Source organism: Bacillus cereus group sp. Bc010 (assembly GCF_027716745.1).
Taxonomy (GTDB): domain Bacteria; phylum Bacillota; class Bacilli; order Bacillales; family Bacillaceae_G; genus Bacillus_A; species Bacillus_A pacificus.
Window position 1 is genome coordinate 1 of record NZ_JAQFUY010000025.1, and the last position, 54,961, is coordinate 54,961.

Consider the following 54,961-nt stretch of genomic DNA (forward strand, 5'->3'; position numbering starts at 1 on the left):
TCCCCGATAGAATATCGGGAAAAGGCCGTGGCATAATACTCTTTTTATGACTGTCTACTTGACAGGGAGATGACCATTTGGTTTCCTTTTTTTATACAAATCACATTTATCCGTTAACATCATAAAACAAAATTGGAAATCCTTCTCAAAAAATGCGATAATTGATACTATATAGTGAATCGTTCACACATATAAAGTAAAAAACATAGGGGGACGACACATGCCAAAAATGGGGAACACGTTTTTAACAATTCAAGAACTAGAAAGGAAAAAAGAGTATTTATTGGACCTTTCATCCGTTATACCGACATGGAATGCGAGCTATCAATTTTTATTTAAAGAAATCCAGCAAGAATTATTGAGTAAAGTAAATGAAAAAATCGAACAACATCAATTCATTTTAAATATATGTGCAGATCAACAGGTAGGGGCATAATGTATTACATATAATTGTGGTATATAAAAAAGAGACCTCAATCGGTCTCTTTTTTATATTTTTAAGACAGCCAATCTAATTTTCTAATCCCGAGCTTATCAACTGGTAAACGAAGTGAGCCATAAAAATGTTTCATAAATTGCTCAGAGCGGTTCACATCGTGTAAAATGGCTTCTAAGCGATCTCTATATATGCTTTTTTGTTCTTCGTTTCCAGTTTGGTAATATCGTTCAACTGTTTCAAAATAGTGAAGCGGGAACAGGAGCCTTGCAAATAATAGGCGCCACCCAAATGAGGATAGCGAATAGTTCCGTTCATAATCTGTAACAAATTGAACGATTGTTTGCTCCCAGTCTTTCTTTTTTTCAATCATCATATAGCGAATCCATTCTGCTATATCTCGAGTTGGATGATCATACACCCAGTCAAAAGGGAGTTTGAGACGCTTCGTTTGATGCCATAATAAAGGTGTGAATCGTTCTTGGCAAATGGTTGCTGCATCCGTTAGTTGCGGCGTATCATCCATCTCTGTATCAACAACGTATTGAATGGCATTTTCTGCAACACCTAAGTAATACGGGAAGGATTCAATAAATAATTGATCGAATACGTCTGTAGGGTGGTTCATCACTTGTGACTGCCAAAACTTTTCTAACTGATCGAGCCTTTTTTCCCATAACGCTTTCCATTCACCAATGCGGCTTAATTGCTCAATTTCTTCTGGAAAGAATGCACCTCGTTTATGGAATATAGAAAGCTCACTTCCTAATGACATAGCATGTCGTTCTAACGCGCGCATACCTTTTAATAAGCAGTAATTTTGTTCTTCTATCTCACTTACATAGTAGCCGTGTATAGTCGGAACGAAAGTCGCTACAGTTATATCCCCTTGCTGGTTCATATAATCACTGAGCTTTTTCATCTCTACAAGTACTTCTTCCTCCATTTCTCCAATTGGAACAAGTACATAAATTTTGTTGCGAATCCAAAAGCTTTTATAGGGGCCAAGGGGGATTAATTCTTTAACATGCATATGATAATGCTCATAAATATGATGAATCATCGCAGTCGCCACCTATGGTTTTTCTTTATATATATGAGCTTGTGCTCGCCTTTCATTCCTATGCACATGATAAAGCAACGAAACGTATACAAATACTAAAAAGAAAAAAAGGTGATAAACATGAAAGAATCAAATCAACTACAAGAAAGAGCATTGCAACTATTACAAGAACGCGGTGTAACAATTGATGATATTGCTGAGCTTGTTCATTTTCTTCAAAAAAAATATCATCCAAATTTAGAGATGTCAGAATGCCGTTATAACGTTGAGCGTGTATTATCAAAACGTGAAGTACAGAATGCACTAATTACTGGTATCGAACTCGATGTCCTTGCTGAAAAAGGAATGTTAAGTGAGCCGTTACAAGATATCGTAAAACGTGATGAAGGCTTATACGGAATTGATGAAGTGATCGCACTTTCTATCGTTAACGTGTACGGTTCTATCGGTTTCACAAACTTTGGATATATCGATAAATTAAAACCTGGTATTTTAGAATACTTAAATGATAAATCAACTGGAAAGGTGCATACATTCCTTGATGATATCGTTGGTGGAATCGCTGCCGCTGCTTCAAGCCGTTTAGCACATAGAGCTGAGCATTCGGAGTGAAATATGAAAGCCCGTCAGTGTCATACTGACGGGCTTTCGTATTCCATGAGCATAAATTCTCTTCCACGGCTCAAAAAAATAGGTCCTTGTTGAAAACCTATTTTTTTATATAGCGTAATCGCTCTTGTATTAAATGTCGCTACGCTAAGTCGAAACGTTTTCGGCTTATATTCTTTCGCTGCAAAGGCTATCCCAGCTTGAAAAAATATTTTCCCCAGCCCTTTCCCTGTTAACTCCGGCTTCATGCCAAGTCCGATATCCATTACATCTTCTCCACTATATAAATGAGCATCTCTTCCACCTGGCACTTGTGCATTTTCCCCAAAACAAAAATAGCCGATAAACTCTCCATTATCGTCACAACAGCCATAATACGTCCCATCTAGCAATTCTTCTATTACTTCTTTCTCGCCTGAAAAGCTATATAAATTATAGGGTTCTTCGTACGTCCACGTATTTATCTCATTTGCTTCTTCTACCGTCAGCTCATGTATTTCCACTTTCTCTTCCCCCTATTATATTTCTACTAACAATATTCGATACTCATCTTATAATTCATCTTTCTCAATATGTTTTTTTAATTTCTCGCTTTATTTTTATGGAAGATTTTTCTTATTATGTTACGATTAAACAGAATCATTTGAAATAAGGTGGTGACAATTTGAATTATTTTTCTTATCTCTCCTTAGAAGAACGTCAAAATTTTTTCTATAAAGAACCTCTTAGTTTTTCAAAAAATATAGAGAAAGAGCAATTAGCGTACGCATTAGGTGCTACACTATATACTCCTGGCACGAAAGAAACGATCGCGGAAGATATAATTAGAAAAAAACATGTGGAAGCTACCTCGATTATTTTTTGTCTAGAAGACTCTATCAGCGATAAGGAAGTAAAGTTTGCAGAGCAAAATATCGTCTTTCAAATACAGCAAATCGCCAACTTGGTCAGTGCTAACATACTAAATCAAGCAGACATCCCCCTTCTTTTTATTAGAGTTCGACAGCCAAGTCAAATGAGGACAATTGTTACTGAATTAGGTAGTGCGGTTCATTGCTTATGTGGTTTTGTCTTTCCAAAATTCACACCCGTTAATGGAAAGTCTTATATCGATCAGCTTGCTTATATAAACAAGCTATATTCATTATCCCTTTACGGAATGCCGATTTTAGAATCCCCAGAAATTATGTATAGAGAAACACGTGTAAAATCATTGTTACAAATAAAAGATCTACTAGATTCCTATCGTGATTACATCTTAAATGTACGCATTGGTGCTACTGATTTTTCAAGCATATTTGGTATTCGGCGTAATAAACACACCCTATCTATCATATTACTGTTGTTCGTGATTGTATTTCCGACATTATTAATATTTTCTCCAGAGCAACAAATGGATATGTTATTTCAGGATGTGTATGGGAATATTTTTCTAATGATTACGAAGAAGGGCTCATTCAAGAGGTATCGCTTGACCATGCAAATGGATTAATTGGAAAGACAGTCATTCACCCATCTCATATTAAAGTTGTACAAGCAATGCACATTGTTACAATGGAAGATTATTTAGACGCAAGGTCAATTTTACAACATGCAAATACGTATAACGGAGTGCTAAAAAGCAGTTTTGCTAACAAAATGAATGAAGTAAAGCCCCATTATAACTGGGCTCGCAAAACCATTTTAAAATCTAATATTTACGGGGTGCTACATGAAAACAAACAATTCACCGATCTCCTTATTACAAACGCAAAACAACACGTATAACGTTTTGAATAATATAAAGGTTCATGTAGAAGTACGTGATAATCCATATAACTTAGAATTAGACAATCTTTTTCAAATGGCTGCGAGAATCAATAAGAAGCGGAGTTTTTTATTTGTAAGTACAATTCTTGGAAAGCATCTTCCTATTAAACCTGCAGTCTCTCTAGCAAGTGGATTTGCTCTCGCTGCAAGATATATGGAAATACTACATAATACTTTTCATCCATTTCAAAAAGAAATTTTAAATCTTATTTCATTAGAAGTTGATGAAATTCCAGAAGAAACATTTCATTATCAATATCCCTTGCCAGAAGAAGTTTTATTTATCGGATTCGCTGAAACAGCAACAGCACTTGGCCATTCTATGTTTCAATGCTTTCAAAATGCAAAGTATGTACATACAACTAGGGAATCGATACCCAATCTCGAATCTGTCATTACATTTGAGGAAGAACATTCCCATGCAACATCACACCGTTGTTATGTGGATAAAAGTTTTTTTCAAAACAACAATCCAATCATTCTCGTAGATGATGAGATGACAACTGGGAAAACCGTACTAAATATTATCAGGTCTATTCAACAGCAATTTCCACGAGAAGAGTATACCATCGCTTCTTTATTAGACTGGCGTTCTAATACTAATAGAAGACAATTTAAACAACTAGAAGAAGAACTTCAAATAAAAATTCATGTTATTTTTTTATTAGAAGGCCGCATTCACACAACTGGCCAGCCATTGAATATTACAAAAACAGATACTCATATTGAAGAAACAAAACCTTATTTCAAAAAACATACGATTATTTGTCCAGCATTATCCTATACATCAAATTATATAAAATATACTGGACGCTTTGGCATTTCATCATATGAACAAAAGCACATTCATTCTTTTGCTCAAGAAGCAGGAAAAATGTTACAAAGAAAAAGAATTGGAAAACGAACACTCTGCCTCGGAACGGGTGAGTTTATGTATATTCCAATGAAAATTGCTGCTGAAATGGGTGAAAATATTTTATATCAATCTACAACACGAAGCCCTATCCACCCTGTTTCAAATGATGTGAACTACGCCATTCATAATCATTTCTCTTATCCAAATCCCGAAGATTCTACTATTACAAATTACTTTTATAATATTTCACCCCATGAATACGATGAAGTATTTGTGTTTATGGAACGTGATGTAGGAGAAGAAGCCTTATCACCTCTTCTACAGCAGTTACAAACAGTTATTCCTTGTATTCATATCGTCTCATTTTCAAATAGCATAGAAAAGGAAGGTTGATAATTATGGTAAAGGTAAATTCCCATATTAGTAGTTACGATCCAAATGATGCTATTTTTCTATTAAAAGATATTAGTGATTTAATGAAAGAAAGTTCCACAGAAACGAGAGAACAAGCCATTCAAGCTGGCATACATTATTCTGAAATGTTACCAACGGAATATAAACCATCTAAAGCATATATGGATTTATTCTTTTCTTCCCTGCAACATTACAAACACAAACTAGCCATCGCTGTCGGAGTTGTCGCTGAACAAATTATACAGACTAAAGGAACGAATCTCGTCCTCGTCTCATTAGCGCGTGCTGGTACACCTATTGGTATTCTTATAAAACGCTACATACGCTATCAATATAACCTTGATGTACCTCACTATTGTATTTCTATTATTCGTGGACGCGGCATCGATGAAAATGCACTTCACTATATTTTAGAACATCATCCTACAGAAACAATTCAATTCATTGATGGCTGGACTGGAAAGGGTGCAATAAAAAAGGAATTGGAACAGGCAGTACATACATTTAACGAGAGAAATAATACACACCTTTCTCATTGTATGGCTGTACTTGCTGATCCCGGTTACTGTACTTCAATTTACGGTACACGCGAAGATTTTCTTATCCCTAGTGCTTGCTTAAATGCGACCGTCTCTGGACTAATTAGCCGCACTGTACTAAATGACACCTATATTGGCCCAAATGATTTTCATGGTGTTAAATATTATAAAGAGCTAGAACAAGAAGATTTATCAAATTTCTTTATCGATGAGATAACAGATTTATTCCCTTCTGTTCATTCTCATATAGATAATCAATTACATTATATTGCTTCAACATACACCGATCCATCTTGGCAAGGATTAAAAGATATACAATCTATCCAAACTCACTTTGAAATTGATGATATTAATCTAATTAAACCAGGAGTCGGTGAAACAACTCGCGTATTACTCCGGAGAATACCGTGGAAAATTTTAATACGAAAGCAAGACACTCCTGATTTAAAGCATATTTTACTTCTTACTAAAGAAAAGAATGTCCCTGTTGAAATATATGAGAATATGACTTATTCATGTTGCGGACTCATTAAGCCTCTTAGGGGGAATACGATATGATTTTCGCCAGTGATCTTGATCAGACACTTATTTATTCCCGTAAATCATTTCGTGCTCATATAGAAGATAATTCAATTCAGCTCATTGAAACTTTAGATGGAAAAGAAATTTCTTTCATAACATATAAAACCATTACACTACTAATAAAATTGCAACTGCATTCATATTTTATCCCAGTTACAACAAGAACGATTGAACAATTTCAACGTATTACTTTATTCCAAAATGAAATCATTCCTGAATATGCCATTACAAGTAACGGCGGTAATATCCTTCATAACGGTAAGCAAGATGTTACTTGGAACAAAGAAATAAAAAAAAGAATTTCAGTAGAATGTATAGAGAGGAACGATATACTAAAGGAATTTGAACAAATCGCTCATAAAGATTGGGTTATATCACAAAAAACGGCTGATGATTTATTCCACTATTGCATCATTAAACGAGAGAACATTCCTTATGATGAATTATCATCCTTCACTTCCTGGTTAGACAAACAGGGCTGGAATCATTCACTTCAAGGTAGGAAACTATACTTTGTACCAAAACCAATTAACAAATGGGACGCCGTGCAATATATACAAGAAATACTACAAATGGATACTATTATTACAGCTGGGGATTCTTTACTTGATTTATGCATGCTTGAAAAGGCGAACTATGCCTTTGCACCACTTCATGGTGAATTAGGGGCAACATATAATCATTTACAACCCCATATTGTAAAAACAGATGCAATCGGCATATATGCCGCAGAAGAAATCGTAAGTAAATCACTTCAAATCATTCACAGTTCATCACCTACCTCATAATTGAAATATGCACAATTGCATACGCACGCCCATGGAACAAATGGTACAATTTATTCGAATCGCTGTTGCTACACTTCTTGATCAAAGAAAAGGCGTTAAAACGGATATTAGCGCCTTATCAAACTCAAGCAATTGGCACATTTTGTCATCTTGAAAGACACTCGAAAGAGTGTCTTTTTTTCTATACCTTACAAGGACTTACTCATTTCAAAGCATAAACACATAAAATGATATAACTCTTTACATGCATGAGTCCTTTTTTCAAAGTTTTTAAGTAGACTCAAAATAAAAAAGCACTCTTGTCTAGAGTGCTTTTTACTTTCAAACAAGGAGGTTACATAATATGGATAGTACTCTCGTATTTAACTTCGGCATTGGTATTGTTATCATTTTATTTGTTTTCTTTGTTCTTTGTATGAGCGGAGTGTAGAAAGACGATTTGAGGCGTCTTTTTATACATATGTATTACTTGACTTTCGCAAAAGAAGTAACAATAATGGTTACAGTGAAACCATTCACATATCCACAAATAGGAGGAAGAACAATGAAACATGTAATCGTTTATGCACACCCGAATACAGAAAGCTTCAACCATGCGATTTTAGAAACGGTAAAAAGTGAATTAGAAGAAAAAGGTCATGAAGTACGCGTTCGCGATCTATACGAATTAAACTTCAACCCAGTATTAGACGCTTCCGATTTCATCTCATTTTCTCAAGGAAACACACCAGCAGATATTAAAGAAGAGCAAGAGCATATCTCTTGGGCTGATAGCATTACATTTATTTATCCGGTTTGGTGGGCGGGACTTCCTGCTATTTTAAAAGGATACGTTGATCGTGTATTTAGCCACGGCTTCGCTTATGCTTACGGTGAGAATGGTATTGAAAAGTTATTAAGCGGTAAAAAAGGATTATTATTATCTACAATGGGAAATACGAAAGAGGCATACACAACAGGCGGTATGTTTGACGCAATGAAGAAAACAGCGGATGTTGGTATTTTTGAATTTACAGGCATTGAAACAATTGAGCATACATTCTATACAAGTGTCCCTTCTGTGGATGATAGTGTGCGTAAACAATATCTTGAAGAGGTTAAAGATGTTGTGAATCGTGCGTTTTAAATAACATTATATCAGCGATTTTTTTAATATATCAGCGCAACTCAGATTATATCGGCGATTTTCCAAATATATCAGCGCAACTCAAATTATATCGGCGATTTTCTAAATATATCGACTTATCGACAAAAAACGACACTAATTACAACTGAATATTAGCCCACCCCAATCGGGCTACCCGCAAATATTAGAAAAAAGCTGCTCCAAAGTATGGAACAGCTTTCTTCATTACATCTTCTCAATCCACTCCGTCAAGTTATGCACAACTTGCGTCGGTTGAACTTCGTATTCTGTTAACTTCTCCACAGTTGTTACTCCAGTGTGGACAAGAAGTGTATGCATACCAGCATTTATTCCTGCTAAAATGTCTGTATCGTAGTTATCCCCAACCATTAATGCTTCATTCTTTTCTATGCCAAGCACTTTCAAGGCTTGTTCCATAATGATTGATTCTGGTTTTCCGATAAAGATTGGATCCACACCTGTTGATACTGCTACAACTGATGTTAATGAACCGTTACCTGGTAATAATCCGCGCTCAGTCGGAATGGCAATGTCTCCATTTGTAGAAATAAACGTTGCGCCGTTACGCACAGCAAGACAAGCTTTTGCTAATTTTTCATATGTGATGTCACGATCTAAACCGACAACAACGAAATCAGGATTTTCATCTACAAGTTCAAATCCTTTTTCCACAAGCGCATCGTGTAAACCTTCTTCACCAATCATATATACAGTTGCGTCTTGTTTACGTTCATAAATGAAGTTTGCTGTTGCCATACTCGTTGTGAATACTTGCTCTGCTTTCGCTGGAATATCGAAACGAACAAGTTTTTCTGCCACTTGTTCTGGTTTACGAGTTGAGTTATTCGTAACGAATAAATACGGAATGCCGCGCTCTCCTAACGCTTTGACGAAGTCGCTTGCTTCTTCAATTTGTTCTTCTCCGCGATACATTGTACCGTCTAAGTCAATTAAGTAACCTTTATACATCGATTATGTCTCTCCTTCTATGCTAACGTTCTCACCTTATCATACCACTCTTATATTACCCGCTTTTCCAAAAGAAAAAAACGCTTTACCTTAAAGCGCCCCATAACGTTCATTTTTTCTCTTTTATTTGGTAAGAACAACTACAATCGCCCTCGCACATGTTTGCTAGCGTTTTCACATCTGCGTTCGCAAATAAACGATTATACATCTCTTTTTCATCTTCACACACTTGCGGGAATCTCTCTGCAATTTCCTTTAACGGACAATTTTGTTTTTCAATTACGAAAGAGTTCTCTCCATCTCTCTTGATTTGAACCATATAACCATTTTTCTCTTGCATAGCTGCTATCTCTTGCACTTTATATGCTAAATTCTTTTGATTACTCACTCGCTTTTGCAACTGTTCTTCCATACGCTTCGTTCTCTCTTTTAAAACGTAACGAAGTATTTTTTCATCGCCCATTCGAGCTAAATCTTCTAGCATATCAATCGCAAATTGCTTATACTCTTTCGGAAATGTATCTTCTCCCTTTTCGCTTAATCCATACAAATAAGTTGGTCTTCCGACATGTTGCCTTACCATCTTGGAATAGATGAAACCATCTTTCTCAAGATTACTTAAATGTCTTCGAATTGCCATTTCTGTAATCTCTAACATTTCAGCTAGTTCCGCTACGGTGTGCTCTCCCTTTACTTTCAACAACTGCACAATTTCATCTTTCGTCGTACGTGCTTCCCCCATGCTTCACCCTTCTCCCTCACATACAATATAAGACCCCCAAAAGGCATTCTCTGGGGATCTTATAAGCATAATTATTCTGGTACAAATGCAGATACAGGTCCTAATTCCTTCTCTAAATAACTGCGAATATTTGCTGGGTATTTCTCTACCACTGCAATATGTTTTTGAATCGTCTTATATAATTCATCATGATTCATTTGAATATAATCTTGCGTAAGCATTTTTCGAAGAAGGATAATTTCTTTCATCCCTTGTCCATCTTCTGTACTTATCACTCGCTCGTCCATTAAAATATCGATAATATCTTCATAACTTCCTGGATCGCGCATAATAAATCCATCAATCATCGCATTCCCTACATCTAATACACAATCAATCATTAGATGAGCTATGCGTTCTAATGCGTAAAATTCAAACTCGGTTTCATATATCTTTTTCTCTTGAAATGTACTTGTTGCTCGTTCTAAACATACTAGCATTTGTTCTATTTTCTTTCTGTCTACAAAATACATGAATGTCACCTACCTGGAAATTAAAGCATTTACATTTTAATTGTAACGCTTTCTTCTGAAAAAATCGACAATTTTTCGAATTCACCTTTTCTCCGTTATTTGTTATAGTTATATTTGTATGATTTTTGAAATTGGAGGAATGGAACCTTGGAACGTGAACTCGCACTAGAAATTGTCCGTGTAACAGAAGCAGCAGCATTAGCATCCGCACAGTGGATGGGCCGCGGAAAGAAAAACGAAGCAGATGATGCAGCAACTACAGCAATGCGTGATATGTTCGATTCAGTAAACATGGCAGGTACAGTTGTAATTGGTGAAGGAGAACTTGATGAAGCACCGATGTTATATATTGGTGAAGAACTAGGAACAGGTAACGGTCCAGAAGTAGATATCGCCGTTGACCCATTAGAAGGTACAAACATCGTTGCAAAAGGTCTTGCAAATGCAATGGCAGTTATCGCAATCGCAGATAAAGGAAACCTTCTTCATGCTCCTGATATGTACATGGAAAAAATCGCGGTTGGTCCAAAAGCAGCTGGTAAAATTAGCTTAGATGATCCAATTGAAAAAACAATTGAAATTGTAGCAGAAGCTAACAATAAAAAGATTCGCGATCTAACAGTTATCGTTCAAGAACGTGAACGTCATCAAGATATTATTGATCGTGTTCGTGCAAAAGGTGCACGCGTAAAATTATTTGGTGATGGTGATGTTGGTGCGTCAATCGCAACAGCACTACCTGGGACAGGTATCGACTTATTCGTAGGTATCGGTGGAGCTCCAGAAGGTGTTATTTCTGCAGCAGCATTAAAATGTCTTGAAGGTGAAATGCAAGCTCGCTTAGTTCCAATGAACGAAGAAGAAGAAGCTCGTTGTCGTGAAATGGGATTAGAAGACCCTCGTCAACTTCTAATGCTAGAAGACTTAGTATCTGGTGATGACGCAATCTTCTCAGCAACTGGTGTATCTGCTGGTGAATTATTAGACGGCGTAAAATTCCTAGGCGGAGATTTAGCTGAAACATACTCTATCGTAATGCGTTACAAAACAAGAACAGTACGATTCATTAAAACGCATCACCATTTAGATCATAAGCCACACTTAAACTTAGATATTTAATAAAAGGAGCCATGTGTATGGAAGAACGTTTCTTTCTGTACGACGACACTGTCGCTACAAAAACTCGTTTCGTTAGCTTTATGGGAGAAAATGAGCGTCATGATTTAGCGCTATTATACTCCGATCGTCATTACGGTAAAACAATTGTCCTTGATATGCAGCGTAATAAATTCGCAATCATCGGCGCTGACGATTTAAACGAACCAGGCTACTTAGAGCACGCATTTTCTATGACTGAAGAAATTGCAGAAGAACTACGCTCATTTTTATTTGAACTTATATAATTTATCTTAGGCACCAGCTTTTTAGCTGGTGTTTTTTTCGCTTTAAGTATTTTGAATTTTCTAATCTTTATGTTATAATGAAGAATAAATCTATTTGGATAGAAAGGACGTTATCTACGTATGCCAATAACTACTTTGTAATGGACCAGCAATTGGATAGCATTACTCTCAAAAAAGCACCATGCTTTTTCAAGGGAGTAGTCTGCCCATTCCCATTACAAAGGAACGTATTGCATCTGTAGTATGATGTTTACGGAGGTTCCTCTTTGGGGAACCTCCTTTTATTTTTGTCTTTTCCTCCTGTCTTCATACTACAAGACATCCAAATAGCTGTATTACGTTTCTTTGCCACTACTATAAGAGGTGAAGGAAAATGCAGAAAGTACAACTTTCTTGGAGTTTATATGAAAACGAGCAAAACACAATCGAAAAGTATTGTAAAAATTGCAGACGCACTACCCTATTTACCGATACAAATATTCGTAGGCATAACGCCAACGGAAAAAACATATACCGCTTTGCTATTTATAAATGTCCGAAAGATCATACGTGGAATCAAAAATTGCGTATTTATAAATCATTTACTGATCACGTTGAAACAGTCGATATGTCGCAGCAGGATCAACTAGAAACAACTACTACCATTTCCATTACGCAACATAAAGAAAATGGTATAGCTGAAATTACGATTGTATTAGACCTCGTTTTCGGTTCCCACCGGATGGATAAAACTTTATCCACATATATTTCCGACTGGAGCCGTACACGCATTGTGAATAAAATTAAAAACGGGGATATTCAATTGAACGGACAACAAATGAAACCAAATACAATACTTTCTGAAGGCGATCGTATCTCGATTTGTTTATAATGCAAAAAATCCTCTTACAATCGTAAGAGGATTTTTTTATTTCTTCACTTTTCGTAATACGAAATGTGCACAACCGAAGTTGCAGTACTCGTATAAATACTCCGATAACGTACTAATTTTCGTATCATATGTCGCACGCTGGTTACTATCATCAAAGAAGCCGCGCAATCTAAGTTGCTCATAACCCCAGTCCCCAACGATGTAATCATATTTATTTAAAATTTCTGCATAGCGCTCTTTAAATGCTTCTTCACTAAAACCGTCACGAAAGTTTTTAATTACTTCGTACTGCACATTATTAATGCTCACCGTAGCATGAATCTCTTGCTTTTGCTCCATCATTAACTTCCTCTCTAAGCATTCTTCTTTTTATCGTATCACAAAGCATACCAACCAACAATTTCAAATACAAAAAATTGAAAATTAGTGCATGCTATGGAGAAGGAGGTGATACATCGTGAAAAAACAAATTATCCTTTCTCTTCTCACTCTTTCCTTATTTGCAGGCTGCCAATCAACGAATAAAGCCGAAATGGAACGTGAAGAAGGAAGTCGTGTTCTTGTTTCCAATAAAAACGACATGTATCATACGGAAAATACAAATACACGGCTTACAAGAGTCGGTTATTCATCTAAACAAAAGCATGAAGTGTCTAACAAACAAGTAGGAGCCATTAACCGTGAGAAAGTCGCTGAAATGATTACAAGCATGACAGTCAAACTTCCTGACGTTACAAACGCTGCTACGCTCGTTACCGATGATGAAGTATTTGTTGTATACCGTGCAAACACAACGGATCCAAAACTCGTAGCGGATCAAGTATATAGAACTGCTTTGTCCATCGTCCCTCGCTATTATAAAGCATATGTATCAACAGACCAAAAGTTGATTTCTCAAATTCAAGGCCTTCAATCTGGCGCATTAAATGATACAGAATATACACAGAGCCTCGATATGTTAAAACGTGAAATGAGCAAAAATCCTCATTTGAACAATACAGAGGATCAGACTTTGAATGATATGATAAAAAAATAAAGAAGGTGGAGAAAACCTCCATCTTCTTTATTTTTTACTATTTCTTACGATTTGCGTAAACCTCCATCGCATCACACATAAACTGAGCTAAACCTTCGCCAAACTTATCGATATTTTTCGTAAAGCGCTCATCAGCGACGTACATTTGACCAAGTCCTTTAAAAGCATCTAATGAATATTCACCGAAGTTTTGCAAATAATCGTACCATACTCCAATTGCATCTTGTGCCTCTTTAGAATCTGGTGCACCATGTCTAAGCGCCGCTAAATTTCTGTAAATCGTATTAAACTCTTCTTGATTATCTTTTGACATACCTTTCGCATATTCATTCGCTTTATCTACAGCTGCGTCTCCCCATCTTTCACGCGCTTCTTCTTCGTACGGATTATGGCTGAAATCGAAGCCTTCAAATTTCTCTTTATTCGTCATTTCAATCTCTCCTTTTGTATGCTGAATTGTCTTATCAATCGTCGCAATCACTTTATCTAACCTAGCCCGCTTTTCAAGAAGCATTTTTTTATGAAGCTGCAATGCTTCTTCCCGGTCAAATGATGGACTCATGATAATGTCTTTAATTTTCTTCAAAGGGAAGCCTAATTCTTTAAAAAATAAAATTTGCTGCAACGTCTCTAAATTTTCATTGGAATACAGACGATATCCAGACTCTGTCGTCTCGTCTGGGGTTAACAACCCGATTTCATCGTAATGATGCAGTGTGCGCACACTAATTCCAACTAAATTAGCTACTTCTTTTACCTTCATTGCCATGTGTATCTCCCCCTTAGTACATACGATAAAGTATGACGCAACGTTAGAGTCAATAAGTAAATTCATTTTATCTTAAAAAGTTTCATCTCTCCTATATTTCATGCATAATAGATATGTACATATATTAGAAAGCGGTGAAAGTATGGTTTCAAATACTGTAATTGCCAGCATCATCTTTCAACTCATTGTCTCGATTCTGGTCCCAATTATTGTACTCGTTTATTTCCGTAAAAAATATAATATAAATTGGAAAGTAGTCGGCGTTGGTGTTCTTATCTTTATCGGATTTACCCAAATTCTCGAAACACCATTCCACCTATTTATGCGCGGTAATCCAGCAATCGCTCCAATTTTAGAAAATCCATTTGTTTTCGCACTCTATGGCGGACTCACTGCTGGTATTTTTGAAGAATTAGGACGCTTCGTTGCCTTCTTCTTCCTACTAAAAAAATATCAAGAATATAAAGATGGCTTTGCTTACGGAATAGGTCACGGCGGGATAGAATCCATTTTAGTTGGCGGATTCTCTGCATTCCAAGCACTTATATTTGCGAATTCAATTAACAACGGTAGCTTCGCCCAGATGGTCGAAAAAATGCCGGAACTAAGTCGCCTACAGGACATGTTAATTCAGCAACCTGCCTACTTATACTTCCTTGGTAGCTTAGAAAGAATTATGGCACTCGTGCTTCAAATCGCCTTTACAATGCTTGTTTTATACGCAGTGCAGCAGAAGAAATATATCTTCCTTGTGTACGCTATACTATTCCACGCACTTGTAGACTTCTTCGCGGCACTTTACCAAACGAAAACAATTAACATCTTTGTTGCAGAAGGAATCACCCTTCTCTTCACAATTGGTGCTATCATTCTTATTCGTAAAATGAAAGAGAAATTAATGAGTGTGCCGGAATAAAAAATAACCCGCCAATTGGTGGGTTATTTTTTATAAGGATTATCATAGTGATGATAACTTTTGCCACTTTGCAGCTCCTTCTTTGTTTCTGCATCTATAACGATGTACTTGTGTAACTCTTCTACTTCATTTTGAGAAAAGGAAGCGAAAAAATAAACTTGGCGATCAGGGTGAATAAAAGAATCTTGAAGCACCACTTCACCCCGACAACCCGCGGCTGTTTTTTGTAGAAAAGAAAGTTCTTCATCGAGTACTTCTTTAAATAAAATCTTTTTTCGAACACTATACGCTGCATTATTGTATTCTTTATACATTTTCTTATCTAACTGTTCGTAAAACACATCTTCGCTCACAAATGGCTTATTTCGATTACTTGGATAACCTAACTTTTGATTGGATTGTGCATATGTTGTGGACATTTGCGTCAGAAAACACATCATGAATACGATACATATCATTTTTTTCATACTGGCACCTCAATTTTCATTATCCACATTACTTTTCCATATATATAAATCACTATGCACTTTCCAATAAAAAGGAATTTTTTTCGCATTTGTCGAAGTATATAGCGTCAACTTGAAAGATGGGGATGAATTATGAAGAAAATTATTGTAATACGACATTGTTCAGCAACTGGCCAAGAACGTGATGCCGAATTAACGACCGATGGAAAAAAACAAGCAAACACCCTTGCTACATTCCTCTTAGAAAACCAACTACAAATAGATCATATTATTTCAAGCCCATTTGTGCGAGCTATCGATTCTATTCGGCCCTATGCACTCCAAGCTAATTTGTCTATCCAAGAAGATGAACGATTAGCTGAACGCATATTAAGCGACGTTCCAATGGACGATTGGATGCAAAAACTAGAATCTACTTTTATAAATATAGATATTGCCTTTTCAGGCGGAGAGTCAACAAAACAAGCAACGGACCGTGCTATATCGCTTATCGAAGACGTTTTAAAATTAAACCATTCTACAACATTACTCGTTACACATGGAAACTTACTTACGCTCATTTTAAAGCACCTTGATCATACGATCGGCTTTCATGAATGGAAAGCTTTAACCAATCCTGATATGTACGAAATTACAATTGATGAACAATGTAGCCTAAAACGATTATGGAAAGCACCGTCCAAGTAATATCTCTTTCCAACACATTCAGTTGACGCCACGAGAAGGAACTGTACTAATAATAGAAAGGGGTATCACTCCATATGTACGAAGATGTACTTGCTTTACTACATAAAACAAATGTTTCTTATGAAAAATTTGAACATGAACCGGTACTCGATTATGAGACAGATCGGATCGTACGCGAGAGGCTTGGCTTACAAGGCACTCCAAGTAAAAGCTTATTTTTAAAATCAAAGGCTGGAGATTATTACGTATTTTTCACGTTAGAGGGCACAAGGCTTAACCGCGGAGAGATGAAAGAACTAACGGGAGAACGCTTATCTCTCTGTTCTCCTGATGAACTGCGAGACAAAACTGGTTGTACGCCGGGATGTGTAGCTCCTTTCGGGTATTCACACGATGTAACAATTATTGTGGATAACGCTATTTATACGTACGATAAAATTTTAATTACACCTGGTGTACCTGAATTTACAATTGAATTATCCACAGAAGAATTAAAAAAGATTTTATTAACATGTTCAAATACTGTTTTGGAGTACAAACAAAAAGAGAGCTAATCATTAGCTCCCTTTTTTCATTATTTTGCTTCTGCTGTGTTTTCTTTTGCAGAACGAACTTGCTCGTCCGCATGGTAAGAAGAACGCACAAGTGGGCCAGCTTCACAGTGGCTAAAGCCTTTGCTAAGTGCAATTTCTTTTAGCTCTGCAAATTCTGCTGGTGGGTAATATTTAAGAACTGGTAAATGCTTCTTAGATGGTTGTAGGTATTGTCCAAGAGTTAAAATATCTACATTGTTTGCACGTAAGTCATCCATTGCTTCAATTAAATCTTCTCTCGTTTCACCTAAGCCCACCATAATGCTCGATTTAGTTGGAATATCAGGCTGCATTTCTTTTGCTCGACGTAAAAACTCTAATGAACGATCATATTTTGCTCTAGCGCGAACTCGGTCAGATAATCGACGTACTGTTTCAATGTTATGGTTTAAAATATCTGGTTTTGCATCCATTAACATTTTTAAGTTTTCTTCTACTCCACCCATATCAGATGGTAATACTTCGATTGACGTAAATGGATTTTTACGACGTACAGCGCGTACTGTTTCAGCAAAAACAGCTGCTCCACCATCTTTTAAATCATCACGTGCAACCGCTGTTATAACAACGTGCTTTAAGCCCATCTGTACTACAGAATCTGCTACGCGTTCTGGCTCTTGTAAATCAAGCTCAGTTGGTAAGCCTGTTTTAACCGCACAAAAACGACAAGCACGTGTACAAACCGCACCTAAAATCATAAATGTTGCTGTTTTTCTTACAGCCCAGCATTCATGAATATTCGGACATTTTGCTTCCTCACAAACTGTATGAAGATTTTTAGAACGCATCATTTTCTTTAAGCCTGTATAGTTTTCATTCGTGTTTAACTTAATTTTCAACCATTCGGGCTTGCGCTTATATTCTGTTTGTTTTGTCATGGTTATCAACTCCGCACAATATGAAATAGTTTACCGTGTTCGCTTCTTTCAATGTAACATATCTATTCTAACGTATGAAAGCGATTTGCTCAAATGAAGATTCTAAGATTTTTTCCAATCGTTCCCTATAATGAAATACTCCGTATATCCCACACTAAAAAGAGTGATGATGTGAAAGGAGTCTATTTCATGCTTCGAAAAATTTCTCTTTTGCTTTCGATTTGCTTTCTTCTCCACCAAAACATCGCTTACGGTGAAGATAATCAGCAAAGCATATACGAAAAGCGCATGGCACTATATAAAGAAACCGAGCAAGCTTCAGGCATTCCGTGGTATTACTTAGCTGCAATGGATCAATACGAAAGAAATATACGGAGCGTAAGAAAAGATATTCCGAAAAAACCAGATGCCATCATTTCCCTTTATTTCAAACCAGAAATATGGGCTGGACCTGTTAATGGTAACGACACTCTCCCCCATACAATTGCTCTATTTGGCGGGTTAGGTTTAGATGGTGACAAAGATGGATTTGCAAATGCAAATAACGACCGTGATCTTTTGCATACAGCAGCAACGATTTTAAAGAAACAAGGAACGTCAGAAGAACGTATTAAAATCATGCTCTGGGAATATTATAGACGTGCGAAAACAGTTGAATTAATTACCGAATACGCCCAAATTTATAAACATTATGGACGTATTAATTTAGAAGGAAATGCGTTTCCTCTCCCTATTCGCAGTGACCATAGCTACCGTAGTACTTTCGGCGCTGGAAGAAGCTTTGGAGGAAGAAGAGTTCATGAAGGAACTGATATTTTTGCAGGCTATGGCGTACCAGTAAGATCCACTTGCTATGGCATTATTGAAACAAAAGGCTGGAACCGCCTTGGCGGATGGCGCATCGGCATTCGCGACCTTCATAATAATTACCATTATTACGCTCATTTAGGCGGATTCTCAAAAGAAATACAGCTTGGGCAAATTGTCGAGCCTGGAAAAGTAATCGGATTTGTTGGTAGCACCGGTTACGGACCTCCCGGCACAGCTGGAAAATTCCCGCCCCACCTACATTTCGGTATGTATAAAGACAATGGTTATACAGAATGGGCTTTCGATCCATACATGCATTTAAGTCTTTGGGAGCGAAAAGAACGCGCGAATACAAAACGATAACCGTAGCACATTGCTACGGTTATTTTTTATATTCGACTAACTATCCGTTTTCTTTTTATCAGGTACAACAACACTTCCGCTTCCATAATACGTAGGCACTTCCCCTTGAACGATACGCGTCGCAATCGGAACATCTTGTTTTACTTTTATTTCTTTCGTATGAAATGGAATAATGACTTGCAACGTCACTTCCATCTCCATAATAATTTGAATCGCTATCGTATTGATTCCGTGCGGCTCAATTTTTTGTTTAATATCCGTATTTACATGACCAATCGTTGTGAAATCAATTGGAATGTCGGGTCCGATATTTCCAAGAAGTGCATTATTTGTTACACGGCCAAACGGAACTGCCATCGTTGCCCCATTTTTTTCAGAAATACCTAGCCCCTTCAAATTCCCTTGTTCTACTTGCTGTAAATATTTTTCTATGTATGTGGTCGTTGACGTTACGATTTCATTTACTTGCTTCGTATTTAAATTAATTGTGGATACTTTCCCGTTTTTATCATTTTGTACTTTCATTAATGAATCGACATCGAATCCCTCATCGATCCTATCTTTTACCGCCTTCGTCATAACCGCTGTCGCCATTTTATGTGTCTCTACTTCTCCATATTTCATTAATGTCGGCTGAATGCTGCTATTCACAATCCATAATCCTTGCACGAGTAATATGACAAAAAGAATAAACGACATAAGCAGTATGTGCCGAAAGGAAATAGGTCCCCTTCGAAACCGCGAATTTTTCGAACGAAATATACTCATACAAAACCCTCCTTCTTATATCATTTCTATGCAAGAAGGAGGGACGATATATGCTTATCTCATTTTTAATAATGCTTCTTTTCCGATTGTGCCAGCCGTAATACCTAAAGCTTCAGCTTCAATCGTTACTGATTCTAGCGGCGCTTCAAGAAGTTGTTCAATCGTTCTTACACCAACCGCGCGGCCGGCAATAATACCTCGATCCCCTAACTTCTCATTTAAAAGACCTACATCTAATGCACCGCACATAATATATCCTTTATCGCTCATTACAGCTAGCAAATTTGTCTTTGGAAGTTTGACGCTAACCGCAATAAACGTATAATTATCGATTATAATTGGCTCCACATTAACCATAGTTCACACTCCTCTCTTTCTTATCTGTATGACAAGAGAAAAATGAGTGTTACAAGTTAACTAGCCTATAGTTTGACGGAAGATGTATAAGTTATTAACATGTCTGTTAACACATCTCTAAGTAGTTCTGGCATATAATATTGTTTGTCAGAAAGTGTGGATAGCTCTGGGTATAAGTAGCCGAATGTAAACATATCAATCGTTCCTACTGTATATATACGATCTAATTCCAGCGATTCCCCGTTAATTAATACATCTTCGAGTAAAATTTTATTCCCAGGAATCGTATCTGGAATGACTTCTACACCAGCGTAAATCATTTTTCCCATTACTTTCCCGCGGAATCCGAATCCTTTTACCTCAAGGTTCTCCATATTCGGGCGACGTGCTTTCAATATCACTTCTCGTAACGTTTTCCCCGGCACTTTCAATAAACATGGATTAATGGGATGTGGACAAATTCTGTGAATATCTCCGCGCGTCACAACGCCTTCTTCTAATCCTTCAAGAAGTACACCAGCGTTCACCATGCCAATCTCTGCACCACACCAGTTTTTCAGCGCATTTGCTAACATGTGCGAAAATGCTGTCTCATGAAACCAATTAACCGGTAATGATTCCTTTAAATGAACGACAGGCTCTTCCATAATATGTTCACTTTCTTCCTGCAGCGCTTCAATTGTGGATAACGGTTTGCTATAAGCACCTAAACGTTCAGTCTTAATCGCTCTACCATCCTTTTTCAACAACTTCTTCGTCTCTTTATCCACAGTAAGCTGAACGTGCCCAACGTAACGTCCCCACTTCTCACAACAGCATAGTAACGTATTATTCATAAGAACACCACGCTCAAATAAATGATGCGTATGTGCCCCTAAAATAACATCTATATCATAATGCTCCGCCATATGCTCATCCATGCTTTTTCCAAGGTGAGAAAGGACAACCGTTATATGAGCCTCATCTCTCACTTCTTCTAAAATAGACTCTAAATGCTCGATTGGATCTTCAATATGCCAATCTAACATTTGATAAAACTCTGGATACGCAACCGTTAATCCGATAAAAGCAATCGTAATCCCATCTGTCGTTGTATGTAATTTATAAGGCTTTGCCCACTCCGGACGTACCCCTTCTTTTTCAAATAAATTCGCGACAAGCACCTCAAATCCAGCATCATCATATAGGCGATTCAAATGCTCCTTCGCTAACGTAATTCCTTCATTGTTTCCGATCGTTACATAATCATATAACGCCTCATTTAAAAGCTTCGTATTGCCAAGCCCATTCGTCGCTTCCGAAATACTATGAAAACGATCCACATGATCGCCGATATCTACAGTCAAAACGGTCTCTCCCGCTTCCTGTCTTCGCTTTTTCTCTCCTTGTACAAACCGAGAAATTTGCGGCCAATTTTCAAAATGACTATGTATATCGTTTGTATGATAAAGGTGGATCATTGTTTCTTTATTTATATTCAGAGAAAAAACCTCCTCTCAGTTCCTTACTGCCATTTACGCTATGCGTACGCAATAATCCTGTAAATACTTTTCGTCTTTTCTTGCTATTTTACATTGTACTCGCATTGTGAGAAAAAGCAAAAGATTGCCCTTTTTCATATGAGAAACTTTCTTTTTAGTTGTTGGATTCGTTGAGAGAACGGGGGTGGGATTTGTCAGAAAGTTTGTTGAGTGGTTTTACGAGGTGTTTGTTTGGTTTTCTTGTGGGGGTGTTGTGGGGGTTCCTTGTGGGGGTTTGTCAATATCTTAGCCTCAACTACTTCCATTCGGCCACTTCATGCATATCATCTAAATATTGAGGGGTATACGCCCGCTCTGCTATGTCGTAATTTGTTGATAAGTCGATATTCCTTGTCGAATCGTCGATATATTGAAATAATCGCTGATATATTGAAATAATCGTCGATATATTGAAATGTATACTAGCAGGGGTATACTCATGCATATATACCTTGTAACACGACACATGTCGTGTTACAATCTCATTATAAGGTGGTGAACCATAAAATGGATAAAGAGATATTAAAAGGAAGTATTGATATTTTACTTCTCTCCATCATTAAACAGCACGATACGTACGGATATGAAATTATTCAAAAGCTAAAAGAAAACAGCAATGATTTATACACAATGAGCCAAGGTACACTCTATCCAGCACTCAAACGTCTGGAACAAAAGGATTTAATAAATTCCTACTGGGGCGAATCTGAAACGGGTATGAAACGAAAATTTTATCGCATCACTACGAACGGAAAGAAAATTTTAGAAGAAAAACTAACAGCGTGGGATTCAGTTACAGCTCTTATTAAAACTTGTCAGAAAGGAGCTTTAAATTAATGACGATTGAAAAATACATAAAGAGTATCGTTCAAAAAACAAACCTATCCCAATCTGATAAAAGCGAACTATACTTCGAAATTTATGATCATCTCACAAGCTTAAAACAAGAATTTCTCGATCAAGGAAAATCTGAAAAAGAAGCTACTGCATTAGCCATTCAAAACTTTGGAGAAGCCTCTACTTTAGGAACTGAAATTGAAAAAGCGATGCAATCTTCTACTCAAAAATATGTACAGTGGATTGGCTGGGGATTGTTTTTACCGTATTCGCTTATTTTGTTATTTAAACTATTGCTCGGGAGGTCAGCTTTTTACTTTGGTAATCTGAAGTACTTCTTTGAAACAGGTGACTGGCATGCTATACACGGTGGGTTAATAAACTTAGTTCCTTTCAGAAGTACAATCAACTATTTAAGTGGATTCGATCCTACTCATTTACTAGATCCTTATAATATAGAAATCGTACTTATGAACACATTAGGAAACGTCATCATATTCATCCCATTCGGATTCCTGCTACCTTTATTATTTAAACAAATTAACAATGTAAAAATAGCATCCAAAATTTTTATTAAGTTTATTTTATTAATTGAATCGTTACAACTCCTTACCTTTACTGGTGTTTTCGATATTGATGACATCATACTCAATATGCTAGGAGCTTTAATTGGGTACGGTTCTTTTGTTGGGATGAAGTATATTTTGGAACGTGTTAAATCTGTGGATAAGGTGGATACGATTTAAGTTCGGGGTATACGACCTGTTCTTCCTGTCGTAATTTGTTGATAAGTCGATATCCCTTGTCGAATCGCCGATATATTGAAATAATCGCTGATATATTCGGAGTTATCGTCGATATATTTGAAAAATCGCTAATATATTTAGCCAGAAACCCACCTGGGTATCTCGGCTAACCCCACCCCAAGCCAAGCTCACACAATAAAAAAAGCGCCCTGCACAGCAGGGCGCTTTCTTCATACATATATTGTCCAGCTTCGCCTCCTAGACCCTCATGTCTAAGAACCTTCCGCACGAGAAGATAAAAAGCATCTTCTGTGCGGAAGAACCTTAGCCAACGGGTCTGAACAGTCGGCTCCGCATTTCTATTTAACCGATAGAACCTTCCATCTCAAACTTGATTAGGCGGTTCATTTCAACTGCGTATTCCATTGGAAGTTCGCGAGTGAATGGCTCGATGAAGCCCATTACGATCATTTCTGTAGCTTCTTGCTCAGAAATACCACGGCTCATTAGGTAGAATAATTGTTCTTCTGATACTTTCGATACTTTCGCTTCGTGCTCAAGTGAAACGTAATCGTTTTTAATTTCGTTGTAAGGAATTGTATCAGATGTAGATTGGTTATCCATGATTAATGTGTCACATTCGATGTTAGAGCGAGAGTTTTTCGCTTTTGGTCCGAAGTGTACAATACCACGGTAAGTTACTTTACCACCATGCTTCGCAATCGATTTAGAAACGATTGTTGAAGACGTGTTTGGTGCTAAGTGAATCATTTTTGCACCAGCATCTTGGTGTTGGCCTTTACCAGCAATCGCGATAGATAATGTTAAACCACGAGCGCCTTCGCCTTTTAAGATAACTGCTGGGTATTTCATCGTTAATTTAGATCCGATGTTACCGTCAATCCATTCCATCGTTGCGTTTTCTTCACAAACCGCACGTTTTGTAACTAGGTTGTATACGTTGTTCGCCCAGTTTTGGATTGTTGTATAACGGCAATATGCATCTTTCTTAATGATGATTTCTACTACCGCACTGTGAAGTGAGTTAGTCGTGTAAACAGGTGCTGTACAACCTTCTACGTAGTGTACGTGTGCGCCTTCGTCTACGATGATAAGCGTACGCTCGAATTGTCCCATATTTTCAGAGTTAATACGGAAATACGCTTGAAGTGGTGTATCAACTTTCACACCTTTTGGAACGTAGATGAATGATCCACCAGACCAAACTGCAGAGTTTAATGCTGCGAATTTGTTGTCTGTTGGTGGGATTACTTTTCCGAAATGCTCACGGAAAATATCTTCGTTCTCTTTTAATGCGCTATCTGTATCTTTGAAGACGATTCCTAGAGCTTCTAGGTCTTCTTTCATGTTGTGGTATACAACTTCAGATTCGTACTGTGCAGATACACCAGCTAAATATTTTTGCTCAGCTTCTGGAATACCTAATTTATCAAATGTCGCTTTAATTTCATCAGGTACTTCATCCCAAGACTTCTCAGATTTCTCAGATGGTTTTACGTAGTACGTAATTTCATCGAAATCTAAGTCGTTTAAGTCGCCGCCCCATTGTGGCATTGGCATTTCATAGAACTTATCCAGTGATTTTAAACGGAAGTCTAACATCCACTGTGGTTCTTCTTTCATACGTGAAATCTCTTCAACGATCTCTTTTGTTAAACCGCGTCCAGCACGGAAAATCGAAACGTCTTTGTCTTTGAAACCATATTTATAATCGCCGATATCTGGCAGTTGCTTCGCCATGTTGGTGTGTCCCTCCTTAGATAACCTCGTTTTTAGGAACCTTTAACATTACTTATCTTCGTTTAAGCCCTTTTCTAACGCTTTCCACGCTAATGTTGCACATTTAATACGTGCAGGGAACTTGCATACGCCTTGTAATGCTTCAATATCTCCTAAATCGATGCTGTCATCGTACTCTTTTCCTAGCATCATGTCAGAGAAAATTTTAGAAAGCTGAAGCGCCTCTTCAATTTTCTTACCTTTTACTGCTTGTGTCATCATGGAAGCTGAAGACATTGAGATAGAACATCCTTCTCCTTCAAACTTCGCTTCTTGCACAATACCTTCTTCTACTTTCATCGTAAGTTGGATACGATCGCCACAAGTTGGATTGTTCAAGTTAACTGTAACACTATCTTCTAGCACGCCATGGTTACGAGGATTTTTGTAATGATCCATAATAACTTGACGATATAACGTATCTAAATTATTAAATGACATTTGTGAAATACTCCTTTGTCTTGATTAGCGATTCAACAAATGTATCAATTTCTTCTTTTGTATTATATAAATAGAAGCTCGCACGTGCTGTTGAAGAAGCTTTCAGCCACTTCATAAGCGGTTGTGCACAGTGGTGTCCTGCGCGAACCGCAATACCTTCTACATCTAATACAGTCGCTACATCGTGAGGATGTACGTCTTCAATATTAAATGTAACAAGACCAGCGCGATGCTTTGGACCATAAATTGTAACGCCATCTACTTCTGATAGTCTTTCTAAAGCGTATTGCGCTAATTCATGCTCATGCTTTTCAATATTATCAAGACCGATTTCTTCTAGGAAATCAATTGCCGCACCAAGTCCAATTGCATTACCGATAATCGGTGTACCTGCTTCAAACTTCCACGGAAGCTCTTTCCAAGTAGATTCTTGTAAATCTACGAAATCAATCATTTCACCGCCAAATTCAATTGGCTCCATATTGTTTAGCAATTCTTTCTTACCATATAATACGCCGATACCTGTAGGTCCGCACATCTTATGAGCAGATAATGCGTAGAAATCACAGTTTAAATCTTGTACATCTACTTTCATATGAGGTGTACTTTGTGCACCGTCAACGACCATAATTGCGCCATTCTCATGTGCGATTGCTCCGATTTCTTTTACAGGGTTAATCGTTCCAAGTACATTAGAAACATACATGATAGAAACGATTTTTGTATTCGGTGTAATTGTTTGACGAGCATCTTCTATTGAAATTGTCCCATCTGGTTGAAGCGGAAGATATTTTAAAGTTGCACCAGTTTTCTTCGCAACTTGTTGCCACGGAATGATGTTACTATGGTGCTCCATGTAAGAAATAACGATTTCATCGCCTTCTTTTACATTTTCAAGACCATAGCTAGCCGCTACTGTATTTAATGCAGTTGTCGTTCCGCGCGTGAAAATAATCTCTTCCATTGATTTCGCATTAATAAACTTGCGAACTTTCTCCCGTGCACCTTCATACGCGTCGGTAGCTTTCGTACCGAGCGTATGAACACCGCGATGCACGTTAGAATTGTATTCTTTATAGTAACGTTCTAACGTTTCAATGACTTGAATTGGTTTTTGAGAAGTTGCTGCACTATCGAAATAAACAAGTTGTTTGCCGTTCACTTTTTGATCAAGAATTGGAAACTGTTTGCGTATTTCATGAATATTCATTAGCGAACTTTCCTTTCAATTACCTCAACAAGCTGTGCTTTTACTCCTTCAATTGGAAGCTCATTAACTACAGGTGCTAAGAATCCATGGATGACTAAACGTTCTGCTTCGCGTTTTGGAATACCACGGCTCATTAAGTAGTATAGTTGAGTTGGATCTACGCGACCTACTGAAGCTGCGTGACCTGCCATAACATCATCTTCGTCAATTAAAAGAATTGGGTTTGCATCACCGCGTGCTTTCTCATCTAACATAAGAACGCGAGAAGATTGTTGTGCATTTGACTTAGATGCACCGTGTTCAATCTTACCAATTCCGTTAAAGATAGATGTTGCACTATCTTTCTGTACACCGTGTTTTAAAATCCAACCTTCAGAATGTTTACCGAAGTGAACAACTTTAGTTGTAAAGTTTTGTGTTTGGTTACCACGGCCAATTGTTACTGTTTTCGTATCAGCATATGAACCGTCGCCCATTAAGTTTGTAACGTTCTCTGAAATTGTGTTTCCGTCATTCATAAGGCCTAGAGCCCAATCAACGCGGCCGTCGCGTCCAACAATACCGCGGCGGTTAACGTAAGTTGTTACGTCTTTTGCTAATAAATCAACCGCACCGAATTTCACTTGTGCGCCTTGTTCCACGATTACTTCTGCTACGATATTTGCAATACCTTTAGCATTTTCATTTGCAACGTAGTTTTCTACATAAGTTGCAGTACTGTTCGCATCAGCTACGAATAATACGTGGTTATATACGTTAGCTTCTTCGCCGTCTACTAAGAATACAGCTTGAAGTGGCGTTTCAAGAACAACGTTTTTCGGAACATATACGAATGCACCACCGTTGATTAATGCAGCATGAAGTGCAGTTAGACGATGCTCGTCTACCTTCACGCCGTCTTTCATTAAGTACTTTTGTACTAGTTCAGCATGCTCTGTTGCAGCTGTTACGATGTCTGTGAAAATAACACCTTTTTCTTTTGCTTCGTCTGCTAAAGAAACGAATGCAGTTGTACCAGTACGTTGCACTAATACGCTGTTATTTTCATCGATTAAGTTTTTCACTGCTTCTGGAAGCTCTGTTAAAGAACTTACAGGCTCTTGCTTAGCAGCGTCGCCTTTTCCGATAAAGTCCCATTTGTCAATTTTCGTTTTATCAGGAGTTGGCATTGGAAGTTCAGTTGCTTGTGCAAGAGCTTGTAAGCGGAACTCAGTCAACCAAGCTGCTTCGTTTACTTCGCTTGCGCGTTGACGGATTATTTCTTGATCGAAAGGTAATGTACCGATTGTCATGTTTATGCTCCTCTCTTACGCTTCTTGCTCTGTTGTTTCGTCTTCAATACCTAATTCTTTTTTAATCCAGTCGTAACCTTCAGCTTCTAGACGTTGTGCAAGCTCAGGGCCACCAGATTTAACGATACGACCGTTCATCATAACGTGAACGAAGTCTGGAGTGATGTAGTTTAATAAACGTTGGTAATGCGTAATCATTAGGCAACCGAAGTCTTCGCCGCGCATTTCGTTAATACCTTTAGATACAACTTTCAATGCATCGATATCAAGACCTGAGTCAATTTCGTCTAAGATTGCGATTTTTGGCTCAATCATCATTAATTGAAGAATTTCGTTACGTTTTTTCTCACCGCCAGAGAAACCTTCGTTTAAGTAACGTTGTGCCATTTCTGGATCCATTTCTAGGAATTCCATGTTTTTATCTAATTTACGGATAAATTTCATAAGAGAAATTTCATCGCCTTCTTCACGACGTGCGTTAATTGCAGAACGTAAGAAGTCAGCGTTTGTTACTCCGCTAATTTCACTTGGATATTGCATTGCTAGGAATAGACCTGCTTGCGCGCGCTCGTCTACTTCCATTTCTAATACATCTTCACCGTCGATGATGATGCTACCTTCTGTTACTTCATATTTTGGGTGACCCATAATTGCAGAAGATAAAGTTGATTTACCTGTTCCGTTAGGTCCCATAATTGCGTGGATTTCTCCACCTTTTACTTCAAGGTTTACACCTTTTAAAATTTCTTTGCCATCAATTGATACGTGTAAGTCTTTAACCGTTAATGTAGAACCAGCCATCTCAATACCTCCATTAATCCTATATATACATTTTAAAAATTCCTAAAACGTTCATATTCTCATTTTATTCTCATTCTAATTTTATATCAAATAAAATGATATCGCAAACGATGAAAAAAAGTAACAATTTTTTCACAAATGTATATAAGTATTTCACTTGCATCCTTATATGATACACCTTTCTTCTTATTTATATAAAGAAAAAAGGACTGGTAAATTTCCAGCCCTTTCCTTATATCTATTCACTTACCGGAAGTACAGCACCTTTATATTCTTTATTAATAAAATCTTGAATTTCTTTTGAATGCAGCACTTCTACTAGCTCCTTAATTTCTTTTTTCTTCTCGTCACCTTTACGAACTGCAATAATATTTGCATACGGAGAGTCTGATCCTTCAATCGCAATCGCATCCTTTGTTGGATTTAATTTTGCATCAATTGCATAGTTTGAATTAATAAATAATGCATCACCTTCATTATTTTCATATAACTTCGGTGAAAGACCAGGCTCTACATCTGTTTTAAACTTTAAGTTTTTCGGATTTTCTACAACATCTTTTACTGTTGCTTTCACAACATCTACTCCGTCTTTTAATTTAATAACGCCGCCTTTTTGTAACAGCGCTAGCATACGGCCACGCTCCGCTACGTTATTACTCATAATCACTGTCCCGCCATCTGGTAAGTCTTTTAAGCTTTTATATTTCTTAGAATAAATGCCCATTGGCTCTAAATGAATTTTCCCTGCGTTTACAATTTTATATCCTTTTTCTTGAATTTCTTTATCCAAGTAAGGAATGTGCTGGAAGTAGTTTGCATCAATTTCCTTATCCGCTAACGCTTTATTCGGCAGCACATAATCTTGGAATTTTTTAATTTCTAATTTAATACCCTTTTTCTCTAATATCGGCTGTGCCTTTTCTAAAATAACAGCGTGCGGTACGTTAGAAGCTCCCACAACAAGCTTATTCTCCTCTTTTCCTCCGCAAGCAGCTAATGTAAATACAGACAGCGCTGTAACAACTGACAATAGAATCTTTTTCATATGATGTCCCCTTCTCCCGTATAATTATGTAGTTATAAAAAGGGCTGGCATACACCAGCCCTTTTACAGCAATTATTCTTTTACAGGAACAACTGCCCCTTTATATTCTTTATTAATGAAATCTTCAATTTCTTTAGAATGTAATACTTCTACAAGAGCTTTAATCTCTTTCTTATCTTTATCGCCTTTACGAACAGCTACTACGTTTGCGTATGGTGAATCATTACTTTCAATTGCAATTGCATCTTTTTCTGGGTTTAACTTCGCATCAATTGCATAGTTCGAGTTAATTAGAACCGCGTCGCCTTCTTTATTGTTATACACTTGTGGCAATAAACCAGGCTCAATATCTGTTTTGAATTTCAAGTTTTTCGGGTTATCCGCAATATCTTTTGGAGTTGCTTTAACTGGATCTACCCCGTCTTTAATTTTTAAAATACCTTCTTTTTGTAAAATTGCTAGACCACGTCCATGGTCAGCAACTGAATTACTCATAATAATTGTCGCTCCATCTGGAAGTTCTTTTAAGCTCTTATATTTTTGAGAATATACACCAATTGGTTCTAAATGAATCTTTCCTGCTACTTCAAAATCATATTTTTTATCTTTCATTTCTTTTTCTAAATACGGAATGTGCTGGAAGTAGTTTGCATCTAAATCCTTATCCGCTAACGATTTATTTGGTAATACGTAGTCTTGGAATTTTTTCACTTCTAACTCAATTCCTTTTTTCTCTAATAAAGGTTTAGCCTTTTCTAAAATAACCGCATGCGGTACGTTAGAAGCCCCCACAACAAGTTTCTTTTCATCTTTATCTTTCCCGCCACAAGCAGCTAACCCGAAAATTGAAGTTGAAATAAGTGCTGTAAGTAATAATTTTTTCATTTGAAATACCCTCCCGTTTTTTTATTATCGTTTATCTATTCGAGTCGTTACACGATCACCAATCCATTGAATGAAAAATACAACTAGTAATACACAAATTGTCGCAACGATTGTTACGTCGTTATTTCCTCGTTGGAATCCTTCTAAGTAAGCAAGTGTTCCAAGGCCACCAGCACCAACAACTCCCGCCATTGCTGTATAGCCTACTAAAGCAATTGTCGTAACCGTAATACCAGATACTAATGCTGGTAACGATTCTGGAATTAACACCTTCAAAATAATTGTGCTTGTTTTTGCTCCCATCGCTTTTGAAGCTTCAATTACACCTTTATCAATTTCACGAAGGGCGATTTCAACCATTCTCGCGTAAAACGGTGCCGCTCCAATAATTAAAGCTGGAAGTGCTGCACTCGCTCCAAGAATTGTTCCAAGCAAAATCTTTGTGAATGGGATTAATAAAATGATTAAAATAATGAACGGTATCGAGCGGAAAATGTTTACGAACGCTCCAATCGCCGTGTTAACCGCTTTGTTTTCCCATAAATTATCTTTCGCTGTCATAAAGAGTAACAATCCTAAAATGAGTCCTAAAACAAATGTGGCAAGAGCTGCGATTGCCGTCATATATAACGTTTCACCAGTTGCTTCTAACATTTGATTCCAATCAACATTTGTGAATAACTTATCCATGTGCAATCACCTCCAGCTCTACTTGATCTTGATGTATTCCCTCTATTGCTTGCTGAATCGCTGTTTCCTCACCATTTAAATGAACAACTAAACTACCGTAAGAGCCGTTATTTGTTTGTGCGATATTTCCTTGCAAAATGCTAACTTCTATATCACTGCGTTGCATTAATCTTTGAAGTACTGGTCTTTCTACCGCTTCACCGATAAACTGCAAACGAACCACTTTTCCATCTGGATATTTTTCAATTAAACTTTCAATTGTTTCATTTGTATCTTCAGAATCCGTTAACTGCTGTACAAATCGTTTCGTAATGTCTTGCTGCGGATTACGGAACACATCAAGTACTGGACCTGTTTCTACAATCTTCCCTTTTTCCATTACTGCAACACGATTACAAATCTTTCGAATTACGTGCATCTCATGTGTAATGAGTACAATCGTTAAACCGAGACGTTTATTAATATCTAATAATAGATCTAAAATTTGATCTGTCGTTTCTGGATCAAGAGCTGACGTTGCTTCATCACATAAAAGTACTTGCGGATTGTTAGCTAACGCTCTCGCAATACCAACACGTTGCTTTTGTCCTCCGCTCAGCTGAGATGGGTACGCGTCTCCTCTTCCTTCTAATCCAACAAGATGAATTAACTCATCCACGCGTTTTCTTCTCTTCGCCTTATCAACACCTGCAATTTCAAGTGGGAACTCAATATTTTCACGTACAGTTCGTGACCAAAGTAAGTTGAAGTGTTGAAAAATCATTCCGATTTCTTGCCTTGCCTTACGAAGTTCGCTTCCTGTAATCGCTGAAATGACGCGATTTGCAATTGTAATTTGACCTGAAGTTGGTTTCTCCAACTGATTGAATAATCGAATTAAAGAACTTTTTCCAGCGCCACTATATCCGATAACACCAAATATCTCACCTTTCTCTATTTTTAAATTGGCATTATCTACAGCAGTGACATCACCGCTTTTTGCTTTATATATTTTCTTTACATTCTCTAATAGAATCATGGTGTATCACCCCTTTTTTGTTTGGATCGACTCCGCAATTTTTTATGTTTAATGCGTGTAGTCCACCGTTATCACTACTTTTATTATTTGAATGTCCTCCACATTCAAACAACAAAAAAACCTTTCTGCCTTAGAGAAGCAGAAAGGTTTATGTGCGTATATAACAACATTATCCCTCTCTCTCATCTCTCAAAGCATTTGCTTTGCAGGAATTGGCACCATTTCAACATAAAGTTGACGGTTGCCGGGCTTCACAGGGCACAGTCCCTCCACCTCTCTTGATAAGAGAAATCAGATTACATTTTCGTCTGATTTGTAATTTATGAAATTATCTATATTTTATGAATTGAATTGTATCAATATCCACACACCATGTCAACAGAAATTTTCGCAAAAAATGAAACTTCAGAATTTTAAGCACCTACTGACATCGGTTTACATATATGAAACATCGATTCAACTAATAGCATCGTTCGATACGTTCCCGAATATTGTACACGTCCATCGTTCATTAACATTTGCAATCGTACATTGCCGTTCACCAATTCTTTTACATCTTCTTCATCTACACACACAATTTGCTCTGTTCCTCTTTCTTCTTTCAACAGCTCTATATAATCTCTTGAAATTTGTAACGAACAACTTTCATCTCCAAAGCGGAAATTAACAGTTTTTTCTCCTTGTCTTAAAAGCGGTTCTAAATGATATTGACCATTAGCGTAATTTACAAATGATTGCAGCAAAGAATATAATTTCACTCTAAATCACATCCTTCATATCACTTTCTATTACACATACCATTCCCTCTCACTAAAGAGCAATCCTGTTATTTTCGCTCGACAAATACTGTAACCACCCTGCATCTCGACATATTTCCCGAGAAATATGTCGAGGCGACAAAAACTTTGCCGCCTACTTTAATTCCGTATATAAATATTCAACCGAATGAAATGCGTATATCTTCTTCATCAGTGTCCCATTTTCAAAAACAAGTAAACAAGGTACACTTTCGATCCCATACTCTTTCGCGAAATGCGGAGCATAATTTAAATCTAACATTCCAATTTTCAAACCTTCAATTGTCATCTCAACGACAGTTAACATCTTTTTTGCTAATTGGCATGTTCCACACATTGGAGTATATACATATAACACTGTTTTTTCTTCATTCTCTATTAGAGCTGTAGCTTCGGCTCCTGTCCAGTCAATCACTTCTATCATTCCTTACCGTAAATATTCTGTATAAACGTCAATGTCAGCTCCCCATAATACATTTGCTAAGTGTGAAGATGGCGCAGTTGCCACTTCTCGGTACGAGCGATCAATATAAATATGCTCTGCTTGCGGGAATTCTTTTCGAAATTGTTTCCTTAACTTTTCTCCAGCATCATCAGCATCCACTAGTACATACACTTCCTTATCAAAAAACTGATCAACGAGCTCATCCATTTTCGACAAACCAATTGTACCATTTGTACAAACAATTTCCACCGGTTCCCGAATAATAGATTCAATCTTTCTTCTATCTGATGTACCTTCTACAATAATGACTTTTTCTACATAAACCATATGTCATCACCCGATCACCATATACTATACAACCTTTAACTTAGTATATAGTATATTCGTTATTTTCATGTTGTTTCCTGTTTATTTTTGCAAAAGAAAAGCGGAACCGACTGCTTAGCCCTGTTGGCTAAGGTTCTTTCGCACAGAAGACGCTTTTTGTCTTCTCGTGCGGAAGGTTCTTAGACATGAAGGGCTAGGAGGTGGAGCTGGACAAAGAAAAGCGCAAGCGGCTCGTTCAGATTGCGAGGGGGATGGAGCTTCTGACGTAAAGGCGCTTTTTGCCTTGCAAGAAGAAGCGAAAACAGCTAGAACTATATAAAGCTTAAAACAAAAAAGTTTTTCCAAAAAACGTTCTCCCACACGATAATTAGTATATGATTCTACGTTCATTATTTTACATAAAATAAAAAAGGACAGCACAAAGGCTGTCCTTCAGTCGACTATAATTAGTCTTGGTTTGTCATTTCTGCATATTTTTCAGCAGTTAATAACTTCTCAACTTGGCTTGCATCAGAAAGTTCAACTTTAACCATCCATGCACCCTCGTATGGAGATTCGTTAACAAGTTCTGGTTGGTCACTTAATTCTTCGTTTACTGCTACAACTTTACCGCTTACAGGTGCGTATAATTCAGAAACTGTTTTAACAGATTCTACGCTTCCGAATGGCTCGTCAGCTTCGATTGTTGCACCTACTTCTGGAAGTTCAACGAATACGATATCGCCTAGCTCACTTTGTGCAAAGTGAGTAATACCGATAACAACTTCATTACCTTCAGTTTTTACCCATTCGTGTTCTTCAGAGTAACGTAAATTATTTGGAATGCTCATGACTGTACCTCCAGTGAATGTATTAATTATGTAAAAATACCTTATTGGTACTTTTTCCACACACTTTCAAACTGCTCTTCGTTAAAACCAAGTGTTACCTTCGTTCCATCTGTTACAATTGGACGTTTAATCAACATGCCATCAGATGCTAAAAGCTCGTACATTTCGTCTTCACTTGCATCTTTTAACTTATCTTTCAGACCAAGTTCACGGTAACGCATTCCACTTGTATTAAAGAATTTTTTTAATGGTAATTCACTTTTTTCATGTAAATTACGTAAATCTTCTTTTGATGGTGGATTTTCAACAATATGAATCATCTCATATGCTACATCGTTTGCCTCAAACCATTTCTTTGCTTTTTGACATGTGCCACACTTTGGATATGAATAAAATGTTACTGTCATAAATTCACCTACTTTTTTACTAACCTTTACCTTTATCATATAGAAAACGTTTTATTATTTCAAACGATTATTCGCTAAACTTTTACTTATTTCGTGATAATTTTTAATAATCCTGCAAATTTTTCTTATTTTTCCGCCATTTGTTAAGAAAAAATAACTATATAAATTTTTTTAGATTCTTCTCTTATCACTCGCCGAACATATATCTTAAACAAACGTTTGATTAACTCCCCTTTTTTCTTTGTTAACCCTTGATCTACATCGCTTTCTTCCTACCGAACATACATCTTAAACAAACGTTTATTTAACCATTTCAGCCTATAGTCACAAAACCTGAAAACACTTTACATGACAAAGATGTACAGATAAAAGGAACTAACGATTTTGGCCGTAATAATGAGAGTGTTCCATGATTTTGAAGAAATTACTGCAAAGAAAAAAGACGCATTTAAATGGATGCGTCTTTTGGCGATGTTTCTTTTGTAAAATCATATAAAGCAATTGCGCCTAAAATAACCAATATACTTTCAGGGGCATCTAACAAAATAGTTCTCCAAGTTTCTGATATTACCCATTTAATACCTGCTGATTCAAGATATGCTTGAAAATAACCGATTGTAAAATCAATTACAAATAAACATACAAGTAATGTTAGACCAAAACGAATTAATTTCTTGTTTGTAAACATGTAACACCTCTCAAAATTCACTGGATATTTCTGATTTTAGTTCTTTATATACGAAAATCCTTATATTTAATTTTAACACATTTAATATCCAAATAAATACAATATGCATATTTGCATATTGTATTTACAGTATTCCATAATTTCGACTAGTTACCTCATAAACAATGACATCGGTTGAACCCACTATGTACCCGATTCCTGCATGCGAAATAAAGGAGAAGCTTCGTTTACAGGACCCTTCTTCATCATCGACTCAAATAATCTGCAATTGTTTGAAATACGACGATATACATATTATGAATGCTTTCTTCAGTATTTCCGCCATTCGATAAACCAACTGCCCATTGTTGTCCTTCACCACTTCCGATATTTGCAAACCCTTGCGTATACATCGCATTTACATCTTTTCGAGCACTGTTATACTCTATCCCTTTTGTAATAAAAATCGAATATGATTTATCTTGTAAACCGATAAAAAATACTGGTTTCTTTAGTGATGAAAATACATTTTTATATTGCTCTGTTGAGGCTTCTTGAAAGTGATCTTTCATTATGAGAAAACCATCTACTTCCTTAGATTTCTTTTCCAGTTCCTCTAACTTCATTTCCTCTAACTTTACATTCCTAAACGTATCTTTCGGTTTTTCTCCAACAACTCCAATTACGAGTGCTCTTCCGTTATATTCTAATTTCTCTCCTTCTTTATCCTTTGCACACCCAGCACTCGCTAGGCATATCAATATAAAAACTAAGAAATACGATAAACGCTTCATTTAGCACCCTCCCCTTCTTTTCAGTCAAGTGACAAAAACGTAAGGTTCATTCAAGAAAATGTAAGCAAAATCGATAGCCCAAATTACGTTTCTATATTATAATCAATTGAATTTACTTACATTACTAAACATAGGAGATTATCATGAAGAAATTTAAACTTTCATCTTTTCTTCCGTTAAGTTATATACTTCTACTCGTACTCGTAAGTCCCCTTTACGATGTATTAAATAAATCGACTGTACACGCAGTAGATGTCACAACTGTAGTAGATGATTGGATTCCATTTGTGAAAGCATTTATTATTCCTTATTTACTTTGGTTTCCTTACTTATACGGCGCACTTATTTATTACTGCTTTGCAGATCAAAAACAATATTATGTCACTTTAAGTAGTATCATTCTCGGAAAACTTGCTTGTTTTTCCATTTATTATTTTTGGCAGACAACTGTACCACGTCCAACCGTCGTTGGATCAGACGTGTTTTCTGAACTAGTCCGCTATATTTATAGTATCGATCAACCGGTAAATTGTTTCCCGAGCATTCATGTTCTTACTACATTTGTCATTATGCTAGCTGCCTTTAAACGTAGAGAACAACATGCTTTTGAATATTACATTCTTACCTTCTTCGGTACGCTTATTATTTTATCAACGCTATTTACGAAGCAACATGCATTTGTAGACGCCATCTCTGGAATGACGCTTGCAAGCATACTATACTTCGGCGTTCAGCTGTTATTAGCAAAAGAAACAGTACGTGTTCCAGTAAAACAAAATCAAAAAATGTAAAAAGCAGACTGTGGCTTCTCAGTCTGCTTTTCTCTATATAAAGGGAGATTTTCAAGTTAAGATTGCGGTACAGTCATATCACCAGAGTGAATACGACCTGCTTTTTTAAGAGCAATGTAAAGTATATAAGAAACAGCTACTGGAATGACGATATAAGTGATTACCATCGCTGGGACAACTTCCCATCCTTCGCTGGAAATTAAATTAATTGGTGCGATAAGGGAACTTAATCCAAGACCTGCAATTTCTTTTCCTGCTTCCAGTTGGAAAATTAATGCTGATACTGGACCAACTATCGCACTGGCGACGACCGTTGGGACGAGAATCATTGGATTTTTAGTGATATTTGGCAACTGTACTTTTGGAGTACACAGAGCTTGAGCTAATATGCCACCTAAATTATTTTCTTTCGCTGAGATAACAGAGAATCCGATAAACTGAGCAACGCAGCCTGCAAGAGCAGCACCACCTGCAACACCGTCTAAGCTAAGTGCGATCGCTAACGCAGCTGATGAAGCTGGGGAGATAAGTAATAGTCCCCAAACTACCGCAATAACGATAGAAGCGATGAACGGGCTACCAGCTGAGCTATCTTTAATGAATGCTCCAACTGTATTTAAAACAGGAGTAATATTATGAGATAACCAAATACCGACTAAACCAGAACCTAATATGGCCGCAAATGGAACGAGCATCATATCTAACGCAGTTTTTCCACTTAAACGTTTACCAATATATACAGCTAAAGTCGCTGTTAATAATGCTCCGATTGGCTCACCTGTTTTAATAATTAGACCTGCTTCAGTAATTGAAATGGATCCGGCACCAATCGCTCCAGCTACCATAGCCGAGAAGATTACAAGGCCATTTGCACCGAGCATAAAAGCAATTCCGGCACCAATGGCTGGTGCCATAAGTGATTTTGCAACAACTCCGATTGTAATAAGCAACGGAATATCAACAATTCTTCCTATATTTTCGATCAGTAAACCAATTCCGAGGGATACGAAAATACCTTGTGCAATTCCAGCAGAAGCTTTAAATACACGAGACATTATATATTCCTTCATTTGTTTCACCTTCTCCTATAAGTTAGTAACCAATTGTTTTCATATAATCACGTAAAATGTCGTTTGATTTTGCGAATCGAGATTCTTCATCTTCTGTTAAGTTTAGTTCTACAATTTCTTTTATACCGTCTCTAGTAATAATAGCTGGTACTCCTGTGCAAAGATCATATTCACCATACTCACCATCTAAAATAGCTGATACAGCAATGACACGGTAATCATCGTTAAAGATTGAGCTCGCAATATATGCTAGAGAATTTCCGATTCCGTAATAAGTTGTTCCTTTACGTTTATAAATTTCCCATCCAGCTTTTGCAGTCTTCTCAACAATTTCATCTAAATCTATTTCACCAAATTGATCTTTTTTCTCTTCTAAAATTTGCAGAATTGGTTTTCCACCAACAGTTACGTATGACCAAGCAACCATTTGAGAATCACCATGTTCCCCTAATGAATACCCGTGAATACTACGAGGATCTACATGTAACATTTCAGATAAAATTGTTCGTAAGCGAGAAGAATCTAGTGATGTACCAGTACCGATTACACGATTTCTAGGTAATCCAGACAATTTCCACACTTGATATGTAATAATATCAACTGGGTTCGATGCAAGTAAGAAAATACCGTCAAATCCACTTTCCATTACGCCACCAACAACACTTTCCATAATCTTCGCACTCGCTCCTAAAGTATCTAAGCGACTTTGCCCTGGCTTTGGTGCTGGTCCTGCTGTAATAATAACAATATCCATATCTTTGCAGTCTTCATAGCTTCCTGCATATACTTTTGTTCTTGTATTTGTAAAGTTAATGCAGTGTGATAAATCCATCGCTTCCCCAACTGCACGTTCATGATTTATATCAATTAATAATAGCTCTTCGCAAATGCCTTGATTCACAATGGAATATGCACAACTTGATCCAACTAATCCAGTACCGATAATTGCAATTTTTCTTGTATTTCGTTTCATAGCAATCTCTCCTAATTGATCATATAATCTATTTCTTTTGTTCTTTACACTCCTAATTATAGAGATTCCCACGATATAAACCATGGATACTTTGTGAAATATTGAGCAAAGTTTTTATCCTTTTTGTGAATTGTTATATTCCATTTTCGTCATATTTGTTACAACTGGAAAAATATTTATTATGTATTTATTGACATATACAAAAAGAAAACGAGCGAATAGATTCGCTCGTTTTCTTTTTTCTGTTATTCCGCACTTAATTGGCTCTTTAATTGTTGTACAATCATCGGATTTGCAGGTGCTGCCGGTTTGTAATAACTCTTTTGCTTTGCATACTCATACATATTACGTTGACGCATCTCATCCTGATTACGAATTTGAATTAACGTTTGGTGTAACTGTTCATTATCAGACTGAGCGATATAGTTTGCATAACTTGTTAAACTTGCATTTAATCCTGCTAAATAATCATTTACCATATCTTTTTCATTCATCTTTCGCTTCCTCCTATCCTAAGAAAGTCATTAATTGTTGTTTCGTATTTCGTGCATCTTGCGCATCTTTTTGTAGCATTTGTTTCAGTTGTGGATCCGTACACGTCTGTGCATACTGCTCCAACTTGTTAATAATTGTTGCATGTCCACCAATTAAATGACGTAAGTTTTCTACTTCAAGCTCTGTTAAATTTTGCATGGAATACTCCTACCTTTCTTCTTTCATTCAATATTAGTATTTGTTTTTGGGGCAATAGTATACATAAATTAAATTCCCCAATAGTACTCTAATCTTTCTAATTTTGCAGAGTTGTATTAGTGGATATCAAAAACGCCTTCTATATTTTAAAGATAAGTTCAATTTGGCCAAATTCTCTCACGAATCCGAAGGAAATAGTTTGTACACGATGTTAAGATTTGGCTAGATAAATAAAATTAGGGGGAGTAAGGCTATTAATATTCGGTGTGAAAATTGCGCAGTCTGAGAATTAAAGCGTAAATTACTTCCTTCTGACCACATAAAAATATTTATACTAGATTCTAATCTACTACATAATTGTGTGAATGAGCTATGTATCAACTTAGTCAAACGCATAGAGTGATTAATTCTTGTACATCATATTTACTTCTTGATTGGACAAATTCAATCTTTCGAGCGAATCGCTTCACAGCATTAGGTGACATATATCGTCGCAACTCTTTAGAAATCAATTCTAGTTCATCAAAAATTGATAAATTCATACCTAAAATGCCATCATTTAATAAATTATATTAAAATTCTTTTTTTCACCCTAAAGAAATGTTATAATAAGTAAAAAATGTATTTTTGTGGTGGTGCTTTGTTTATGTCAAAAGAAAAATTAGATAATGTATTAACTTTTATTTTAGTAGTGTTTGGTTTCTATATGATTTGGGCTTCCTCTTTAAGTACAGGTAATAAATTGCTATTGTCTTTTATTGTGGGGATAATTGGGGGAACAATAATTTATTTTATAACTAATATTTACGCCTATTTGAAATCTTTTACGGAAAAGAAATAAACAGGTTTTATAGCTAGTTATTTAATGCATCATAAGAAAAGCTAAATTAAGCTTTTCTTATGATGCATTAATGTTTTGATTTATTAAACCAATCCTTAAATATCTCTTCGCTTTCTTCACCTTCTATTCTATTTATTTCTTTACCATTTTTATAGTTCACAATAGTTGGTGTGCCTTCAATGTTAAATTCTTTCCATCCTTCTGGATTCTCTTCTAGATTTATAACTTCCATATTAATATTCATTTTCTCTGCCATTGGTATGACTATTGGCGTAACATTTTTACAGTATTGACAGTTTGTTTGATAAAAATAAACTACTTTATGTTCTTTATTTAAAATTTTAGATTGCAGTTGATCAGGAGTTATTTGTTTCTGATAATACATTTCTTTTGTTTTTGTAGTAGAAACATTGAAGAAATAACACAGTATTAAAACACTTAAAAAGAGCGAACTGAAAATAATTAATTTTTTCATATGAATTTAAATCACCTTAATATAAAATTTTATTTTATGAATAACGTATAAAGGAGAGTATTTATAACTCTCCTTTATACGTTATTTTGCATGTTCGATTTATTTTATATATCCATTTGCCTTACAGAAGCTTTTTATTAATTTATTACTATTTTGGAATTTCTTACACGCTTCAACTACTCCCCATTTTAGAATAGCATCAACGAATTTTTTACCTATATAAAGCGCTCCAGCCATTGCTAGTCCAACTACAACTTCATAAAGTCCAGCGATAGCTGGGATAGCAAAAGGAATAACAATAGGTATGTATTGTACATTTGAATTTTGAACATTAATTTCCACTTCGTTATTTTCAAACAACTCGTTTTGTTCTGGAGTAAGAGATTCAAAGAAATTCTTTGTTTCTTGAGCATATAGAGGATTCATACCTAATTTAATTGCCTTTTTTGTGTCAAATGAAATTGTTCCATCAGGATTTTTAGTTATTGCTTGATTCGTTATTTCTTTTGCTAACTCTAAATTATTTTGCGTTAAAACTTTTTCAGCTTCATGAAAAACTTGAGTGTTTTCTATTTTAGTATTTTCATTTGTGTTTGCTAAAGTACTAGCTTCAGTGATTAAAGTACTACTCGCCATTAAAGATAATGTTACTACTAAAGTTCTAGCGATTTGTTTTGTATTAATTGGCCATTTTTTCATAATTCCAATTACATCCTATTATGTAAAAAAAAGTTTATGTATGATTCATTTACCATTTTAAATTATTTTTACCTTTTTTTTGGCAATAGATATTAAAAGACGTGAAATATTCAGAATTGATAACCTTTTAAAAGGAAAATATGTATTTATTTGTTAACCTCCTAGTTTTATAGACTAATTTAAACATGCATGCTGAAATAATCTAAATTCCTTATGTACAAATTATTTTATTGAATAGTTTGTAAGCTAATTAAACCAAAGAGTTTATCGCTTTTTCTTCCTTAACCTAAATAAGAAGGGGAAAATTCAGAACTTAACAAATCGTTCCTTATTTGCAGTATGAATCCTCCCATCTTGACCCTTGCTAATGTGAGACTAATTTATCTAGAAATTAAACTGTTACATAATCTAAAATTCAAATAATTTAAAAACGCAATGTAAAGATGATGTATTTTTTTCTAAACGTATTTTTGAGTTTACAAGGTTAGCTAAAGCTTGTTGAAGTAAATAGGAATATAATTAGGCTTGAAGTTCTTTAGAACAGAACTCCATTTTATCTAAAGCAGAAAAACTCATAGAAAACGCCATCCTTCCTGCATATTTCTGAACAGAAATAATAAATTTTCAAAAAAACAAAGGCTAGTTCACATTAGTTATATACAATATATTGTCCTTTGAATTTTCTTTATTGTACAAGGATATGCGCCTCAGAATTTATATATTTAGCACCTAAGCATTTCCAAGGTTTTACGTAATATAAGATGCAATACTATTTATCGACACTCAAAAAAGACAGTATGTTTAACTGAAACCTACTGTCTTAGCGTATCTGCCATCAAATCAATAGAAAATACTCTATCAATACATATCCTTTAAATCCTTAATAAGCCTAGGTTTTCCATGACCACTGTATACCACAGCATAAGCCTTATTCTTCCCCTGCTTCTTCAATCGTCTGTTGCATTTACATGCACTAACAGACCCTTAATCACCTTCAAATAAACGAGCATCCCTTTCAGAAATATAGAACGTAACATTTGGTAATCTTGTTTTATAGTAATAAGTTCTCCTATATGGTCATCATGCACATGCGTAATAACGCTATTCGTAATCGGTTTTCCTATTTTCCGAACTGATTCTAATATCTTCTTTTCACAAAAAGGGTAACGCAGCATCAATTAAAGTTAATCGGGAATCGGTGCGGCAAAAATACGATTTGACGAACTGTTTCTAAGCTTATTAGCTTCATCTTTTTTACTTCCCTCAAAAAGAGCTGTTCTACATATGTAGAACAGCTCTTTTCCAATTAATATCTTCTTTTCAAAACTACAATAGTTAAAGCATACGAACAAAGCACTCCAGCTAATAAACATGCATTTGCTAACTTATACTGTTCGCCTGTCAGTGAATATAGATTCCCAATCAAAAAGATAACTAAATATAGAAATAAAAATACAAATAATGAAATTTTAGCGGCATTTCCTGTAATATGCTCGCCTCTTTCATCTTCCCCCTCATTCTTCTGAAAACGTGTGGAATATAAAACACCTATTAGTCCTGCTACTGAGATTATGACCCCTATTACAATGCTCATTCCGTTTCCCCCTCTATTTTATATTGAAAAACTTCATGAAACTCCTTACCTAAAATATGTGCAATTTCAAAAGCTAAAATTAAAGATGGATTGTAACGATTTGCTTCAATTGAGGCGATCGTTTGTCTACTTACCCCTGCTTTGTTCGCTAAATCAGTTTGTGACCAGCGTTTTTCTGCTCTAAGTACAACGAGATTATTTTGTAAAATTCCACTCTGTTTCATAACCTCTCCTTTTTACAATATTTTCTATATTTTAATCGTAATTTATTTTTAACATCATGTAAACTATTTTTAACAATAATAAAGAGAAACTTTAATCCACTTACTGTTCTTTTCAAACCATATACACTAAAAAACCTTAGAATCGCTTCTAAGGTTTCCGGCTATCCATATTCAAAACACTATACTAATAAGTAACGAAAGAATTAATAATATAACTACCAATCCGTCAGTTACTCGTGCTATAAACTTCTTTTGTGCGCCCGCACTTGAAACGATAAAACGGAAGTATAATATACCTCCTATCGCAATAAGAATACATTCCAATATGATACTAATAGCCGGAAATCTCCACAATCCAAAACCAAGCATAGGTAAATCTCCGTAATGGCCCGGAAGTAACGGCAAATCAGCACGGTGCACAAGTAAATCTAAAATCCAATGACTAAAAACTACAGCCCCTATAACAAAACCACTCCGCTTGCCCCAAAACCTTTTCCCCACTATTCCTGCAACAAAAGCAATAAACAGTGCTCCTATTAAAGAATGTGTGTAATCCGCATGAATGATTGCTTCACCATAACTATTCCTATTAATAGGTTCAATTGTCTCTACTCCTAAAATATACAGCGGCAAAAAAATGATATCCAACAATTGTGAGCTTACCATAAGAGCCCAAAGTGGTAGTTTAGGTGACTTGGCTTTTACTGCTGCCGCTAAGCCAAAATGTCCTGCAAACATTTCACTTCACATCCTTTTGTCATTGTCCCTCCAGCAAATCAAAGCCTGCTATATAAAAAGCATCCTCAGCGACAAATTCATGCTTTTTCTCCTCTTATTCACTCTTTCATTCCACGTAATCCTTTAATAAACGTTTCCAACAATACATGTAAACTTATATCCAAATCTAACGGCAAACCAAATCCGCCCTGCTGTTCAATCGACGCAAATCCATGACAAATACTTCTGAATCCACGTGTCGCATGAAGTGCATTCTCTCCTTCTAAGCCGTACTGTTGTAAAACTTGAAGACAAAGCTTTACAATTCCGTCACCTGCTTTTCTTACTTCTTCATCTCGTAAAAAGGTTGCTTCATATAGTCCAGGATGTTTGCGTACGAATGCTACATACGCTTCTCCTAAAGCATGAATTGCTTCATCCATCCGTTTACCCTCGGCCGCTTCTTCCAGTTTGTTATACAGCTGCTTGATTCCGTAAATACCAAGATGTTTCCGTACATCTTGTAAACCTTTCACATGATTGTATAGCGAAGGTGAACGTACCCCTAATGTTTGCGCTAATGAAGCTAACGTTACTTCTTGTATTCCATTTGCATCTGCAATTTCTGCTGCTGTTTCTACAATTTTCTGTAATGTAAGTCCGATTCTCGGTGACATCAATTAACCCTCTTTTCTACTTTCTATATTCCGCTTAGCTTCCTTAATAGCAAGCTCTATGACAGTCCCTGGATCGTTTATCATTTTCCCATGCCCTGCCGCAAGCAAGGACGGCTCATATTCTCTTAGCTTCTCTGCACTTTGTAATGATATTTCTTTACTCCACGTTGCCATCGCTGGAAACGGAAACCAAAATTTCATTTGTCCCGAAACAGCCGTACCTCCTCTCGTTTGGAATGCATCCCCAACAATAAGAGCTTTATTTCGTACATCAAGAAACGCCATGGAGCCTGGCGTATGTCCCGGTGTCATAATCGCAAGAAGCGATCCAACTCGGTCGCCATCTTCCAATAAAACATCAGGTACCGTTTTTACTTTTTTAGGTACACCGCCTTTTATCGGTATATTCGGTTCATCCTTTTGTAACGTCGTATCTCCTTCTAACAGCTTTGCGTCCCTTTTAGAAATATAGACGGGAACATGAGGAAGTACTTCCTTTAATGCGTCTAATGCACCGATGTGATCATCATGCGCATGTGTTAATACAATATTCGTAATTGGTTTTCCTATTTTCTCAGCCGCCTGTAAAATTCCTTTTGCGCTATATGGCAAAGCAGCATCAATTAAAGTTAAACCATCTTCTTCCTCTATAAAGTAACAATTCACAGGAAATACTCTTGGCAAAAATGACAATTGATATACCGTTTTTTCATGCATCATTCTCATATTCCCATCTCCCTTTTCACGAAAACTAATACCATTAGTTTTATTATACTAATGGTATTAGTTTTATGTCACTAAAAACTTTATTTTCTCAGAAAAAAAAGAAAAGCAGTCGTTTATACGACTACTTTTCTTTAAAAATATTAAACCGTGTAACGCTCATCTTCTAAAATTTTCGCAGCAATTTCACGTTTCTTCGGAATTACGTTAAGTGGTGTGTGGCGAGTTAATTTACGTAATGATGATAACATCATGCGCAGCATGTCGCCGTTTTCAACTGCGATAAGTGTTTCTTTCGCATCTGCTTCGATTTCGTTAAATGCTTCTTGGCAGAATACTTCAGTGTATAACACTTTTTGTTTATTCTTTTCAAGACCAGTTGTTTTAATTGCTTTTTCTGTACGAAGAACAGCTGACTCCATTGCGTATAGGTTGCTTACGATGTCAGCGATATTCACAAGAATTTCTTGTTCTTTATCTAATGCTTTACCGTATTTTTGAGCAGCTAATCCAGCTACCATTAAGCCGATTTTCTTCGCGTTATTTACTAAATATTTTTGAAGTGCTAATGGCTCATCGCCTACTTCTTCTGGCATCATCATCATTAACTCTTCTTGTAATTTTTGTGCTTTTTGAAGAAGTGGTAATTCACCTTTCATCGCTTTACGTAAGAACGTACCTGGTACGATTAGGCGGTTAATTTCATTCGTTCCTTCGAAAATACGGTTAATACGAGAATCGCGGTACATTCTTTCAATCTCATACTCTGCCATAAATCCGTAACCACCGTGAATTTGAACACCTTCATCTACTGTATAGTCTAGTACTTCAGAACCGAATACTTTGTTTAAAGAACACTCGATTGCATATTCAGCGATAGAAGCTGCTACTGCTTTACCGTCTTTTACTTCTTCTTCAGATAATGTGCTCATGCGGCTTTCGAATAAGCCTACTGTACGATATACAGAGCTTTCAGCTGCATATGTTTTTGCTGCCATATTCGCAAGTTTCTCTTGAATTAATGGGAAGCGAGCGATTGGTTGTTTGAACTGTTGACGTTGGTTTGCATATTGTGCTGAAATTTCTACTGCACGTTTCGCAGATCCAACTGTACCAACACCTAATTTATAACGACCGATATTTAAAATGTTGAATGCGATAATATGACCTTTACCGATTTCGCCAAGTAAGTTTTCTTTCGGTACTAACGCATCTTCCAAAATTAACGTACGAGTTGAAGAACATTTAATACCCATTTTCTTTTCTTCTGGGCTTGTAGATACACCAGCATAGTCTTTCTCCACGATAAATGCTGAGAAGTGCTCTCCATCAATTTTTGCATATACGATAAATACGTCAGCAAATGCAGAGTTTGTAATCCACTGTTTTTCACCATTTAATACGTAATGTGTACCTTCTGCATTTAAACGTGCCGTTGTTTTTGCACCTAATGCGTCCGATCCTGAACCTGGCTCTGTTAATGCGTATGCCGCTAATTTTTCACCAGTTGCAAGTAATGGTAAATACTTTTTCTTTTGCTCTTCGTTACCGAATAATACGATTGGTAAAGATCCGATACCTACGTGAGCACCGTGAGTAATTGCAAAGCCACCAGCGCGAGAGAATTTCTCTGCGATTAACGCTGAGCTTACTTTATCAAGACCAATTCCGCCGTACTCTTCTGGTACGTCAGCACCTAATAAACCAAGTTCCCCAGCTTCTTTTAAAAGACGAACAGAACGATCAAACTCATGTTGCTCTAAATATTCAAGCTCTGGAAGAACTTCATTTACGATAAAGTCCTCTGTCGTTTTTGCAATCATTTTATGCTCAGATGAAAAATCTTCTGGCGTAAACACTTGATCAATCGTAATCTCATCTACTAAAAAGCTACCGCCTTTAACTGCACTTCCTACTGTTTTTTCCATGAAAATTTCCTCCTTCATATTTTCATAAGCCGCTTCTCTCATTTTGAAAGAAGCTGGCTCTCCCTTTTGTTTTTATAAACCTTTGTTGCTTCCATTCTTTGCATTGGTGACGTCTCGTTCTGAACGGGCCACCTGCACTTTTTTATAGTCCAGTTCCAGCGGCTAGAATGTTCGGTGGCTTCACTTCTTCCTGCGAGGCAAAGAACGCCTCTACGTCTGAAGCTCCATCCCCCTCACATTCTGAGCGAGCCGCTTCCACTTTTTTTCATAATCCAGTTCCGGTGGCTAGAACAGTCGGTCGTTTCACCCCTTCCTGTGAGGCAAAAAGCGCCTCTTCGTCAGGGCTTCCAACGCCCTCCTGTTCTGAACGAGCCACCTGCACTTTTTTTATAGTAATTCAAACACTCCCGCTGCTCCCATTCCGCCGCCGATACACATTGTTACGATACCGAATTGTTCGTTGCGGCGTTTCATTTCGTGAATAAGAGATAGTGTTAGTTTTGCTCCTGTACAGCCAAGTGGATGTCCAAGTGCGATTGCACCGCCGTTTACGTTTACTTTTTCTTCATCTAAACCAAGTTCACGAATAACTTGGATCGATTGTGAAGCGAATGCTTCATTTAGTTCGAATAGGCCGATATCAGATAGCTCTAAGCCAGCTAGTTTTAATGCTTTCGGAATTGCTGCGATTGGGCCAATTCCCATTACTTCTGGTGGTACACCCGCTACTGCAAATGAACGGAATTTCGCAAGTGGCTTCATACCATCGCTTACTGCTTTTTCACGGTCCATTAATAATACAGATGCTGCACCATCACTCATTTGTGAAGAGTTACCAGCCGTTACAGAACCGCGAACGTTAAATGCTGGACGTAATTTACCTAAAATGTCTAGCGTCGTTTCTGCTCTTACACCTTCGTCTTGCGTGAAAGTGATTGTTTCTTCTTGCAGTTTGTTATTTGATCCAACAGTACGTAACGTTACATCTACAGGTACTGTTTCATCAGCAAAGTTTCCTGCAGCTAATGCTTTCGCAGCACGTTGATGACTTCGTACTGCAAATGCATCTTGCTCTTCACGGGAAATTCCATATTTCACAGCAACTTGCTCTGCTGTATGTCCCATACCCATATAATATTCTGGAGCTGCTTCTACAAGGCGACTATTTGGACGAACAACGTGTCCCATCATTGGAACTAAACTCATTGATTCCGCTCCGCCTGATAATACAGCTTCCGAGTGCCCAAGCATAATGCGCTCTGCTCCGTAAGCGATACTTTGTAAACCTGAAGAACAGTAACGGTTAATTGTAATAGCTGGAACATCGTAAGAAAGTCCTGCTAATCCGCCGATATTACGAGCCATATTTAAACCTTGCTCTGCTTCTGGCATCGCACAACCGAAAATTAAATCATCGATTGGTCCTTCATAATTCGCACGCTTTAACGTTTCCTTTACTACTAACGCCCCTAGATCGTCAGGACGAACTGTTTTTAATGAACCCCTCTTTGCTTTTCCAATTGGTGTTCTTGCTCCCGCAACAATGACAGCTTCTCTCATGAACGATATCTCCCCTCGTTATTAGTTACGTAATGGCTTTCCTTTTACAAGCATGTGCTGCATTCTTGCTTGTGATTTCATCTCACTTACTAAGCTAATAAATGCTTCACGTTCTACATCTAATAAATACTGCTCATCAACTTCTGTTCCATACGGCACTTTTCCGCCCGCGATGACATATGCAAGTTTCTTCGCAATGTGAAGATCGTACTCTGAAATGTAACCAGATAAATGCATTGCTTCTGCACCAAGTGCAAGAGTTGCATATCCTGTTTCACCAACAACCGGTATCTTTTTACGAATCGGCGCTTTATAACCAGCTTCATATAAAGCAAGTGCTTTCTGTTTCGCATCGTATAGTAAGTGATCACCATTCACACTAATACCATCTTTATCACCTAAGAAGTTATGAGAAATCGCTTCTTGTCCTGAAGTTGAAACTTTCGCCATTGCGACTGTTTCAAACACTTTATTTGCAACTTTTTGTAGGTCAAACTCTACGCCGTTTGCCATTTTATTTAAGTGTTTAATGTATAGCTCTTTATTACCGCCTCCGCCAGGGATTAAGCCAACACCAACTTCTACTAAGCCCATATACGTTTCACTAGAAGCTTGAATGCTCGCTGCTGGTAAGCAAACTTCTGTACCTCCGCCAAGCGTCATACCATATGGTGCTGCTACAACTGGCTTAGAAGAGTATTTAATTTTCATCATTGCATCTTGGAAGTTTTTCACAACCCACTCAATTTCAAAGTAGTTGTCGTCTTGTGCTTCCATTAAGATCATTGCTAAGTTCGCACCAACGCAGAAGTTCTTCGATTGGTTACCGATAACAAGACCTTTATAATTCTTTTCTACTTCATCAACAGCGTAGTTAATCATTTGCGTAATATCCATACCGATTGCATTGCTCTTCGAATGGAATTCTAAACAAAGGATGCCGTCGCCTAAATCAATTAAGCTCGCTCCGCTATTTTTCTTTAATACGCCATTTTTCGCTTTTAATTGCTTAAGAGAAATTGCTTTTTTATTACGTTCGATTAGCTTATATTCGCCATTATCGTAATAGTAGCTATCTCCGTTATCATGTTTGTAGAAAGTAGTGAAACCTTTCTCTAACATTTCTTTCACCCAAGCAGGAACAACTACGCCGTTTTCTTCCATCTTTTGAACGGACTTTTCAACGCCAATTGCATCCCAAACTTCAAACGGTCCTTGCTCCCAGCCGAAGCCCCACTTCATCGCTTGGTCAATTGCAACGATATCGTCAGCAATTTCTTTATGAAGTTTTGCAGAGTATAAAAGAGTCGGTGTGATGATATTCCATAACAACTCTCCTGCGCGGTCTTTCGCATATACAAGCGCTTTCAATTTATTCGATAAACCTTTTTCTTGTTTACTTAACTCGATCGATGCAGCTTTTAATTTTTTACGAGCTTCGTACTCCATCGTTTCTGGATTTAATTCTAAAATTTCTTTTCCTTGTTTTAAGAAGAAGCCTTGACCTGTTTTGCTTCCAAGCCATTTTTTATCAAGCATGTCATGCATGAAAGCTGGTACTTTAAATACATCACGCTCTTCTTCTTGTACGTTTTCATATACGTTATTTGCAACGTGTACGAATGTATCTAAACCGACAACATCTAATGTACGGAACGTTGCGCTCTTCGGACGACCAATAAGTGGGCCTGTTACTGAATCAACTTCCCCAATGCTATAGCCGCGTTTTACCATCTCTTGAAGAGTTACTAATAAACCGTACGTACCGATGCGGTTTCCAATAAAGTTTGGTGTGTCTTTTGCGATAACAACGCCTTTTCCAAGAACGTCTTCGCCAAATAGTTTCATGAAGCTTAATACTTGTGGATCAGTTTCTTTCGTCGGTATTACCTCTAGAAGTTTTAAATATCGTGGTGGGTTAAAAAAGTGTGTGCCTAAGAAGTGTTTCTGGAAGTCGTCTGAACGACCTTCTGCCATTTTTTCAACTGAAATGCCTGACGTATTCGAGCTTACGATAGAACCCGGTTTACGAACAGCATCTACTTTTTCAAATAGTTTCTTTTTAATATCTAAGTTTTCAACTACTACTTCAATAATCCAATCTACATCAGCTAGACGCTCAAGGTCATCTTCTAAGTTACCTGCTTCAATCAGTGCTAAATTTCCTTTCACTGTCAGAGGAGCTGGTTTTTGCTTTAATAGTTTTTGTAGTGCCGTATTACTAAAACGATTTCTCACACTTTTATGTTCTAATGTAAGTCCCTTCGCTTCTTCTTCTTTCGTAAGCGCAGGTGGTACAATATCAAGCAATAATGTCGGAATACCAATATTAGCTAAGTGTGCCGCAATTCCTGAACCCATTACGCCTGACCCTAGAACAGCAGCCTTTTTAATTTGGAACATCCAATTCTCCCCCTATTCTTGAATGAATGCTCATTCAATTTTTCGACATAAGTCGCAATCAATGAGTGAGCCTCTACTAATAAATATATGATACTATTTAAATTTTCGCAATATATTTATTGATAAAATTTTCTGAAATAAAGTGAAACTTTAATCAGTAGGGGTTTCCTTCATCCCCTACTGATTATTAGTTGAACCAATCGGACTTTTATGGGCAGTTGACCCCTACCTAACTTCTTTTCTTTCGCTGAATTTTGAGGTGGGGGTCTTACTGCCCATTAAAGTGGGATAAATATTTTTCTTTTATTTGCCCATGCTATATATGTATTTTCTTCACTAAAATACACTTTCCCTTTTTATAATCTGACGAAACTGGAGGAATATATATGGCAAAACTTAAGAAGAACCCTTCAAAGGCTGGAATTAGCGCAGCAAGTGTGACAGGAAACGCTGGCCCAACTGATCGAGGCGTAGAAAAAGGACGTCAAGGTAATAACCAACAATATAAGAAGCATAATATGGGCGAAAAATAACGCTATATTTTTGGGCAGAGAACGTGGCATAATGGGTAATGGCTGCTTTTTCTGCCCAATTTATTTGTAACAAATGAGGGAATTATAATGAAGCGAACAATAGTTATGATTGTAATGATTGCCACACTATTTACAGGGATGATTTTCTTGTCTTACGCACAAAGACAACAAGCTGTAAGAGCTGATCAACCTAGTATCACTGGGCAATACGGCATTACAATTGATGCAGACACAGGTGAAATTTTGTATGGAAAAAGAGAGGACGAACGCTCTTATCCGGCTAGTATAGCCAAAATGATGACAACCCTTCTTTTACTAGAGAATGTAAAAGAAGATGAAGAAATTACAGTTACAGAAAACGCAATTAAAACAGAAAGCCAAAGTAAGAAAATTAAACTTCGTGCTGGGGAAAAGTTAAAACGTGATGAGGCATTAAAACTGATGCTTATCATTAGTGCAGACCCAATAGCTGAATCCATTGCAGAACATATTGCAGGATCAAAAAATGAATTTGTAAAAATGATGAATGCTAGAGCGAAGGAACTTGGTACAAAGCATGCGACTTTCAAAAACGCAAGTGGTGCTGATGCACTAGGAAACAAAGTATCACCATATGACATTGCTATAATTACGAAAGAAGCATTAAAGTACCCAGTTGTTTTAGAATATATGAATTCAACGCGTACAACTCTACATACTTCAGAACGCTCTCCAAAGATTGCAAACTATGGACGAGAAGAACTATATGACGATCCATATGCAATTGGAAGTAAAAGCGGTCTATCAGCACTCGGAAAATATACAGTCGTAACAGTGGATGAGAAAGACGGTAAACGTGTCATTAATGTTGTATTATCTTCTACTCGCAAGCAACTGTATCCTGATACGAAGAAAATGGCACATTACGCATTTCAGCAATTAAAATAACCAAGGAGTATTTTCTCCTTGGTTATTTTTTAACCATACCTTTTAATACGAACGCAACGTTTGCTGGACGCTCTGCTAGACGACGCATGAAGTAGCCATACCAGTCGTTTCCATAAGGTACGTAAACACGCATTTTGTAACCTTCTTTTACTAGCTCGAGTTGACGCTCATTACGAATACCATATAACATCTGGAATTCAAATTGATCCCTTGGAATGTTGTGTTCTTCGGCAAGTTTTTTCGTATATTCAATAATCGCTTCGTCATGTGAAGCAATTGCAGTATAATTTCCATTTAATAAGTGCATTTTAATAATCTTTTTATAATTGTCATCTACATCTTTCTTGTCCGGGAACGCCACTTCTTCAGGTTCTTTATAAGCCCCTTTTACAAGGCGTAAATTAGGATTATAAGCATTTAAGTCCTCAATATCTTTTTCTGTACGATATAGGTAAGCTTGAATAACAGTACCAATATTATCGTACTCAGACTTTAACTGTTTAAAGATATCAATCGTCTTTCCACAGCGTGTATAATCTTCCATATCAATTGTAACGAACACACCATTTTCTTTTGCAGCTTCTAAAATGCGGCGCATATTGTTCATTACGATTTCATCAGAGATATCTAATCCCATAGAAGTCATCTTTAAAGAAAGTTGCGAATCAAGACCTTCTCTTCCAATTGCACGGATTGCTTCAATCGATTGGTTAGCCATTTCATTTGCTTCCGCTTCATTATCAACGAATTCCCCTAAATAATCGATTGTTACACAAAGTCCTTGCTTGTTTAATTGTTTAATAGCTGCTGTCGCTAATTCAATTGTCTCCCCTGCGACAAAGCGACCTGCACCAAAGCGTAAACCGTACTTTTTAGCCAGTTTTGTTAGCGCTTTATTTTTAGATAAGAAAAGAAACGAATTTCGCATTAATTGTTCCATGTAATTCACCCCTATGACTTAATTTATCTGTTTTTTACCCCTATTCGAAATTATATCATTGTTTAAAATTATTGGATACAAATAATTATTTAGATAATTTATAAAATACTATAAAAACATTTAAAAACCTATATTCTCGCTTATAAATATGCCTGAAATATTTTTCGACATTTAGAAAAATAGAGTTTAATAGGCACAAAATAGGCATGCCGAAAATATTCGACATGCCTATAAAACCCTTTATATTCCATGTAAAT

General features: G+C 36.7%; 65 protein-coding genes, 2 pseudogenes and 1 riboswitch. Of the genes and pseudogenes, 22 read left to right on the top strand and 45 right to left on the bottom strand.

Annotation, left to right across the window (positions count from 1 at the left end):
• The first annotated feature begins 220 nt into the window (after positions 1-220).
• Positions 221-436 carry a hypothetical protein gene (locus PDQ68_RS21315; RefSeq protein ID WP_014893439.1) on the top strand — a complete coding sequence of 72 codons (216 nt, stop codon included), beginning with the start codon at positions 221-223 and terminating at the stop codon, positions 434-436.
• A 61-nt stretch (positions 437-497) separates the two neighbouring features.
• On the opposite strand, the gene yutH is transcribed toward PDQ68_RS21315, so the two are convergent.
• Positions 498-1,499, bottom strand: coding sequence for a spore coat putative kinase YutH (yutH, locus tag PDQ68_RS21320; RefSeq protein ID WP_016718817.1), 1,002 nt, complete (start codon positions 1,497-1,499; stop codon positions 498-500).
• A gap of 120 nt (positions 1,500-1,619) precedes the next feature.
• On the opposite strand from yutH, the gene PDQ68_RS21325 reads away from it, so the two are divergent.
• Complete coding sequence (locus tag PDQ68_RS21325) at positions 1,620-2,111, top strand: phosphatidylglycerophosphatase A family protein (RefSeq protein ID WP_000665103.1); 492 nt, start codon at positions 1,620-1,622, stop codon at positions 2,109-2,111.
• A gap of 20 nt (positions 2,112-2,131) precedes the next feature.
• Here PDQ68_RS21325 and PDQ68_RS21330 read toward each other — a convergent pair whose 3' ends face one another.
• Positions 2,132-2,611, bottom strand: coding sequence for a GNAT family N-acetyltransferase (locus PDQ68_RS21330; protein WP_016718818.1), 480 nt, complete (start codon positions 2,609-2,611; stop codon positions 2,132-2,134).
• Between the two features lie 161 nt (positions 2,612-2,772).
• Between PDQ68_RS21330 and PDQ68_RS21335 the strand changes: the two are divergent.
• The 5 genes and pseudogenes from PDQ68_RS21335 to PDQ68_RS21355 all read left to right on the top strand — a co-directional run bounded on the left by PDQ68_RS21335 (position 2,773) and on the right by PDQ68_RS21355 (position 8,222).
• Positions 2,773-3,875, top strand: a pseudogene (locus tag PDQ68_RS21335) (HpcH/HpaI aldolase/citrate lyase family protein).
• Positions 3,820-5,166, top strand: coding sequence for a phosphoribosyltransferase family protein (locus PDQ68_RS21340; protein WP_062822289.1), 1,347 nt, complete (start codon positions 3,820-3,822; stop codon positions 5,164-5,166). The pseudogene PDQ68_RS21335 and the gene PDQ68_RS21340 overlap by 56 nt, the downstream one beginning before the upstream one ends.
• A gap of 5 nt (positions 5,167-5,171) precedes the next feature.
• Complete coding sequence (locus tag PDQ68_RS21345) at positions 5,172-6,284, top strand: cysteine protease StiP family protein (RefSeq protein ID WP_061183270.1); 1,113 nt, start codon at positions 5,172-5,174, stop codon at positions 6,282-6,284.
• Complete coding sequence (locus tag PDQ68_RS21350) at positions 6,281-7,096, top strand: HAD family hydrolase (protein WP_000575371.1); 816 nt, start codon at positions 6,281-6,283, stop codon at positions 7,094-7,096. Before PDQ68_RS21345 ends, PDQ68_RS21350 begins: the two co-directional genes overlap by 4 nt.
• Before the next feature lie 544 nt (positions 7,097-7,640).
• Complete coding sequence (locus PDQ68_RS21355) at positions 7,641-8,222, top strand: NAD(P)H-dependent oxidoreductase (RefSeq protein ID WP_029141223.1); 582 nt, start codon at positions 7,641-7,643, stop codon at positions 8,220-8,222.
• A 225-nt stretch (positions 8,223-8,447) separates the two neighbouring features.
• On the opposite strand, the gene PDQ68_RS21360 is transcribed toward PDQ68_RS21355, so the two are convergent.
• From PDQ68_RS21360 to PDQ68_RS21370, 3 genes are all read right to left on the bottom strand, one after another.
• On the bottom strand, positions 8,448-9,212 hold the full coding sequence (locus tag PDQ68_RS21360; protein ID WP_000276467.1) for a TIGR01457 family HAD-type hydrolase: 765 nt from the start codon (positions 9,210-9,212) through the stop codon (positions 8,448-8,450).
• Positions 9,213-9,321: 109 nt separating this feature from the next.
• On the bottom strand, positions 9,322-9,954 hold the full coding sequence (locus PDQ68_RS21365) for a helix-turn-helix transcriptional regulator (protein ID WP_061183271.1): 633 nt from the start codon (positions 9,952-9,954) through the stop codon (positions 9,322-9,324).
• A gap of 71 nt (positions 9,955-10,025) precedes the next feature.
• The gene (locus PDQ68_RS21370; protein WP_000274011.1) at positions 10,026-10,466 is read right to left on the bottom strand and encodes a DUF86 domain-containing protein; all 441 of its coding nucleotides are present in this window, start codon (positions 10,464-10,466) and stop codon (positions 10,026-10,028) included.
• 147 nt (positions 10,467-10,613) lie between these two features.
• Between PDQ68_RS21370 and glpX the strand changes: the two genes are divergently transcribed.
• The 3 genes from glpX to PDQ68_RS21385 all read left to right on the top strand — a co-directional run bounded on the left by glpX (position 10,614) and on the right by PDQ68_RS21385 (position 12,740).
• Entirely contained in the window at positions 10,614-11,585 is a 972-nt protein-coding gene (glpX, locus tag PDQ68_RS21375; RefSeq protein WP_000439091.1) for a class II fructose-bisphosphatase, read from the top strand.
• A 17-nt stretch (positions 11,586-11,602) separates the two neighbouring features.
• Positions 11,603-11,869: a DUF3055 domain-containing protein gene (locus tag PDQ68_RS21380; protein ID WP_000392606.1), complete on the top strand. Its 267-nt coding sequence runs from the start codon at positions 11,603-11,605 to the stop codon at positions 11,867-11,869.
• A 373-nt stretch (positions 11,870-12,242) separates the two neighbouring features.
• Entirely contained in the window at positions 12,243-12,740 is a 498-nt protein-coding gene (locus PDQ68_RS21385) for a DUF1062 domain-containing protein (RefSeq protein WP_016718822.1), read from the top strand.
• 36 nt (positions 12,741-12,776) lie between these two features.
• On the opposite strand, the gene PDQ68_RS21390 is transcribed toward PDQ68_RS21385, so the two are convergent.
• Complete coding sequence (locus PDQ68_RS21390; RefSeq protein ID WP_000435941.1) at positions 12,777-13,079, bottom strand: YutD family protein; 303 nt, start codon at positions 13,077-13,079, stop codon at positions 12,777-12,779.
• A 118-nt stretch (positions 13,080-13,197) separates the two neighbouring features.
• Here PDQ68_RS21390 and PDQ68_RS21395 point away from each other — a divergent pair, with 118 nt between their 5' ends.
• On the top strand, positions 13,198-13,776 hold the full coding sequence (locus PDQ68_RS21395; RefSeq protein ID WP_061183272.1) for a YhcN/YlaJ family sporulation lipoprotein: 579 nt from the start codon (positions 13,198-13,200) through the stop codon (positions 13,774-13,776).
• Between the two features lie 37 nt (positions 13,777-13,813).
• On the opposite strand, the gene PDQ68_RS21400 is transcribed toward PDQ68_RS21395, so the two are convergent.
• Positions 13,814-14,545, bottom strand: a complete 732-nt coding sequence (locus tag PDQ68_RS21400) for a MerR family transcriptional regulator (protein ID WP_270786950.1) — start codon at positions 14,543-14,545, stop codon at positions 13,814-13,816.
• A gap of 100 nt (positions 14,546-14,645) precedes the next feature.
• Here PDQ68_RS21400 and PDQ68_RS21405 point away from each other — a divergent pair, with 100 nt between their 5' ends.
• The gene (locus tag PDQ68_RS21405; RefSeq protein WP_061183274.1) at positions 14,646-15,461 is read left to right on the top strand and encodes a YhfC family intramembrane metalloprotease; all 816 of its coding nucleotides are present in this window, start codon (positions 14,646-14,648) and stop codon (positions 15,459-15,461) included.
• A gap of 23 nt (positions 15,462-15,484) precedes the next feature.
• On the opposite strand, the gene PDQ68_RS21410 is transcribed toward PDQ68_RS21405, so the two are convergent.
• Positions 15,485-15,928: a hypothetical protein gene (locus PDQ68_RS21410; RefSeq protein ID WP_061183275.1), complete on the bottom strand. Its 444-nt coding sequence runs from the start codon at positions 15,926-15,928 to the stop codon at positions 15,485-15,487.
• 132 nt (positions 15,929-16,060) lie between these two features.
• Between PDQ68_RS21410 and PDQ68_RS21415 the strand changes: the two genes are divergently transcribed.
• Positions 16,061-16,615, top strand: a complete 555-nt coding sequence (locus PDQ68_RS21415) for a histidine phosphatase family protein (protein ID WP_016718825.1) — start codon at positions 16,061-16,063, stop codon at positions 16,613-16,615.
• Positions 16,616-16,689: 74 nt separating this feature from the next.
• Positions 16,690-17,169 (top strand): YbaK/EbsC family protein, encoded by a 480-nt coding sequence (locus tag PDQ68_RS21420; RefSeq protein ID WP_000272744.1) that lies wholly within the window; start codon positions 16,690-16,692, stop codon positions 17,167-17,169.
• Positions 17,170-17,189: 20 nt separating this feature from the next.
• Here the strand turns inward: PDQ68_RS21420 and lipA are convergent, their stop codons facing one another.
• On the bottom strand, positions 17,190-18,086 hold the full coding sequence (gene lipA / locus PDQ68_RS21425; RefSeq protein ID WP_000166370.1) for a lipoyl synthase: 897 nt from the start codon (positions 18,084-18,086) through the stop codon (positions 17,190-17,192).
• A gap of 189 nt (positions 18,087-18,275) precedes the next feature.
• Here lipA and PDQ68_RS21430 point away from each other — a divergent pair, with 189 nt between their 5' ends.
• Positions 18,276-19,259: a M23 family metallopeptidase gene (locus tag PDQ68_RS21430; protein ID WP_000944661.1), complete on the top strand. Its 984-nt coding sequence runs from the start codon at positions 18,276-18,278 to the stop codon at positions 19,257-19,259.
• Between the two features lie 36 nt (positions 19,260-19,295).
• Here the strand turns inward: PDQ68_RS21430 and yunB are convergent, their stop codons facing one another.
• The 3 genes from yunB to PDQ68_RS21445 all read right to left on the bottom strand — a co-directional run bounded on the left by yunB (position 19,296) and on the right by PDQ68_RS21445 (position 21,844).
• Entirely contained in the window at positions 19,296-20,027 is a 732-nt protein-coding gene (yunB, locus tag PDQ68_RS21435; RefSeq protein ID WP_061183276.1) for a sporulation protein YunB, read from the bottom strand.
• Positions 20,028-20,081: 54 nt separating this feature from the next.
• Positions 20,082-20,384, bottom strand: a complete 303-nt coding sequence (locus tag PDQ68_RS21440; protein ID WP_000248463.1) for a YunC family protein — start codon at positions 20,382-20,384, stop codon at positions 20,082-20,084.
• Between the two features lie 65 nt (positions 20,385-20,449).
• Entirely contained in the window at positions 20,450-21,844 is a 1,395-nt protein-coding gene (locus tag PDQ68_RS21445; protein WP_080444133.1) for a bifunctional metallophosphatase/5'-nucleotidase, read from the bottom strand.
• A gap of 567 nt (positions 21,845-22,411) precedes the next feature.
• Here PDQ68_RS21445 and PDQ68_RS21450 point away from each other — a divergent pair.
• The gene (locus PDQ68_RS21450; RefSeq protein ID WP_000356633.1) at positions 22,412-22,741 is read left to right on the top strand and encodes a PadR family transcriptional regulator; all 330 of its coding nucleotides are present in this window, start codon (positions 22,412-22,414) and stop codon (positions 22,739-22,741) included.
• A complete protein-coding gene (locus PDQ68_RS21455; RefSeq protein ID WP_061183277.1) occupies positions 22,741-23,487 on the top strand; it encodes a VanZ family protein in 747 nt (248 codons plus the stop codon). Before PDQ68_RS21450 ends, PDQ68_RS21455 begins: the two co-directional genes overlap by 1 nt.
• 363 nt (positions 23,488-23,850) lie before the next feature.
• On the opposite strand, the gene sufB is transcribed toward PDQ68_RS21455, so the two are convergent.
• From sufB to PDQ68_RS21515, 12 genes are all read right to left on the bottom strand, one after another.
• A complete protein-coding gene (sufB, locus tag PDQ68_RS21460; protein ID WP_001118823.1) occupies positions 23,851-25,248 on the bottom strand; it encodes a Fe-S cluster assembly protein SufB in 1,398 nt (465 codons plus the stop codon).
• Between the two features lie 48 nt (positions 25,249-25,296).
• Positions 25,297-25,728, bottom strand: coding sequence for a Fe-S cluster assembly sulfur transfer protein SufU (sufU, locus tag PDQ68_RS21465; RefSeq protein WP_000009523.1), 432 nt, complete (start codon positions 25,726-25,728; stop codon positions 25,297-25,299).
• The gene (gene sufS / locus PDQ68_RS21470; RefSeq protein ID WP_001020761.1) at positions 25,718-26,938 is read right to left on the bottom strand and encodes a cysteine desulfurase SufS; all 1,221 of its coding nucleotides are present in this window, start codon (positions 26,936-26,938) and stop codon (positions 25,718-25,720) included. Before sufS ends, sufU begins: the two co-directional genes overlap by 11 nt.
• On the bottom strand, positions 26,938-28,230 hold the full coding sequence (gene sufD / locus PDQ68_RS21475) for a Fe-S cluster assembly protein SufD (protein ID WP_016718831.1): 1,293 nt from the start codon (positions 28,228-28,230) through the stop codon (positions 26,938-26,940). Before sufD ends, sufS begins: the two co-directional genes overlap by 1 nt.
• 15 nt (positions 28,231-28,245) lie before the next feature.
• On the bottom strand, positions 28,246-29,031 hold the full coding sequence (sufC, locus tag PDQ68_RS21480) for a Fe-S cluster assembly ATPase SufC (protein ID WP_000929157.1): 786 nt from the start codon (positions 29,029-29,031) through the stop codon (positions 28,246-28,248).
• A 238-nt stretch (positions 29,032-29,269) separates the two neighbouring features.
• Entirely contained in the window at positions 29,270-30,076 is an 807-nt protein-coding gene (gene metQ, locus PDQ68_RS21485) for a methionine ABC transporter substrate-binding lipoprotein MetQ (protein WP_000722401.1), read from the bottom strand.
• A gap of 72 nt (positions 30,077-30,148) precedes the next feature.
• Positions 30,149-30,961, bottom strand: a complete 813-nt coding sequence (gene metQ / locus PDQ68_RS21490) for a methionine ABC transporter substrate-binding lipoprotein MetQ (RefSeq protein WP_000735105.1) — start codon at positions 30,959-30,961, stop codon at positions 30,149-30,151.
• 24 nt (positions 30,962-30,985) lie between these two features.
• Positions 30,986-31,651 carry a methionine ABC transporter permease gene (locus tag PDQ68_RS21495; protein WP_016718833.1) on the bottom strand — a complete coding sequence of 222 codons (666 nt, stop codon included), beginning with the start codon at positions 31,649-31,651 and terminating at the stop codon, positions 30,986-30,988.
• Positions 31,644-32,669 carry a methionine ABC transporter ATP-binding protein gene (locus tag PDQ68_RS21500; protein WP_000601777.1) on the bottom strand — a complete coding sequence of 342 codons (1,026 nt, stop codon included), beginning with the start codon at positions 32,667-32,669 and terminating at the stop codon, positions 31,644-31,646. The genes PDQ68_RS21495 and PDQ68_RS21500 overlap by 8 nt, the downstream gene beginning before the upstream one ends.
• 179 nt (positions 32,670-32,848) lie before the next feature.
• Positions 32,849-32,957: riboswitch (SAM riboswitch) on the bottom strand.
• 125 nt (positions 32,958-33,082) lie between these two features.
• Positions 33,083-33,427 (bottom strand): hypothetical protein, encoded by a 345-nt coding sequence (locus PDQ68_RS21505; RefSeq protein ID WP_000781222.1) that lies wholly within the window; start codon positions 33,425-33,427, stop codon positions 33,083-33,085.
• A gap of 154 nt (positions 33,428-33,581) precedes the next feature.
• Positions 33,582-33,890: a thioredoxin family protein gene (locus PDQ68_RS21510; protein WP_001974355.1), complete on the bottom strand. Its 309-nt coding sequence runs from the start codon at positions 33,888-33,890 to the stop codon at positions 33,582-33,584.
• Positions 33,891-33,893: 3 nt separating this feature from the next.
• Positions 33,894-34,238 (bottom strand): toprim domain-containing protein, encoded by a 345-nt coding sequence (locus PDQ68_RS21515; protein ID WP_000263237.1) that lies wholly within the window; start codon positions 34,236-34,238, stop codon positions 33,894-33,896.
• A gap of 166 nt (positions 34,239-34,404) precedes the next feature.
• On the opposite strand from PDQ68_RS21515, the gene PDQ68_RS21520 reads away from it, so the two are divergent.
• Positions 34,405-34,557: a hypothetical protein gene (locus tag PDQ68_RS21520; protein ID WP_016718834.1), complete on the top strand. Its 153-nt coding sequence runs from the start codon at positions 34,405-34,407 to the stop codon at positions 34,555-34,557.
• A 127-nt stretch (positions 34,558-34,684) separates the two neighbouring features.
• On the opposite strand, the gene gcvH is transcribed toward PDQ68_RS21520, so the two are convergent.
• The 4 genes from gcvH to PDQ68_RS21540 form a co-directional block, all read right to left on the bottom strand.
• Entirely contained in the window at positions 34,685-35,068 is a 384-nt protein-coding gene (gcvH, locus tag PDQ68_RS21525) for a glycine cleavage system protein GcvH (protein ID WP_000026900.1), read from the bottom strand.
• A 41-nt stretch (positions 35,069-35,109) separates the two neighbouring features.
• On the bottom strand, positions 35,110-35,475 hold the full coding sequence (locus PDQ68_RS21530) for an arsenate reductase family protein (protein ID WP_000218967.1): 366 nt from the start codon (positions 35,473-35,475) through the stop codon (positions 35,110-35,112).
• 448 nt (positions 35,476-35,923) lie between these two features.
• Positions 35,924-36,163, bottom strand: a complete 240-nt coding sequence (locus tag PDQ68_RS21535) for a DUF3937 family protein (RefSeq protein WP_016718835.1) — start codon at positions 36,161-36,163, stop codon at positions 35,924-35,926.
• A 245-nt stretch (positions 36,164-36,408) separates the two neighbouring features.
• The gene (locus PDQ68_RS21540) at positions 36,409-36,936 is read right to left on the bottom strand and encodes a hypothetical protein (RefSeq protein WP_270786951.1); all 528 of its coding nucleotides are present in this window, start codon (positions 36,934-36,936) and stop codon (positions 36,409-36,411) included.
• A 143-nt stretch (positions 36,937-37,079) separates the two neighbouring features.
• Here PDQ68_RS21540 and PDQ68_RS21545 point away from each other — a divergent pair, with 143 nt between their 5' ends.
• Complete coding sequence (locus tag PDQ68_RS21545; protein ID WP_061183278.1) at positions 37,080-37,727, top strand: phosphatase PAP2 family protein; 648 nt, start codon at positions 37,080-37,082, stop codon at positions 37,725-37,727.
• Positions 37,728-37,783: 56 nt separating this feature from the next.
• Here the strand turns inward: PDQ68_RS21545 and PDQ68_RS21550 are convergent, their stop codons facing one another.
• The 5 genes from PDQ68_RS21550 to PDQ68_RS21570 all read right to left on the bottom strand — a co-directional run bounded on the left by PDQ68_RS21550 (position 37,784) and on the right by PDQ68_RS21570 (position 41,005).
• Positions 37,784-38,797 (bottom strand): PTS sugar transporter subunit IIC, encoded by a 1,014-nt coding sequence (locus PDQ68_RS21550; RefSeq protein WP_000666177.1) that lies wholly within the window; start codon positions 38,795-38,797, stop codon positions 37,784-37,786.
• Between the two features lie 22 nt (positions 38,798-38,819).
• On the bottom strand, positions 38,820-39,770 hold the full coding sequence (locus PDQ68_RS21555) for an L-lactate dehydrogenase (protein ID WP_061183279.1): 951 nt from the start codon (positions 39,768-39,770) through the stop codon (positions 38,820-38,822).
• 245 nt (positions 39,771-40,015) lie between these two features.
• Complete coding sequence (locus PDQ68_RS21560) at positions 40,016-40,264, bottom strand: spore coat protein (RefSeq protein ID WP_001002987.1); 249 nt, start codon at positions 40,262-40,264, stop codon at positions 40,016-40,018.
• A 13-nt stretch (positions 40,265-40,277) separates the two neighbouring features.
• Complete coding sequence (locus PDQ68_RS21565; protein WP_001180555.1) at positions 40,278-40,463, bottom strand: hypothetical protein; 186 nt, start codon at positions 40,461-40,463, stop codon at positions 40,278-40,280.
• 386 nt (positions 40,464-40,849) lie between these two features.
• Entirely contained in the window at positions 40,850-41,005 is a 156-nt protein-coding gene (locus PDQ68_RS21570; protein ID WP_157674593.1) for a hypothetical protein, read from the bottom strand.
• A 104-nt stretch (positions 41,006-41,109) separates the two neighbouring features.
• On the opposite strand from PDQ68_RS21570, the gene PDQ68_RS21575 reads away from it, so the two are divergent.
• Complete coding sequence (locus PDQ68_RS21575; protein ID WP_061183280.1) at positions 41,110-41,304, top strand: hypothetical protein; 195 nt, start codon at positions 41,110-41,112, stop codon at positions 41,302-41,304.
• Positions 41,305-41,371: 67 nt separating this feature from the next.
• Here the strand turns inward: PDQ68_RS21575 and PDQ68_RS21580 are convergent, their stop codons facing one another.
• The 11 genes and pseudogenes from PDQ68_RS21580 to PDQ68_RS21630 all read right to left on the bottom strand — a co-directional run bounded on the left by PDQ68_RS21580 (position 41,372) and on the right by PDQ68_RS21630 (position 52,304).
• On the bottom strand, positions 41,372-41,779 hold the full coding sequence (locus PDQ68_RS21580) for a thioredoxin family protein (RefSeq protein WP_061183281.1): 408 nt from the start codon (positions 41,777-41,779) through the stop codon (positions 41,372-41,374).
• Positions 41,780-41,878: 99 nt separating this feature from the next.
• Positions 41,879-42,478, bottom strand: coding sequence for a hypothetical protein (locus PDQ68_RS21585; protein WP_061183282.1), 600 nt, complete (start codon positions 42,476-42,478; stop codon positions 41,879-41,881).
• Positions 42,479-43,465: 987 nt separating this feature from the next.
• Positions 43,466-43,727 (bottom strand): annotated as a pseudogene (locus PDQ68_RS21590) (MBL fold metallo-hydrolase); the annotation flags it as partial.
• A 57-nt stretch (positions 43,728-43,784) separates the two neighbouring features.
• Positions 43,785-44,072, bottom strand: a complete 288-nt coding sequence (locus tag PDQ68_RS21595; RefSeq protein ID WP_016718836.1) for a DUF2178 domain-containing protein — start codon at positions 44,070-44,072, stop codon at positions 43,785-43,787.
• Entirely contained in the window at positions 44,069-44,296 is a 228-nt protein-coding gene (locus tag PDQ68_RS21600; RefSeq protein ID WP_000813828.1) for a helix-turn-helix transcriptional regulator, read from the bottom strand. Before PDQ68_RS21600 ends, PDQ68_RS21595 begins: the two co-directional genes overlap by 4 nt.
• A gap of 171 nt (positions 44,297-44,467) precedes the next feature.
• Positions 44,468-45,034, bottom strand: coding sequence for a permease (locus PDQ68_RS21605; protein ID WP_270786952.1), 567 nt, complete (start codon positions 45,032-45,034; stop codon positions 44,468-44,470).
• A 98-nt stretch (positions 45,035-45,132) separates the two neighbouring features.
• Positions 45,133-45,690, bottom strand: a complete 558-nt coding sequence (locus tag PDQ68_RS21610; RefSeq protein ID WP_016718839.1) for a TetR/AcrR family transcriptional regulator — start codon at positions 45,688-45,690, stop codon at positions 45,133-45,135.
• A gap of 3 nt (positions 45,691-45,693) precedes the next feature.
• Complete coding sequence (locus tag PDQ68_RS21615) at positions 45,694-46,416, bottom strand: MBL fold metallo-hydrolase (protein ID WP_270786953.1); 723 nt, start codon at positions 46,414-46,416, stop codon at positions 45,694-45,696.
• 140 nt (positions 46,417-46,556) lie between these two features.
• Positions 46,557-48,341, bottom strand: coding sequence for an acyl-CoA dehydrogenase family protein (locus PDQ68_RS21620; protein ID WP_029141225.1), 1,785 nt, complete (start codon positions 48,339-48,341; stop codon positions 46,557-46,559).
• A 387-nt stretch (positions 48,342-48,728) separates the two neighbouring features.
• Positions 48,729-49,901, bottom strand: a complete 1,173-nt coding sequence (locus PDQ68_RS21625; protein ID WP_001206328.1) for an acetyl-CoA C-acetyltransferase — start codon at positions 49,899-49,901, stop codon at positions 48,729-48,731.
• A gap of 21 nt (positions 49,902-49,922) precedes the next feature.
• A complete protein-coding gene (locus PDQ68_RS21630) occupies positions 49,923-52,304 on the bottom strand; it encodes a 3-hydroxyacyl-CoA dehydrogenase/enoyl-CoA hydratase family protein (protein WP_073531321.1) in 2,382 nt (793 codons plus the stop codon).
• A gap of 386 nt (positions 52,305-52,690) precedes the next feature.
• Here PDQ68_RS21630 and PDQ68_RS21635 point away from each other — a divergent pair, with 386 nt between their 5' ends.
• Together PDQ68_RS21635 and PDQ68_RS21640 are read left to right on the top strand one after the other, a co-directional pair.
• A complete protein-coding gene (locus PDQ68_RS21635) occupies positions 52,691-52,837 on the top strand; it encodes a YuzL family protein (protein WP_001096347.1) in 147 nt (48 codons plus the stop codon).
• A gap of 87 nt (positions 52,838-52,924) precedes the next feature.
• A complete protein-coding gene (locus PDQ68_RS21640) occupies positions 52,925-53,764 on the top strand; it encodes a D-alanyl-D-alanine carboxypeptidase family protein (RefSeq protein WP_061183285.1) in 840 nt (279 codons plus the stop codon).
• Between the two features lie 22 nt (positions 53,765-53,786).
• Here the strand turns inward: PDQ68_RS21640 and PDQ68_RS21645 are convergent, their stop codons facing one another.
• A complete protein-coding gene (locus PDQ68_RS21645) occupies positions 53,787-54,704 on the bottom strand; it encodes a proline dehydrogenase family protein (RefSeq protein ID WP_000436772.1) in 918 nt (305 codons plus the stop codon).
• Between the last annotated feature and the right edge of the window lie 257 nt (positions 54,705-54,961).

Excerpts from the sequence above, each read along its gene's own strand:
- PDQ68_RS21315 (WP_014893439.1), top strand. The coding sequence starts at position 221 with ATGCCAAAAATGGGGAACACGTTTTTAACAATTCAAGAACTAGAAAGG.
- yutH (WP_016718817.1), bottom strand. The coding sequence starts at position 1,499 with ATGATTCATCATATTTATGAGCATTATCATATGCATGTTAAAGAATTA.
- PDQ68_RS21325 (WP_000665103.1), top strand. The coding sequence starts at position 1,620 with ATGAAAGAATCAAATCAACTACAAGAAAGAGCATTGCAACTATTACAA.
- PDQ68_RS21340 (WP_062822289.1), top strand. The coding sequence starts at position 3,820 with ATGAAAACAAACAATTCACCGATCTCCTTATTACAAACGCAAAACAAC.
- PDQ68_RS21345 (WP_061183270.1), top strand. The coding sequence starts at position 5,172 with ATGGTAAAGGTAAATTCCCATATTAGTAGTTACGATCCAAATGATGCT.
- PDQ68_RS21350 (WP_000575371.1), top strand. The coding sequence starts at position 6,281 with ATGATTTTCGCCAGTGATCTTGATCAGACACTTATTTATTCCCGTAAA.
- PDQ68_RS21355 (WP_029141223.1), top strand. The coding sequence starts at position 7,641 with ATGAAACATGTAATCGTTTATGCACACCCGAATACAGAAAGCTTCAAC.
- PDQ68_RS21360 (WP_000276467.1), bottom strand. The coding sequence starts at position 9,212 with ATGTATAAAGGTTACTTAATTGACTTAGACGGTACAATGTATCGCGGA.
- PDQ68_RS21365 (WP_061183271.1), bottom strand. The coding sequence starts at position 9,954 with ATGGGGGAAGCACGTACGACGAAAGATGAAATTGTGCAGTTGTTGAAA.
- PDQ68_RS21370 (WP_000274011.1), bottom strand. The coding sequence starts at position 10,466 with ATGTATTTTGTAGACAGAAAGAAAATAGAACAAATGCTAGTATGTTTA.
- PDQ68_RS21380 (WP_000392606.1), top strand. The coding sequence starts at position 11,603 with ATGGAAGAACGTTTCTTTCTGTACGACGACACTGTCGCTACAAAAACT.
- PDQ68_RS21385 (WP_016718822.1), top strand. The coding sequence starts at position 12,243 with ATGCAGAAAGTACAACTTTCTTGGAGTTTATATGAAAACGAGCAAAAC.
- PDQ68_RS21390 (WP_000435941.1), bottom strand. The coding sequence starts at position 13,079 with ATGGAGCAAAAGCAAGAGATTCATGCTACGGTGAGCATTAATAATGTG.
- PDQ68_RS21400 (WP_270786950.1), bottom strand. The coding sequence starts at position 14,545 with ATGGCAATGAAGGTAAAAGAAGTAGCTAATTTAGTTGGAATTAGTGTG.
- PDQ68_RS21405 (WP_061183274.1), top strand. The coding sequence starts at position 14,646 with ATGCATAATAGATATGTACATATATTAGAAAGCGGTGAAAGTATGGTT.
- PDQ68_RS21410 (WP_061183275.1), bottom strand. The coding sequence starts at position 15,928 with ATGAAAAAAATGATATGTATCGTATTCATGATGTGTTTTCTGACGCAA.
- PDQ68_RS21415 (WP_016718825.1), top strand. The coding sequence starts at position 16,061 with ATGAAGAAAATTATTGTAATACGACATTGTTCAGCAACTGGCCAAGAA.
- PDQ68_RS21420 (WP_000272744.1), top strand. The coding sequence starts at position 16,690 with ATGTACGAAGATGTACTTGCTTTACTACATAAAACAAATGTTTCTTAT.
- lipA (WP_000166370.1), bottom strand. The coding sequence starts at position 18,086 with ATGACAAAACAAACAGAATATAAGCGCAAGCCCGAATGGTTGAAAATT.
- PDQ68_RS21430 (WP_000944661.1), top strand. The coding sequence starts at position 18,276 with ATGCTTCGAAAAATTTCTCTTTTGCTTTCGATTTGCTTTCTTCTCCAC.
- yunB (WP_061183276.1), bottom strand. The coding sequence starts at position 20,027 with ATGAGTATATTTCGTTCGAAAAATTCGCGGTTTCGAAGGGGACCTATT.
- PDQ68_RS21440 (WP_000248463.1), bottom strand. The coding sequence starts at position 20,384 with ATGGTTAATGTGGAGCCAATTATAATCGATAATTATACGTTTATTGCG.
- PDQ68_RS21445 (WP_080444133.1), bottom strand. The coding sequence starts at position 21,844 with ATGATCCACCTTTATCATACAAACGATATACATAGTCATTTTGAAAAT.
- PDQ68_RS21450 (WP_000356633.1), top strand. The coding sequence starts at position 22,412 with ATGGATAAAGAGATATTAAAAGGAAGTATTGATATTTTACTTCTCTCC.
- PDQ68_RS21455 (WP_061183277.1), top strand. The coding sequence starts at position 22,741 with ATGACGATTGAAAAATACATAAAGAGTATCGTTCAAAAAACAAACCTA.
- sufB (WP_001118823.1), bottom strand. The coding sequence starts at position 25,248 with ATGGCGAAGCAACTGCCAGATATCGGCGATTATAAATATGGTTTCAAA.
- sufU (WP_000009523.1), bottom strand. The coding sequence starts at position 25,728 with ATGTCATTTAATAATTTAGATACGTTATATCGTCAAGTTATTATGGAT.
- sufS (WP_001020761.1), bottom strand. The coding sequence starts at position 26,938 with ATGAATATTCATGAAATACGCAAACAGTTTCCAATTCTTGATCAAAAA.
- sufD (WP_016718831.1), bottom strand. The coding sequence starts at position 28,230 with ATGACAATCGGTACATTACCTTTCGATCAAGAAATAATCCGTCAACGC.
- sufC (WP_000929157.1), bottom strand. The coding sequence starts at position 29,031 with ATGGCTGGTTCTACATTAACGGTTAAAGACTTACACGTATCAATTGAT.
- metQ (WP_000722401.1), bottom strand. The coding sequence starts at position 30,076 with ATGAAAAAGATTCTATTGTCAGTTGTTACAGCGCTGTCTGTATTTACA.
- metQ (WP_000735105.1), bottom strand. The coding sequence starts at position 30,961 with ATGAAAAAATTATTACTTACAGCACTTATTTCAACTTCAATTTTCGGG.
- PDQ68_RS21495 (WP_016718833.1), bottom strand. The coding sequence starts at position 31,651 with ATGGATAAGTTATTCACAAATGTTGATTGGAATCAAATGTTAGAAGCA.
- PDQ68_RS21500 (WP_000601777.1), bottom strand. The coding sequence starts at position 32,669 with ATGATTCTATTAGAGAATGTAAAGAAAATATATAAAGCAAAAAGCGGT.
- PDQ68_RS21510 (WP_001974355.1), bottom strand. The coding sequence starts at position 33,890 with ATGATAGAAGTGATTGACTGGACAGGAGCCGAAGCTACAGCTCTAATA.
- PDQ68_RS21515 (WP_000263237.1), bottom strand. The coding sequence starts at position 34,238 with ATGGTTTATGTAGAAAAAGTCATTATTGTAGAAGGTACATCAGATAGA.
- gcvH (WP_000026900.1), bottom strand. The coding sequence starts at position 35,068 with ATGAGCATTCCAAATAATTTACGTTACTCTGAAGAACACGAATGGGTA.
- PDQ68_RS21530 (WP_000218967.1), bottom strand. The coding sequence starts at position 35,475 with ATGACAGTAACATTTTATTCATATCCAAAGTGTGGCACATGTCAAAAA.
- PDQ68_RS21535 (WP_016718835.1), bottom strand. The coding sequence starts at position 36,163 with ATGTTTACAAACAAGAAATTAATTCGTTTTGGTCTAACATTACTTGTA.
- PDQ68_RS21540 (WP_270786951.1), bottom strand. The coding sequence starts at position 36,936 with ATGAAGCGTTTATCGTATTTCTTAGTTTTTATATTGATATGCCTAGCG.
- PDQ68_RS21545 (WP_061183278.1), top strand. The coding sequence starts at position 37,080 with ATGAAGAAATTTAAACTTTCATCTTTTCTTCCGTTAAGTTATATACTT.
- PDQ68_RS21550 (WP_000666177.1), bottom strand. The coding sequence starts at position 38,797 with ATGAAGGAATATATAATGTCTCGTGTATTTAAAGCTTCTGCTGGAATT.
- PDQ68_RS21555 (WP_061183279.1), bottom strand. The coding sequence starts at position 39,770 with ATGAAACGAAATACAAGAAAAATTGCAATTATCGGTACTGGATTAGTT.
- PDQ68_RS21560 (WP_001002987.1), bottom strand. The coding sequence starts at position 40,264 with ATGAATGAAAAAGATATGGTAAATGATTATTTAGCAGGATTAAATGCA.
- PDQ68_RS21565 (WP_001180555.1), bottom strand. The coding sequence starts at position 40,463 with ATGCAAAATTTAACAGAGCTTGAAGTAGAAAACTTACGTCATTTAATT.
- PDQ68_RS21570 (WP_157674593.1), bottom strand. The coding sequence starts at position 41,005 with ATGAATTTATCAATTTTTGATGAACTAGAATTGATTTCTAAAGAGTTG.
- PDQ68_RS21575 (WP_061183280.1), top strand. The coding sequence starts at position 41,110 with ATGTCAAAAGAAAAATTAGATAATGTATTAACTTTTATTTTAGTAGTG.
- PDQ68_RS21580 (WP_061183281.1), bottom strand. The coding sequence starts at position 41,779 with ATGAAAAAATTAATTATTTTCAGTTCGCTCTTTTTAAGTGTTTTAATA.
- PDQ68_RS21585 (WP_061183282.1), bottom strand. The coding sequence starts at position 42,478 with ATGAAAAAATGGCCAATTAATACAAAACAAATCGCTAGAACTTTAGTA.
- PDQ68_RS21595 (WP_016718836.1), bottom strand. The coding sequence starts at position 44,072 with ATGAGCATTGTAATAGGGGTCATAATCTCAGTAGCAGGACTAATAGGT.
- PDQ68_RS21600 (WP_000813828.1), bottom strand. The coding sequence starts at position 44,296 with ATGAAACAGAGTGGAATTTTACAAAATAATCTCGTTGTACTTAGAGCA.
- PDQ68_RS21605 (WP_270786952.1), bottom strand. The coding sequence starts at position 45,034 with ATGTTTGCAGGACATTTTGGCTTAGCGGCAGCAGTAAAAGCCAAGTCA.
- PDQ68_RS21610 (WP_016718839.1), bottom strand. The coding sequence starts at position 45,690 with ATGTCACCGAGAATCGGACTTACATTACAGAAAATTGTAGAAACAGCA.
- PDQ68_RS21615 (WP_270786953.1), bottom strand. The coding sequence starts at position 46,416 with ATGAGAATGATGCATGAAAAAACGGTATATCAATTGTCATTTTTGCCA.
- PDQ68_RS21620 (WP_029141225.1), bottom strand. The coding sequence starts at position 48,341 with ATGGAAAAAACAGTAGGAAGTGCAGTTAAAGGCGGTAGCTTTTTAGTA.
- PDQ68_RS21625 (WP_001206328.1), bottom strand. The coding sequence starts at position 49,901 with ATGAGAGAAGCTGTCATTGTTGCGGGAGCAAGAACACCAATTGGAAAA.
- PDQ68_RS21630 (WP_073531321.1), bottom strand. The coding sequence starts at position 52,304 with ATGTTCCAAATTAAAAAGGCTGCTGTTCTAGGGTCAGGCGTAATGGGT.
- PDQ68_RS21635 (WP_001096347.1), top strand. The coding sequence starts at position 52,691 with ATGGCAAAACTTAAGAAGAACCCTTCAAAGGCTGGAATTAGCGCAGCA.
- PDQ68_RS21640 (WP_061183285.1), top strand. The coding sequence starts at position 52,925 with ATGAAGCGAACAATAGTTATGATTGTAATGATTGCCACACTATTTACA.
- PDQ68_RS21645 (WP_000436772.1), bottom strand. The coding sequence starts at position 54,704 with ATGGAACAATTAATGCGAAATTCGTTTCTTTTCTTATCTAAAAATAAA.